At 64.5% G+C, this 57671-nt stretch carries 42 protein-coding genes (2 of these 42 cut by a window edge); 10 read left to right on the top strand and 32 right to left on the bottom strand.

The features are described 5' to 3' along the window. The 12 genes from QW868_RS10675 to QW868_RS10620 all read right to left on the bottom strand — a co-directional run. On the bottom strand, nt 1-556 hold the 5' portion of the coding sequence (locus tag QW868_RS10675; RefSeq protein ID WP_316230526.1) for a glycosyl transferase. It extends 446 nt beyond the left edge of the window; the window shows 556 of its 1002 coding nt (coding positions 1-556); the start codon lies at nt 554-556; its stop codon lies beyond the left edge, outside the window. Next, on the bottom strand, nt 553-1710 hold the full coding sequence (locus QW868_RS10670) for a glycosyltransferase family 4 protein (protein ID WP_316230525.1): 1158 nt from the start codon (nt 1708-1710) through the stop codon (nt 553-555). The genes QW868_RS10675 and QW868_RS10670 overlap by 4 nt, the downstream gene beginning before the upstream one ends. 151 nt (nt 1711-1861) lie before the next feature. Continuing rightward, entirely contained in the window at nt 1862-5779 is a 3918-nt protein-coding gene (locus QW868_RS10665; protein WP_410051287.1) for a S8 family serine peptidase, read from the bottom strand. Nucleotides 5780-6079: 300 nt separating this feature from the next. Beyond that, nucleotides 6080-8968: an NF038122 family metalloprotease gene (locus tag QW868_RS10660; RefSeq protein WP_316230523.1), complete on the bottom strand. Its 2889-nt coding sequence runs from the start codon at nt 8966-8968 to the stop codon at nt 6080-6082. Between the two features lie 197 nt (nt 8969-9165). Next, nucleotides 9166-11274: a TIGR04372 family glycosyltransferase gene (locus QW868_RS10655; RefSeq protein WP_316230522.1), complete on the bottom strand. Its 2109-nt coding sequence runs from the start codon at nt 11272-11274 to the stop codon at nt 9166-9168. Then, the gene (locus QW868_RS10650; RefSeq protein WP_316230521.1) at nt 11271-12338 is read right to left on the bottom strand and encodes a glycosyltransferase family A protein; all 1068 of its coding nucleotides are present in this window, start codon (nt 12336-12338) and stop codon (nt 11271-11273) included. The genes QW868_RS10655 and QW868_RS10650 overlap by 4 nt, the downstream gene beginning before the upstream one ends. A 42-nt stretch (nt 12339-12380) precedes the next feature. Next, nucleotides 12381-13130, bottom strand: coding sequence for an ABC transporter ATP-binding protein (locus QW868_RS10645; protein ID WP_315738923.1), 750 nt, complete (start codon nt 13128-13130; stop codon nt 12381-12383). Between the two features lie 32 nt (nt 13131-13162). After that, nucleotides 13163-14005 (bottom strand): ABC transporter permease, encoded by an 843-nt coding sequence (locus QW868_RS10640; RefSeq protein WP_315738922.1) that lies wholly within the window; start codon nt 14003-14005, stop codon nt 13163-13165. A 145-nt stretch (nt 14006-14150) separates the two neighbouring features. Next, complete coding sequence (locus QW868_RS10635; RefSeq protein ID WP_315782735.1) at nt 14151-15416, bottom strand: class I SAM-dependent methyltransferase; 1266 nt, start codon at nt 15414-15416, stop codon at nt 14151-14153. Between the two features lie 69 nt (nt 15417-15485). Further along, entirely contained in the window at nt 15486-16226 is a 741-nt protein-coding gene (locus QW868_RS10630; RefSeq protein WP_316230520.1) for an SDR family oxidoreductase, read from the bottom strand. Further along, nucleotides 16223-16759: a WbuC family cupin fold metalloprotein gene (locus tag QW868_RS10625; RefSeq protein ID WP_316230519.1), complete on the bottom strand. Its 537-nt coding sequence runs from the start codon at nt 16757-16759 to the stop codon at nt 16223-16225. Before QW868_RS10625 ends, QW868_RS10630 begins: the two co-directional genes overlap by 4 nt. Continuing rightward, nucleotides 16756-17961: a methyltransferase domain-containing protein gene (locus QW868_RS10620; RefSeq protein WP_316230518.1), complete on the bottom strand. Its 1206-nt coding sequence runs from the start codon at nt 17959-17961 to the stop codon at nt 16756-16758. The genes QW868_RS10625 and QW868_RS10620 overlap by 4 nt, the downstream gene beginning before the upstream one ends. A 400-nt stretch (nt 17962-18361) precedes the next feature. Between QW868_RS10620 and QW868_RS10615 the strand changes: the two genes are divergently transcribed. After that, nucleotides 18362-18631: a hypothetical protein gene (locus QW868_RS10615; RefSeq protein ID WP_315777190.1), complete on the top strand. Its 270-nt coding sequence runs from the start codon at nt 18362-18364 to the stop codon at nt 18629-18631. Nucleotides 18632-18780: 149 nt separating this feature from the next. Then, nucleotides 18781-20871, top strand: coding sequence for a TIGR04372 family glycosyltransferase (locus QW868_RS10610; protein ID WP_316230517.1), 2091 nt, complete (start codon nt 18781-18783; stop codon nt 20869-20871). Nucleotides 20872-20957: 86 nt separating this feature from the next. Here the strand turns inward: QW868_RS10610 and QW868_RS10605 are convergent, their stop codons facing one another. Beyond that, nucleotides 20958-23168 (bottom strand): TIGR04372 family glycosyltransferase, encoded by a 2211-nt coding sequence (locus QW868_RS10605; RefSeq protein WP_316230516.1) that lies wholly within the window; start codon nt 23166-23168, stop codon nt 20958-20960. Nucleotides 23169-23642: 474 nt separating this feature from the next. Between QW868_RS10605 and QW868_RS10600 the strand changes: the two genes are divergently transcribed. The 4 genes from QW868_RS10600 to QW868_RS10585 are packed head-to-tail and all read left to right on the top strand — an operon-like array spanning nt 23643 to nt 30786. Further along, entirely contained in the window at nt 23643-25745 is a 2103-nt protein-coding gene (locus QW868_RS10600; RefSeq protein WP_316230515.1) for a TIGR04372 family glycosyltransferase, read from the top strand. A gap of 14 nt (nt 25746-25759) precedes the next feature. Then, a complete protein-coding gene (locus QW868_RS10595; RefSeq protein ID WP_316230514.1) occupies nt 25760-27724 on the top strand; it encodes an acyltransferase family protein in 1965 nt (654 codons plus the stop codon). Nucleotides 27725-27749: 25 nt separating this feature from the next. Continuing rightward, entirely contained in the window at nt 27750-28829 is a 1080-nt protein-coding gene (locus QW868_RS10590) for a hypothetical protein (RefSeq protein WP_315813243.1), read from the top strand. Beyond that, nucleotides 28807-30786 carry an acyltransferase family protein gene (locus QW868_RS10585; protein ID WP_316230513.1) on the top strand — a complete coding sequence of 660 codons (1980 nt, stop codon included), beginning with the start codon at nt 28807-28809 and terminating at the stop codon, nt 30784-30786. Before QW868_RS10590 ends, QW868_RS10585 begins: the two co-directional genes overlap by 23 nt. Nucleotides 30787-30792: 6 nt before the next feature. Here the strand turns inward: QW868_RS10585 and QW868_RS10580 are convergent, their stop codons facing one another. From QW868_RS10580 to QW868_RS10495, 18 genes are all read right to left on the bottom strand, one after another. Continuing rightward, nucleotides 30793-31770 carry a TylF/MycF/NovP-related O-methyltransferase gene (locus tag QW868_RS10580; RefSeq protein ID WP_316230512.1) on the bottom strand — a complete coding sequence of 326 codons (978 nt, stop codon included), beginning with the start codon at nt 31768-31770 and terminating at the stop codon, nt 30793-30795. A 251-nt stretch (nt 31771-32021) separates the two neighbouring features. Beyond that, nucleotides 32022-32996 carry a hypothetical protein gene (locus tag QW868_RS10575; protein ID WP_315738909.1) on the bottom strand — a complete coding sequence of 325 codons (975 nt, stop codon included), beginning with the start codon at nt 32994-32996 and terminating at the stop codon, nt 32022-32024. A gap of 7 nt (nt 32997-33003) precedes the next feature. Next, nucleotides 33004-33897 (bottom strand): hypothetical protein, encoded by an 894-nt coding sequence (locus QW868_RS10570; protein WP_316230511.1) that lies wholly within the window; start codon nt 33895-33897, stop codon nt 33004-33006. Between the two features lie 52 nt (nt 33898-33949). Further along, nucleotides 33950-35038, bottom strand: coding sequence for a GSCFA domain-containing protein (locus QW868_RS10565; protein ID WP_316230510.1), 1089 nt, complete (start codon nt 35036-35038; stop codon nt 33950-33952). Nucleotides 35039-35095: 57 nt separating this feature from the next. After that, on the bottom strand, nt 35096-36040 hold the full coding sequence (locus tag QW868_RS10560) for a TylF/MycF/NovP-related O-methyltransferase (RefSeq protein ID WP_315738906.1): 945 nt from the start codon (nt 36038-36040) through the stop codon (nt 35096-35098). A gap of 702 nt (nt 36041-36742) precedes the next feature. Further along, entirely contained in the window at nt 36743-37405 is a 663-nt protein-coding gene (locus tag QW868_RS10555; RefSeq protein ID WP_315738905.1) for a class I SAM-dependent methyltransferase, read from the bottom strand. Nucleotides 37406-37432: 27 nt separating this feature from the next. After that, complete coding sequence (locus QW868_RS10550; protein ID WP_316230509.1) at nt 37433-38482, bottom strand: aminoglycoside phosphotransferase family protein; 1050 nt, start codon at nt 38480-38482, stop codon at nt 37433-37435. After that, the gene (locus QW868_RS10545) at nt 38460-39077 is read right to left on the bottom strand and encodes a hypothetical protein (RefSeq protein ID WP_316230508.1); all 618 of its coding nucleotides are present in this window, start codon (nt 39075-39077) and stop codon (nt 38460-38462) included. The genes QW868_RS10550 and QW868_RS10545 overlap by 23 nt, the downstream gene beginning before the upstream one ends. Nucleotides 39078-39086: 9 nt before the next feature. Further along, nucleotides 39087-40124 carry a zinc-binding dehydrogenase gene (locus tag QW868_RS10540; RefSeq protein ID WP_316230507.1) on the bottom strand — a complete coding sequence of 346 codons (1038 nt, stop codon included), beginning with the start codon at nt 40122-40124 and terminating at the stop codon, nt 39087-39089. Between the two features lie 8 nt (nt 40125-40132). Beyond that, complete coding sequence (locus QW868_RS10535; protein WP_315782713.1) at nt 40133-41056, bottom strand: transketolase family protein; 924 nt, start codon at nt 41054-41056, stop codon at nt 40133-40135. Continuing rightward, on the bottom strand, nt 41053-41901 hold the full coding sequence (locus QW868_RS10530; RefSeq protein WP_316230506.1) for a transketolase: 849 nt from the start codon (nt 41899-41901) through the stop codon (nt 41053-41055). The genes QW868_RS10535 and QW868_RS10530 overlap by 4 nt, the downstream gene beginning before the upstream one ends. A 42-nt stretch (nt 41902-41943) precedes the next feature. Beyond that, nucleotides 41944-42942, bottom strand: a complete 999-nt coding sequence (locus QW868_RS10525) for an NAD-dependent epimerase/dehydratase family protein (protein ID WP_315777123.1) — start codon at nt 42940-42942, stop codon at nt 41944-41946. Nucleotides 42943-42954: 12 nt separating this feature from the next. Continuing rightward, nucleotides 42955-43563: an SIS domain-containing protein gene (locus tag QW868_RS10520; protein ID WP_315712798.1), complete on the bottom strand. Its 609-nt coding sequence runs from the start codon at nt 43561-43563 to the stop codon at nt 42955-42957. Further along, complete coding sequence (locus QW868_RS10515; RefSeq protein WP_315738896.1) at nt 43560-44498, bottom strand: SDR family oxidoreductase; 939 nt, start codon at nt 44496-44498, stop codon at nt 43560-43562. Before QW868_RS10515 ends, QW868_RS10520 begins: the two co-directional genes overlap by 4 nt. A gap of 108 nt (nt 44499-44606) precedes the next feature. After that, nucleotides 44607-45329: a nucleotidyltransferase family protein gene (locus QW868_RS10510; protein WP_316230505.1), complete on the bottom strand. Its 723-nt coding sequence runs from the start codon at nt 45327-45329 to the stop codon at nt 44607-44609. A gap of 9 nt (nt 45330-45338) precedes the next feature. Further along, nucleotides 45339-46826, bottom strand: a complete 1488-nt coding sequence (locus tag QW868_RS10505; RefSeq protein WP_409997764.1) for a PfkB family carbohydrate kinase — start codon at nt 46824-46826, stop codon at nt 45339-45341. 482 nt (nt 46827-47308) lie between these two features. Beyond that, complete coding sequence (locus QW868_RS10500) at nt 47309-48421, bottom strand: hypothetical protein (RefSeq protein WP_316230504.1); 1113 nt, start codon at nt 48419-48421, stop codon at nt 47309-47311. Nucleotides 48422-48727: 306 nt separating this feature from the next. After that, on the bottom strand, nt 48728-50230 hold the full coding sequence (locus QW868_RS10495) for an MBOAT family protein (RefSeq protein WP_315738893.1): 1503 nt from the start codon (nt 50228-50230) through the stop codon (nt 48728-48730). Between the two features lie 455 nt (nt 50231-50685). On the opposite strand from QW868_RS10495, the gene QW868_RS10490 reads away from it, so the two are divergent. The 3 genes from QW868_RS10490 to asnB all read left to right on the top strand — a co-directional run bounded on the left by QW868_RS10490 (nt 50686) and on the right by asnB (nt 56106). Then, nucleotides 50686-51735, top strand: a complete 1050-nt coding sequence (locus tag QW868_RS10490) for a hypothetical protein (protein ID WP_315777126.1) — start codon at nt 50686-50688, stop codon at nt 51733-51735. A 406-nt stretch (nt 51736-52141) separates the two neighbouring features. Further along, on the top strand, nt 52142-54097 hold the full coding sequence (locus QW868_RS10485; RefSeq protein ID WP_315738891.1) for a TIGR04372 family glycosyltransferase: 1956 nt from the start codon (nt 52142-52144) through the stop codon (nt 54095-54097). A 38-nt stretch (nt 54098-54135) separates the two neighbouring features. Then, complete coding sequence (gene asnB / locus QW868_RS10480; protein ID WP_316230503.1) at nt 54136-56106, top strand: asparagine synthase (glutamine-hydrolyzing); 1971 nt, start codon at nt 54136-54138, stop codon at nt 56104-56106. A 102-nt stretch (nt 56107-56208) separates the two neighbouring features. Here the strand turns inward: asnB and QW868_RS10475 are convergent, their stop codons facing one another. Next, nucleotides 56209-57171 carry a lysylphosphatidylglycerol synthase transmembrane domain-containing protein gene (locus QW868_RS10475; protein ID WP_316230502.1) on the bottom strand — a complete coding sequence of 321 codons (963 nt, stop codon included), beginning with the start codon at nt 57169-57171 and terminating at the stop codon, nt 56209-56211. Nucleotides 57172-57358: 187 nt separating this feature from the next. Between QW868_RS10475 and QW868_RS10470 the strand changes: the two genes are divergently transcribed. Next, nucleotides 57359-57671 carry the 5' portion of a nucleotide sugar dehydrogenase gene (locus QW868_RS10470; protein WP_316230501.1) on the top strand. Its footprint extends 971 nt past the window's final position, so only the first 313 of its 1284 coding nucleotides appear in the window; its start codon is at nt 57359-57361; its stop codon lies off the right edge, out of view.

Here is a 57671-nt window from a genome sequence, read left to right as displayed (position 1 = left end):
CGATGGCGGTCGCCGGCCAGGGCAGTTCACCGGAGAGGCCAAACAGGGCGAGAGTCACCGTGATCGGCACGGCCTCGGCCACGGTCATCAGGTCGAGCCCGTCCATGAAGTTGACGAGGTTGACGAACCAGAGGCCGGCGACCAGCAGCAGCGTGCGCTCGACCGCTAGCGGGACCGGAAACAGCCTGAGATCGTCAGGCGCGGTGAATACGACGAGGCCGACGGCCAATCCCTGCAGGACCAGGCGCGGCAGCACCGGGATCGGCCGGATGTCGTCGACCAGGCCGACCAGCGCCAGCATCGGTGCCGCGATGAACAGCATGAGCAGCGGTGCAAAGCCCGTCACGGATGCAAAGGCGCCGCCGACCACAAGCGTTGCGCCGACGACGGCAATGCCGGCACCCTGGGGCGTCGGGATCTTGTGTGAGGAGCGCGCGTTGGGCCGCGCCAGCGCGTAGCGCTGCAGCACCGGGCGCAGCAGCACGATCAGCACACCGCACATTGCGGCCGCGAGCACGGCAATGGTGACGAGAATTGCGGCTGGATGGACGATCATCCGCGCGCGTCCGGCGCCGAGGTGAGGCGGTCATAGAGCGCGACCACCGAGCGGCCGATGATCCTAGCCGAGAGCTTGTCCTCGACCAGTTGACGGGCCGCCGCGCCATAGCGGGCGCGCAGCTCGGGCGAGGTCGCCAGCTGCGCCATTGCCTGCGCCAGCGCGGGCGCGTCCTCGACCGGCACGGAGAGGCCGGTCTGGCCGTGGATCGCGATCTCGCGGCAGCCGGGTGCATTGGTGGAGATCAGCGGCCGGGCGCAGGCGGCGGCCTCCAGCAGGCTGACCGGAAGTCCTTCGCGATGCGACGGCAGCACGGCGACGTGGCAGCGGCGCCAGAGCTCGGTGATGTCCTTGATCTGGCCGAGCAGGGTGATGCCCGGTTCCTTCCGCCAGGCCTCGACCTCCTCGGCCGAGACCGAGGCAGGATTGGCCGGATCAGGCGAGCCGGCGATCAGCAACTGGACGTCGCGGCCCTGCTGGCGCAGCATGCGGTGCGCAGCGACCAGGGCGCGGACGCCCTTGTCGGTCAGCAGCCTTCCTGCGAAGCCGAAGGTGATCGGTCCGTCCGGCTCCGGCAGCGGCTGGAAGCGATCGGTGTCGACGCCCGAGCCTGGGATCAGCGTGATCTTGTCGCCCCGGACGCCCATGGCTTGAAGCGCGTCGCGATCATCCGGATTCTGCACCAGCACGCAGCTCGGTACCCGGTTCATCAGCCGCGGCAGCAGCCACAGCAGGCCCTGCTTGAGCAGACGCGAGCGCCAGCTCGCCGACGTGAACACATAGCCGAGGCCGGTCATGGCATTGACGACCGGAGTGGTGCGTCCCAGCGCGGCGAGCGATCCGAGCACGCTCGATTGCAATCCGGAATGATGCACCACGTCGGGGCTGATCGCAGCCTCGACGGCGCGGATCGCGCGGATCGTGGGCAGGGCTGATGACGGCGACAGCCCGCCGCGCTGGAATGGGATCGGATGCAGCATGAAGCGCTCGGCGGCGATCGCGGCGGCGCCGGCATTGACGTTGGTCGCGACATGCACCTCGTAGCCGGCCTCGCGCGCTGCGCGCGCCATCGGCAGGCGGTGCATCAGGAAGGCGTAGTCCTCGTTGGCCACGTAGAGCAGGCGGCGCGGCGAAGGGAAGCGGGGCGGGGACATCAAACTCACGATCTCGGGCGGTCGAAGCGCCGTATAGGCCAAGAGCGACCCTCGCGCGAGCCGTTATCTGTCCTGTGACGGGCGGAAAACCACCTGCCGGGCACCCTTCGACCCCGAACGGCGGAGACGACGCCTCGAATGCCGCCGGTCCTCAGACCAGATGGAAGCTCGACAGGTGAGACAGCAGCTCGGCCGTCGACACGTGCTGAATCGTGATGGTGTCCAGTACCGCATCGGTGATGACGGCGTTGCCCGCGGCGTCGTCGTGGATGGCGGCCTGCAATGCGGACGGGTCTGCGAAGATGCTCTGGCTGAACGCGATCTTGTCGGTGCCGACCGCAAAGTCGGAAATGCTCACCTGACCGAAGTGCTCGGCGAACACGAAGGTGTCGTGACCCTGCAGCGACACCGATTGGGATGCCGTGCCGCCTGCTGACGCTGCCACGCCCGAGATCAAAGTGCCGGAGATCAAAGTGCCATCCTGGCCGTCAGTGGCGAAGTGGAAGTTGTCCTGCGACAGCGGGCCGACGAAATGCAGCGACGCGCTGTTCGTTCCATCGCTCAGCGACAGCATTCCGCTCGTCTCGTCGAAATGCATCTGAAGCGACGTGAATGCGATGCTCTTGAGATCGATCTGAGCGGCCGTGCCGCCGAATCCAATGAGATTGCCGCTGAAGGATGGCGCGGCGAGGACCAGATCGACAGCGCCCGACGTCGTGGCCGCCTGTGCGCTCGCCGTCAGCGAGCTGATGGTCGGGATCCCGATCGTGCCGTCGCCATTCAGGTCCTGATGGAAGCTGCTCTCGAGGGCTTCAAGGGACGACGAGCTGCCGGAAACGGCGCCGATGGCATTGCCGGTGTAGTTGCCGCTGCTATCGGTGTTCCAGACCGTGTAGAGGTCGGCACCGTTCATCTTCCAGGCGACCTGATAGCCGCTGCCCGAGGCCTCCGCAGCGATCGCCGCCCAGCCGCTGAGCTGGCCGGCAACGATGACGCTGCCGCCGAACATGACCTGCGTTGCGGTACCTCCCGACACCGGCGCCATCAGGTAGGTCGTGCCCGACAGCGACAGGCTGGTCGACCCTAGCGCTTCGATCACGCTGCCGCCCGGCGTCACGCTCGGGGCGCCGATGGTGCCGTCGCCGTTCAGATCCTGGTGGAAGCTGGGCTCCAGCGCTTCCAGGGATGCGGAGCTTCCCGCAACCGCGCCGATGACGTTGCCGGTATAGTTGCCGCTACTGTCGGTGTTCCAGACGGTGTAGAGATCGGCGCCCGCCATTTTCCAGGCGATCTCATAGCCGCTGCCGGACGTCTCCGCGGCGATCGGCGCCCAGCCGCCGAGCTGACCGACGGTCACGATGCTGCCGCCGAACATGATCTGCGGGCCGGTGCCGCCGCCGACGGGATTGAGGAAATAGCTCGACCCGGCCAGCACCAGGCTTGTCGATCCCGCGGCCTCGATGACCGTGCTCGGAATGCCGATCATGCCGTCGCCGTTCAGGTCCTGGTGAAAGTTCAGCTCCAGCGCCTCGAGCGCGCTGCTGGTCCCATTCACTGCGCCGATGGCATTGCCGGTGTAGTTGCCGCTGCTGTCGACGTTCCAGACCGTGTAGAGGTCGCTGCCCGCCATCTTCCAGGCGATCTGATAGCCGCTGCCGACGGCTTCCGCAGCGATCGGTGTCCAGCCGCCGAGCTGTCCGGGGCTGACGGTGCTGCCGTTGAAACTGATCTGCGGACCTGTCCCACCTGCGACCGGATTGAGGAAATAGCCGTTGCCGGACTGTACGAGGCTGGTGGTCCCCACGGTTTCGATGACCGTGGTGACGACGCCGATCGTGCCGTCGCCGTTCAAATCCTGATTGAACGACGTCTCGAACGTTTCGAAAGCGGACGAGCTTCCGGAGACGGCGCCGATCGCGTTGCCGTTGTAGTTGCCGCTGCTGTCCACGTTCCAGACGGTGTAGAGATCCTGACCCTGGAATTTCCAGGCGACTTCGTAGCCGCCGCCTCCATTGGCTTCGACGCCGATCGGCATCCAGTTGCTGAGCTGGTGAACGACCACGTTGGCGCCGTTGAACCGCAGCGCCACCGAAATGCTGGTCCCGATGGTGTTGAGATCGTAGATCACGCCGTACTGGGCGAGGCTGACCGATCCGAGCGCCTCGACGATGGTGTTGGCGAAATAGGGCGCCGCACCGACGGCAGGATTGATCTGGGCGAGACCCGCGCCGGCCACCGCCTGGTTGCTCATCGGTATGGCGGTCTGCTGCAGGATCTCCGAGACGTCGGCGTAGCTCAGCGTCGAATTGGCCGTCAGGATCAAGGCCGCGATCGCAGCAACGCTGGGGGCGGCTGCAGACGTGCCGTAAAAGGCGGTGAAACCCGAGACCGTCGTTGCGATGTTGTCGATGCCGGAGACCACGACAGGGCTGAGCTGAAGCGGCGTTGCGAGGCGTGTGCCGTCGTTGGCAAACAGGATCTCGGTTCCGGCTCCCGATGACGAAAAGCTTTCCGAGACCGGGGTATAGCCAAAGGCCGGCGTATTGGCGCTATTGACCGCTCCGACGGTGATCACCCCCGGTGTCATCGCGTGACCGAAAACCGTTCCGACATTGGCGCCGGTGATGGACACGGGGACACCGTTGCCAGCCAGGATCTCCTTGATCGTCGATGGCGTGGGGCCCGAAACGTCCGCAATGACGATCTGATAGGTGCCGGACACCGAGAAATGCAGGCCGATCCACGGATTCTGATAACTGTTGGGAACGTGTCCGAGGTATTGTCCATTCTGGTACACGTTGACCGAGAGATGCGACGCGGCTTGACCCCAAGCCTGGTCCCATTGCACGAGCAGGTTGGCGCCCGCGGTCACGGTGATGGTTTGCGCGATGTTGCCGCCGAAGCTCAGCGCATTGCCATCGTAGTACATTCCTCCGATGCTGCCGGAGATCGAGGTCCAGGACGTCTGATAGGCCGAGCTTCCATTGTTGCCGGCTGACGTCACATAGGTCACGCCCATGGCCTGAACGGTCTGAATGGCCTGGGCGACAATGCCGTTCTGGAAGAACGGCTCGTCGGAGTAGCTCACATCATCGACGATGACCTTGCAGCCGGCATTGGCAAGCGCGATGATGCCGTTGGCGAAATCCTGCTCGCTCTGGAACGCCGTATAGAACGCAAGGCTCGCATCGGGCGCGATGTCGTGGATGATCTGCATCATCGCACGGCCTTCGTCACTGCCCCCGGAGGGCATGTCCTTCAAGATCTGGATCTTGGAAGCGGAGGGCAAGGCTCCGCTGGCTTCGTCAGCCGTCGCGCCGCCGAGATTGTCGAAGCTGCTGGAGAGGACACCGATCTTGAGACCGGCTCCCGTCACGCCGGTGGAATTTCCGCCGAGCGCCTGCACGACCTGGGCGCTGGTCGCACCCTGTCCATTCGCGGCCGACGCGATGGCTTCCGTCACCGCGTCCTGAAGCGACGGCGCGGGCTCGCCGCTCGGTCCGGCGTGCGCTGTCGCAACCTTTCCGGGGCCGCTCAGCGACCATGTCTGCAGCGAAGCGCTGGCGCTTGACCACATCTCGACGCTGATCGAGAGGACGACTCCGCTCGAGTTGATGCTCTGCCCGGCATGCGCCGGTTCGATGGAGACGTTGCCGGCAATCGGTGTGGTCGGATCGACGGACGTCTCCTGGGTGACTTGCCAGGTCGAGCCGGCGGCCACCGTCCAAGCCGTTGGCTCTGCCGCCTCCTGCGCCGACGTCTGGGCCCGCGCGCTCACGTCGAAGAACTGTGCGACCACCGTTGCCCCGGCGTCGCCTTGCGCGAGGATGCCGGGCGTCTCGCTCGGAGCATCGGCGGTCGGCGCTGGGGCCGTGAGATCGATCTGCTCGGCCGGGCCGTGCTGCGTCTGCTCGATGGTGGAGGCCGGCTTGGGTTCGTCCGCGACGTCCGCGGCAGGCTGCTGCACATGCAACTCATAACGGCCAGCAGCAGGATCGAAAATGAGGGACTCGGCAGCTTCACGCCAACGGTCAGGGATGTCTTCGGTGCGGCCAGATTCGTAAAGCATGCATGCAACGATGGTGATCCTGTCCTCGAGGCCGACAGGCGAAATGGAATTGAAGCATCGTGCAGTGATGCCCCTCGATCTTGTATAAAATTGTACCGAAGAATGGCGGCTCCGACCATACGCCATTGTTCGATCTGTCCGATCGAATTCAACCATTGATTGTATTCAGGAGGACGGCTATTGCCGCGGGTTCAAGCTAGCCTTCGCAGGGGGGGCCACTCCGGACAGAGGCAGAGATCGGAGAGGGCGTTGCGTCGGATTGCTCCCGTCAGCCCGCCCCGAAGACTGCTGGCGTGCCGATCAGACCAGGTGGAAGCTGGACAAATGGGTCAGCAGGTCCGCCGTCGTGACGTGCTGGACGGTGATCGTGTCCTGCGCGGCATCGGTGATCACGGCGTTGCCGGCCGCATCGTCGTGAATCGACGCCAACAGCGCCGCCTGACTTGCGAACAGGTTGTGGCTGACGACGAGCGTGTCGCTGCCCAGATGGAAGTCGGCGATGCTGACCTGACCGAAATGCTCGGCGAAGACGAAGCTGTCATGTCCTGCCAAGGAGACGGCTTGCGGAAGGGGGCCGCTCGCCGGACCCGCGGTCGCGGCGATCATCGTGCCGCCCTGGCCGTCTTCGGTGAAACGGAAACTGTCCTGCGACAGCGGTCCGAGGAAATGCAGGGAGGTGCTGCTCGCGCCGTCGCTGAGCGACAGCAGCCCGCTGCTGTCATCGAATTGCGCCCGCAGCGAGTTGTAGGAGATGCTGTTGAGGTCGATCTGATCGCCGCTGCTGCCGAACCCGATCAGATAGCCGCCGAAGCTGCCGGGCACCGTCAGGACCACGTCCGGGCCACCGGCCAGCGTCACGGCTTGCGTGCTCGCCGCGACGTGAGCGGGCACACCGATGGTGCCGTCGCCGTTCAGATCCTGATGGAAGCTGGTCTCCAGCGTCTCCAGCGCTGCCGAGCCGCCCGGGACGGCGCCGATTGCATTGCTGACGTAAGCGCCGCCGCTGTCGGTATTCCAGACCGTGTAGAGATCGACGCCCGCCATCTTCCAGGCCACAAGGTAGCCGCCGCCGGAGCTCTCCGCGCCGATCGGGTTCCAGCCGCCGAGCTGACCCGCGGTGACGACGCTGCCGCCGAACACGATCTGTGGCCCGGTGCCGCCACCGACCGGATTGAGGAAGTAGGTCGAACCGGATTGCACCAGGCTCGTCGACCCCAGGGATTCGATCACGGCCGAGGGGATGCCGATCGTGCCATCCCCGTTCAGATCCTGATGGAGGTTCGTCTCCAGCGCTTCCAGCCCGCTGTTGGTGCCATTGACGGCGCCGATGGCGTTGCTCGTATAGGCGCCACTGCTGTCGGTGTTCCAGACCGTGTAGAGGTCCGCGCCGGTCATCTTCCAGGCGATCTGATAGCCGCCGCCGACGGTGTCCGCCGCAATCGGCATCCAGCCGCCGAGCTGACCGACCACGAGAACAGAGCCGCCGAACTTGACCTGCGGACCTGTGCCGCCGCCGACCGGGTTCAGATAGTAGCTGGACCCAGACTGCACGAGGCTGGTCGATCCCAGCGCTTCGATGACGGTGGTCGGAATTCCGATCGTGCCGTCGCCGTTCAGATCCTGGTGGAGGTTGGTTTCCAGCGCTTCCAGGCCGCTGTCGGTCCCGCTGACAGCACCGATCGCATTGCTCGTGTAGACGCCGCTGCTGTCGGTGTTCCAAACGGTATAGAGGTCGGCGCCGGCCATCTTCCAGGCGATCTGATAGCCGCTGCCCACGACGTCGGCGGCGATCGGCGTCCAGCCGCCGAGCTGACCGACCACCAGATTGGCGCCGCCGAACTTCACTTGCGGGCCCGTGCCACCACCGACGGGATTGAGGAAATAGCCGTTGCCGGCCTGGACGAGACTGGTCGATCCGACGGCCTCGATGACGGTCGTCGGAATGCCGATCATGCCGTCGCCGTTCAAGTCCTCATGGAAGGACATCTCGAACGCCTCGAATGCGGCCGTGCCTCCCGAGACGCCGCCGATGGCGTTGCCGGTGTAGTTGCCGCTGCTGTCGACATTCCACACCGTGTAGAGATCCGCACCCGACATCTTCCAGGCGACCTGATAGCCGCTGCCGCTGGTCTCGCCCGCGATCGGGGTCCAGCCGCCCAATTGTCCGGGCTGGACGACGCTGCCGCCGAACTTGATCTGCGGTCCGGTGCCGCCGCCGACCGGATTGAGGAAGTAGCTCAGTCCGAGCTGGACCAGGCTGGTCGATCCCAGCGCCTCGATCGTCACCGGCGTTGCGGAAACGAGATGGAAGCCGAGCGCGTCCATCTGCTTGAGATCCACGGCCGTCAACGTCTGCAGCGTGCTGTAGGTGTAGAATTCGTTGAACGGATCGTTGCCGCCCTGCACGCCGCTGTTCAGGAAGTCGCTGGGGTCCGAGGACTGGCCGTAATCCGCGAGCTTCGTATAGCCGCCATCGAGGGAGAAATAGGCGGTCCCCGCCGTCGCGCCGCCGGTCATCAGCCGGACGCCCGGGCTGGAGAAGCGGAACAGATCGAACACGTCCGGCTGCGGCCCGTAGGGCACGCGGCCGAACGCGTGCGTCAATTCGTGCAGCGCCACGCCGACCAGCAGGTTTGAGTTGATGTCGGTCGCGAAGGTCGCGCTGCCGTCGTCGGTGGTCGCATCGTTGGCACCGAGGCCGCCCCACAGCTTCAGCTGCGAATTCCACACCGCGACGTAGGACTGTCCCTGGATGCTGGATCCCGCCGGCAAGGCATTGAAGGTGGTATCGCCTGGGCTGGCATAGTTGATCAGGTTGGACCTGACGGAGGAGTAGCTCATCCACTGACCGCCGTCAGGACCGGCCGCCGCGCCGCCGCCGACGCCGCTATAGTCGATCTTGATATTGACGGTGATGCGATCCGAGATCATCGAGGTGAGGATCGCGGCGGCCTGCTGAATGCCGGCGCGAAAGCTCGCAGGCGCATTCATCGCCGCCGTGTCGAACAGCAGGTTGATCGTCAGTCCGCCGGCGCTCACCGCGGTGACGGCGCCGATACCCGCGAAATCGCCTTGCGCGAGCAGGGATTCGACGGCTTCTTCGGGAAGCTCGACGGGGTTGGACGGAGGAGGGCCGACCCCCTCGTCGATCGGGTCGGTGTTAGGGGAGCCCTGTAACAACGCTGGCATTGCCTCAGTCCCTGCCGTTCGGATCGACGGAGCACGGATCGCAAATGCCGAGTCTCGCTCGAGGCGATTCGCGACCGTGCCGACGTTACCTATCAGGCCGATCGTCTTGCCCGAAGGTTAATGGGCGTTGCGAGAGTGCGGAAAACGACGGGTGGCGACTGATGTGGGCGTCGATCGAACGGGCTTCGGTCGCGCGTTCATCCCAGCAATTCCGGGAGCCGATCGAGAAAATCCGGCACTGGTAATGCAGCACCAAAGTTATAGGGATTGCCGCTGAGTGCGGCGCGATAGCGATCGAGCAGGGGCCCTCCTGCGCGCAACGACCGGCCTGGTTCGTCCAGGCAGTCGAGCTTGTAGCGAACCGCTGCGGCGATGTCCTGCGCGGTATTCGGATGGATATCGAGACCGTGACGCGCCAGCACGGCTGTGTCGATCAGCAGCGCCTGCAAGGGCTGACGATAGGTCTCACGTAGCGACAGATAGCGCCGCGTACGGCGGTCGTAGACCGGGCGCACGGTGAAGTCGGTGTGCTCATGCCAGAACTGGCAGTCGTTGGAGATGCAGTTGACCAGCAGCATCGGCGTTCCCAGTGCCTGCACGGCCGTGGTCAGGCCCGATGTCGTGCCGACGAACAGACGAGCGGCGGCGCAGAGATAGAGGTCCATCTCCGCCGATTTGATGTCGCTGTGCGCGTAGTCGAACACGCCGGCCATGCCGCGCAGCGGCGTCATGCTGCGATCGCCGAGCCTGACCACGGCGCCGCCGCGTGCGGTGATCGCGGCGATGGCGTCGAGGTAGTCGCCGACATTGGCGGAGCGATGCTGCCGCGTGGTGCCGGGCCCGTCGCCGTGATAGCCGCCCTCGCGGATGTGCATCGCGACGAACCAGTCGGCGGTGACACCCGCGGCGCGCAGCCTGGCAGCCCCGGTTTCCATCAGCTCCGATGGGACCTTCACGATCGGTCGGCGCTGCTGTTCGGCCCAGGCGACCTGCGCACGCGACGCCGCGTGGGCCCATGGCTCGGCCAGGCCGTCCTTGCCCCGGACGGCGATGAACTGGTCGCCGACCAAACGCTGATAGGGCAGCAGATCGTCGACGAGAGCGGGGTCTTCGACGATCGTGACATGCGGCGCGAACAGCTTGAGGAAAGGCTGGTTGACGACCTTGCTTGGCGGGGCAAGCAGCACGTAGTTGGCGCGCGGCAGCATGCCGAGCGCGGCCATGCGCAAATGGCAGTCGATGAAACCGATGTGGCCGATCAGCGTCACCCATTCGTAGCCGAGCAGTCGGACCGGAAGCGCGGGATCGAAGATGTTGCTGGTGGAGGCGATGCGCTGGATCAGCGCGTCGGGAATCGACCATTTGCGCGCCAAGGCGTCCTGATGGTCGAGCGCGGCCTGATAGCAGCGGAACGTGTCCTCGTAACGGCCCTGGTGATAGAAGTTCTCGCCGAGCTGGATCAGATTGTCGTAGATCAGGAGCTCGCCGGCATGCTCCAGCTCCCAGGCGCTCGGCGTGTAGGTCGATGGATCATAGCCGCCGGCATAGTTCTGGTGCGCCATCACCGAGCGGGGATCGCGTGCGACTGACGCCTTGAAGCACGCGGCGGCCTGGACGTGGTCGCCCGCCAGGGCATGGACGGCACCGAGCTTGCGCAACGCGTTGCCGTCGCCCGAAGCCGCAGCCGCTGTCAGGAAATGCGCCGCGACCGGAAGATTGCCGCGATACATGTGAGCGACGCCGACCGCGAAATTGATCGCGAAGCTGTCGATCGTCTCGGGCCGTGGCACCTCACGCACGATCCGGTCATAGGCGCTGCACAGCGCCAGGGTGGTGAAATAGGCCTGCGCGCCCACACCGGCCCGCGCGCGCACGTTGCTGCGGAAGATCAGGTTCAAGATCCGCACTGCACGCAGCGCGCTCGGCTTGCGGCTCGCGGCGAGATGAACCTGCGCGGCCGCGGCCAGCGTGGTCGAGGTCGTCAGCGCCAGCAAACGGCCGAGGCGCGATCCCCTTGCCAGTTGCCGATCCATCAGCCGGAGCAGCGTCGCCCCGGCCGGCGCAACGACCAGCCTGCTGTCGACGATGTCGGCGGTGCGGGTGGTCAGCGGCAGCAATTGCCGGCGCCGCGCGCTCAGGAACGCATAGAGACGGAACGCCGATGCCGTCAGCCACGTCCGCGGCGACCAGCGGCTTCGTGGCGCCTGCAAGGGCGGTGCGGCGGGCACGCTGGGAGTCGGAGGGGACGTCAGCTGCCGCTTGCCAAAGCGATGACGCAGAGAACCGAAGGGGGCGCGCTTCGTCATGGCGCGCGGTACGCTGGCGTTGCGGAGATGATCTGACGTCGCGCCCCGTGCTGGGCGAGCAGGCGCGTCAACGACATCGGCCGCGTCCGCAGCGTGATCCAGGCCAGCGCAGCCAAATGGCCCAAGCGTCCTAAGCTCAACATCAATCCAAGCACGTACGTGTCGAATGCATTGCCGTCGATCAATGCGGATACGCGCGCGGCCTTGGCCGCCGGGGGCGTATCGCCGTCCAGCACCATCCGTGCCGCGCCGAAGCGATTGCGCCGCGCGAAGACCTCCTCATACCCTTCCGGGAACAGCTTGCTCTGAGCAATCAGTGCGCCGATGTCGGCCAGCCTGGCGTTGAGCACCGCCGGATCGGTTGCCGTCGCCGTCGAATAGTTCTGGCCGTGGATGCGCCAGTAGCCGAGCGCCTCGGCGACGAAGTAGCAGCCATAGGTCAAGGCCAGCCGCCGGGCGAGAAAGGCATCGGAGAACGAGCCGAGCTTGACGTCGAACCCGCCGAGCGCCTGCAAGGCCGTGCGGCGATAGAGCGAGGTCGTGCCGGAGAAGTAGTTGTCGCCCTGCCGCAGGATTCGGCGGACGTCCGCGGGCGCCAGCATCGCCGATGACGACGCGGGCAGCATCATCGGCCGCAGCATCCGTCTTGCGGACGGCCCCTGAGGGCCGATGATCTCGCAGCAGGCGAAGACCAGGCCGGCTTCGGGATGGTTGGCCGCCTGCGCCATCGCCTTTTCGAGATAGGCCGGATGCAGCGCATCGTCGGCGCCGAGAAATCCGATCCATTCGGTGTCCGCGATCGCCAGCGCCTCGTTCTGGCCGCGCACGACGCCCTGGTTGGCGTCGTGGCGGATCAGCCGCCAGCTCGGCCGGTCCGCTACGAAGCGTGAAATGACCACGATGCTGTCATCCGTCGAGCAGTCGTCGATGATGATGACGCGGTCTGGGGCTCGGGTTTGGTTCGCGATGCTGCCGAGCGACTCGGGCAGGTAGTGGGCGTGGTTGAAGTTCGGGACGACCAGCGTGACGGTCGGGGAGGCGGCGCGGGCGGTCGTCGTGGTCATGGTTCAGCGAGCTTCCTGCCGCATGCTGTCGAGCCCGGCCGCTCAAACCTTGGGCAGCTCTTTGAGAACATCGTCCAGGGCGCCGAAGGCCCGCACGCGGCCGCCATCGAGATAGAGCCCGAGATTGCAGGTGTCGCGAAGCAGGCCATGATCATGGGTGGCGAGCACGACGATTCCCGAGCGCATCGTGATGTCCTGCAGCCGGCCGTGGGTCTTCTTGCGGAACTGCGCGTCACCGACCGCGATCCACTCGTCCATCAGGATGATGTCGCCGTGAATCGAGGCTGCGATCGAGAACACGAGACGCAGCAGCATGCCTGAGGAATAGGTCCGGATCGGCAGCTCCAGATAATCGCCGAGCTCGGCGAATTCGGCGATCTCCGGCACGCGCTGCTCGATTTCCTCGGGCGAGAGCCCCAGGATCAGGCCGCGCGTCCTGATGTTCTCATACCCCGACGCCTCTTCGTCCATGCCGAGACCGATGTCGAACATCGGAACGTTCCGTCCGACGACCCGCAACGAGCCGCGCGTGGGCTCGTAGATGCCGGCGAGCACGCGGATCAGCGTGGTCTTGCCGGCGCCGTTGTGGCCGATCAGGCCGAGCCGGTCGCCCTGCTTCAGGGTGAAGCTGATGTCGTCGAGCGCCTGGACGAACTGGAACGAGCCGTCGCTCTTCGAGACCCGGCCGCCGACGCGTGAGGCCGCCTTGATGGCCAGATGCCGGAATGATCGTGCGTTCGGCGGCGCGACCGGAAATTCGATACCGATTTGCTTGGCTTCAATGAGAGTCATTCGAGGCGGATCCAGAGCTCCCGGCCATGATATCAGGCCCAATACACGACGCGCGACCGATAGCGCGTGTAGATATAGATCATGGCGGCGGTCAGGACCGCGACCGATCCAATGGCACCGGCCCAGGTCGCAAGGCCGGGAACGTCGCCCATCAGCGGACCGCGCGTGACCGCCAACAGATAGGCGATCGGATTGAGCGTGACGATGAACTCGCCGCCGCGGATGCTCGACGGTTCCCAGATGATCGGAGAGACGAAGAACAAGAGCTGCAGCACCGCCGCCATGACCGGCGGCACGTCGCGATAGCGCACGCAGATCATTGAGACGATCACCGAGGCGCTGACGACGAAGACGTAGACGATCATCAGGCCGAGGATGGCCAGGACCATTCCGAATCCGATCGACCATGGATAGACGAGCCAGATGAACGGGATCACCGCGATGTTGTGCAGGAAGATGATCAGATTGCGCTGAACCATACGCATGACATGGATCAGAATCGGCATGTCGACGGCCTTGATCATGCCGCCTGCATTGATCATCGTGTAACAGGCTTCGCTGAGCGAGGACGAGATGAAGCTCCAGATGGTCATGCTGACCATGAAGTGGGGCAGGTAGGTCTTCATGTCGGCGCCGAGGAAGCGGCCGGCCACCGTGCCCATGATCAGGGCGGTGATCGCGTTGGTGGCCGTGATCCACCACGGGCCCAGCATGGTACGGCGGTATTTCGATCGGATGTCACCGGCAGCGAGCGCGCGCCAGGTGACGTGACGGGTGATGAAAGGTGCGATGTCCTCGCGGCAGCGCGCCCAGGAGATGCGACGCCGATCCGCAACCACGAACCGCTCGACCTGTCCATCGGTCAGGGTGGTCATCCTTGTACCTCGCGTGAGCCGTAAGTGTTTGTCTTACCAGCCGAATGCGGTTGGACCCCCGCCACGCCGGCGGCCAATCGCCGGGGCTTGCTGGACCATGTTACGAGGGCACTGTCAACCGGTCAGCTCAGGCCGCCGCCGCGGCTCAGATCGCCACCGAGCCCGCGGCGCCGACGATCCGCGGCTCCGGCAGCGGCACCAGGAATCGGCCGCCTGCGTCCAGGTAGGCCTGGTTGCGCTTCAGGATCGGGTCCGCATAGATCCAGGCGAGGATGACGACGATGTCGGGCTTTCGCGTCGCGAGCTCGCTGGAGGGCAGCACCGGGATGTGGGCGCCCGGGCTGAAGCGGCCGTGCTTGAGCTGGTTGTCGTCGACGATGAACTTGATCCGGCTTTCCAGCTCGAAATGGTAGAGCAGGGTGGTGGTGGTGGTCGAGGCGCCGTAGGCCGCGACCAGCTTGCCCGCGGCGATGGCCTCGTCGAGGGTGGCGAGCACCCTGCGCTTGCAGTTTTCGATGGCGACGAACCAGTCCCGGTAGATCAGCGGCTTGGTGACGCCGCGCCGCTCCTCCTCGGCGATCAGTTTCGACAGCTCCGCCGAGCGCGGCCGCTTGCCGGTCGATTTCGGCTGCGCAAAGGCCCGGATCGAGCCGCCCTTGGTGCCTGTCCTCTCGACATGGAACAGCGTCATGTCGTGCCGGTTCAGGAAGGTCTCGAGCGGGATCAGCGCGTGATGCGAGACGTGCTCGTGGTAGATGGTGTCGAACACCATGTTGTCGATCATGTCGACGATGTAGGAGACCTCGAAAACGAAGGCGCCGTCGTCGGCGAGCAGGAGGCGGATGCCCTTCACGACGTCGGACATGTTGTCGATATGCGCAAACACGTTGTTGGCGCAGAACAGCTTGGCTTCGCCCTGCTCCGACTTGATGCGGGCCGCCAGCGCGCTGGTGAAGAAATCCGGGATCGTCGGCACGCCTTCCTTGGTGGCGGTCGCCGCGATGTCGCGGGCGGGGTCGATGCCCTGCACGCGCATGCCCTCGTTCTTGAACGCCTTGAGCAGCGAGCCGTCATTGCTGCCCATCTCGGCGACCAGGCTGCCCTTGGGGATGGCGAGCGAGGACACCACCGATTGCGCATAGCGCTTGAAGTGCTCGACGAGGCCGAGCGAGACCGAGGTGCGGTAGGTGTAGTCGCGAAACAGGATGTCGGGATCGACGACGTCGAGATTCTGCAGATGGCCGCAGTCGAGGCAAAGATAGCAGTCGAGCGGGTAGAGGTCCTGGGTCTCGCTCAGCCGGTCCGCCGTCACGAACGCGTCGCCGATCGCCGAAGGCCTGATCGGCAGCACGTGATCGAGCGAGGTCGAGCCGCACAGGCGGCAATCGGTCTTGTGCTTGACGTGCTGCATGAGGTGTCGATCCTGGGTTGGCGATCCCGCAGGCGGGATGGTCGGCCGGAGAGGAGTTTGCGGCGGGTTTTACAGGCCCGCGAAGCTCTTGGCGACCTCTTCTTGCCAGACTGTGGACACTCCGCCATCCAGGAACAGGCTCTGCCCGTTGATGAACGAAGCGCGCGCGCTGCAGAGGAAGTCGAGGGCGTCGGCGCATTCCTCGGCCGTCCCGAGCCGGCCCAGCGGGACCAGCTTCCGGTAGGTCTCCATCAGCTTCTCGTTCTGCTCGTAAAAGATGCGCGATTCGCGCTTCAGATAGGTCAGCGGCATGATCGCGTTCACGCGGATGCCGCGCCGGCCGAGCGTCGCGGCGTAATGCCGGACCATCGCATTGAGGCCGCCCTTCACGACGTGGTAGCCGACCGGCTGCGAACTGCCGACGAATTCGGCATAGACCGAGCTGACCACGCCGATGGCGCGGTCGCCATCGTCAGCGAAATGGCCGGAAAAGCCCTCGATCAGGTCGCGCGAGGCGGTCAGGCCGACCTGGATTTCCCCGGCCCAGGGATCGCCCTGGCCGCGAAAGCGCTGGCTCAGGACGAGGTAGCGGACCGGGCCGTTGGCCTCGGCGATCTCACCCCAGAGCCCGGCAAAGCTCTCGCTGCGCTCGAGATCGGCGGAAAAATGCTTCAAGCCGGGCTGATCGGGAAAATCGGCCGGGCGCTGCCGCGACACGACGCTGACGGCGCAGCCGCGCGCCAGGAAGCGTTCGACGACCACGCGGCCGAGGCCGCGGGTGCCGCCGACCACGACGGCATGGCTGGTCATGCCGCAACGCCCCGCCGTGCGGCGACACGCCGGACGAGATCGGCCTGATAGGCCGCGGCGCCGGCGACGTCGCTGTCCTCGGGCGCGAAGTCGGCGAACACGCTGGCGCCGGGGCGGAACGGGCCGTTGGTGATCTCGTGCACGATCAGCAGGTCGCTGCGGATGATCAACGTATGGAAGAACGCGTTCGACATCCGGTAGTAGAACGGCCGCGCTCCGCCCGGCGGCCCCAATTCGACCACGCGCTCGATCCGGCCGTCGTCGTCGAACACCACGATATCGACCTCGCCCTCGATGATGTGGAACGCTTCGCTCTTGCCCGGGTGCTTGTGCGGCCGGATGTAGGAGCTGGAATCGATCGCGATGATCATTTCATGCAGGGTGTCATCGCCGTCCGGATGGGCGTTGATCCGGGCCCGCCGCTTCGGGCTGGCCTTCACCGCGGCCTTCAGGGTGCTGATCTCGGACTGCCCGACCGCCGCAATCGGGCCCTCGGCGAGGAACACCTCGGGGGATTTCTGGACGAGCGTCATGCGTGATCCCTCATGATCGAATTGTCGAGCGCGGCGTAGATCGAGCGGAATTCCACGCCCCTGGCGGCAAGCGGAGCAAGCTTTTCACGCACCTTGCCCTCGATATGGGGGGCCACGGCGAACAGGCACAGCCTGATCCGTTCGTCATCCAGCAATCGTTGCGAGCCTACCACAGGCGTATGGAGGCCGGGGGGGAAAAAGCCCGCCTTGTCGGCGTCATCGTCGACGGCCACCGCGATCAGGTCGGCCAGGCCGAAGGCGTTGACGAACATGATGGCGTGATGGCCGATGCCGAACAGCGCGATCCGGTCGCGGTCGGGACCGGCCAGGGCCATCAGCTTGCTGCGCAGTTGCGCGCGGGTGGCGGCGAAATTGTCACGATAGGCCTGGAACAGGCTGGAAGGTCCGCGAGGCGCGACCGGCGGGGCGGGACTATCGGCCGGGGTGAGGACGGCGACCAGGGCATCTTCCAGGGCGCCCGGATAGCGAAGCAGGGCCAGAACGCGATAGCCGCTCACCTCAGCCAGACGCCGCAGCGTGTCCTCGACGAAGTAGCAGCTGTGCTCCTCCCACAGGAAGCAGTAGTCGCGCGCCGCGAGGAACTTGCTGCTGTCGGGGACCTCGATCAGCAGCAGGCCATCGGGATTTAGCAGAACCTTGAGTGCTTGCAGCGCCTGCACCGGCTCCGGCGTGTGCTCGAGGATGTAGCGGCACGATACAATGTCGAAAGTGCCAAGCTGCGTCGCTTCTGCAGCCAGCCGTTCGGCACGGAGGGTGGCCTGCCAGGTTTCCAGATAGGGATAGCGTCCCGGAGCGCCGTCGGCACCGAGCGCAAGGGCGCTCGCGGTGAGCCCGCGGGCCTGCAACCTGCCCAGCAGGGGCCCCTCGAACGGACCGGTCCCGAGGGCGGTGCAGGCCCGCGGCTTCAACGACAGCAGTTCTCCGACCAGGGCGTCGAGATGGGCTTCCGGCTCCCGGTAGCGGATCCATGGCACCTCGGGAACAAGCACGTCTGCCGGCGGAGGCTCGCGGAGCTGGACGAGCTGACACGTGTCGCACGCGACGATGTCGAGGGTTATCCGACGCTGGACATGGTTCTCACGCGCGAACCGGTTGCAGACCGGGAGCTCACCAAGCGGGAGCGCCTGCGTGGCGATCGGCTGACCGCACAATCGGCAGCCGAATAGTGGTCCGGTGGACATGGCTCGGCTGGATCGCTCGATCAATGGACACGCTCAGGCTCGCCGCTGCGTCCAGCGCGCCGGCTGCTATGGATGTTGCCATCTGGAGGCAACCTCCATAGCAGTGTAATCGGGAACATGACAACGTAAAATGTTCGGCTTGGCAGAGACCCTGGAACTCGCGTCATTTGTGATGTTTCGCGTTACTATTGCTCTTTGAGCGCTCGCATCACTCCTTCTCGGTTCAACCGACGAATCAGTGTCAAGAACGCCAGTAGATATTTGTTCTACAGTAGCGGGGATTGTGCGACTGGGCAGTCTTCCAGCGAAGATGCTACACATGATGACCAGGGGCTTTGGCGGCTATTGTTCCGCCGCATGAGATCTAACGTTGGTAAGAGGGGGCGCCGGCGTGAAGGATATGGTTTTCGTTTTAAGATCGATCTTGCGCACCGTCTGCGTGAGCACGGTCCTCTTCTGTGTTCTTCTTGCAGTCGGCGCAGGGTTCCTCAACGCCTTGCTTGCGGGATTTGTGGCTTTCGTCTTCATCTTGCTGGGGATCGGCCGGCTCGTGCTCGAGCGGCTGGCTCTGTGGTCGACAATTCTGCTGATTGTCGACAGGGCAGGGCTGTTGCCGATCACCGAGTGGGTTCACGGGATCATCACGCTCATTGGTCGCGGGTTGGCTTGACAGCCCGACAGGCATGCGGCGTGTATTGCCGACAGCCAATTCGAGACAGGCGACAAACGGCATAGCCTTCTCCTGGTCTGCCGCAGGGCGGTCTGGATGTTCGAGAACGGGGGCCTGGCCGTGAGCCGAAGACGGATTTGGGGTAGCCGATGCAGCGCTTCAAGGAGCCGCTAGTTCTGCAGAGCCCAGTGCGCAGACGCGGATTCCTTGAGCTGTTCAACGCACTGGAGACTCTGCCAGCCGAATCGGCCCGTTGGGGAGAGCGGTCTCTGCTGGGGCCGCAGCGATGGGCGCGCATCCTGATCGTCGGGACTGCCAAGCTGCTGCGCCTGCTGCCGCCGCGGCTGGCCTTCCTGATCCTCGCCTTCTTCGAGATCGGAGACCTTCGCGATCGCCGCCTGCTGCAAAGAGCCTATCAGGTCTACTGCGCGTCTCTGCTGGCGAAGGATCCGGACCTGCGGTTTTCGGGATTGCTCGGACGGTGCTTTCCAATGCTGTCAGCGGAACTGCTGCTTCGGATCGGGGCCGATTGGGAAGCCTATGATCTCGTCCTCCAGGATCAACTCGCAGCCCGCTCGCCGGAACTGGCGAACATGATGATTCGCGCGCTCTTCGAGCTCGGGGAGTTCGACAAGGCCTATCGGCTGGCCTCCCAGCTGGATCTGAGGGCAAGGTCGGAATCGGAGATACATCTCGCCTTTCTCAAGGGCATGCTTGAGATCATGGTGGGCAACGAGGCCCGCGCCGTCGAATGCATGTCGGACGCATGCCGTGGCATTCCCGACTACATGCGTCCTCACCAGAACATGGCGTCGCGGCCGGCGCGGAACTATCATCCCAACCCCCTCGATTTCACCTGCGGCTCCGCGGGCAGGCTGTTCGATCTCTGCAACTTCACCGGCCAGCGCGTGACTCATGTCGGCTCTGGCGACGTCGGCATCGGTCTGTTCACGAGAGCGCTTGCGGCGCAGTCGGAGCTGCTCGGCAAGGCGGCGCCGGCCGTATCAGCGGAGGCCAGCCACCTGTTGCGCAGGTTGGGAATTCCACTGGAGCAATTGCGGGTCCTTCCCGAGGAATGGACGACCCAGATCGGTCACCTCGGGATGCTGGACATCCTGTTCCGAATGCGCGACCTGGGGTGGTGGTCGGGACGACCGCTGATCGTCGTGCGACCCAACTGCGTGGCGAACAGGGCGTTTCTTCGGCTGTTCGAAAGGTTCGCCGATATCGTCGTGATCGGGGAAACCATCTCTCACGCGCTGGGCGAAGAGCTGCTGTCGCTGCAGCGTTGGTACGGCATGAACTTCAATGTGTTTCGACTGCCGAACGGCGACGTGGTGCCGTGGCAGGAAGCCGGGGCGCTTGCCATCCTGCAGTGGGAGCGGGATGGCCGCGGGCATCCCTTGCGCGACGAGTATGACCGCCTCTACGAGGCGGCGCCGAAATTGCAGGACGACTATCGGCGGATGCGCGAATCCTGGGGCATGAAGCCGGACGACTGGTACGTGTGCCTGCACACCCGCGACGGTTCCCATTATTCCGAGGTCGACGGCACCGGCCAGACCCATCGCAATGCGCCGATTGAGACCTACCTCGATGCGATCCACGCGGTCACCCGCAGGGGCGGCTGGGTGATCAAGCTCGGTGGTCCAAATTCACCCGGACTTCCGCCGCTCGACCGTGCAATCGATTATGCTCAGAGCGGGTTCAGATCCGAACTGATGGACATCTGCCTCATTCGGAATGCCAAAGCCTTCATTGGCACGACTTCAGGATTGACGAATGTCGCGATCAGCTTCGGCATTCCAAGTGCCCTCGTGAATTGCATCACCACGGATCCGCAATTGTGGAACAGCGCTGTTCGGTTTGCGCTGAAGCCGGTGCGTCTCGCCGACGGAAGGATGCTGACCCAGACTCAGCTCACCTCGCCCCCCTGGCGCTGGCGCTTGTTCGACGCCTGCGTTCTCAGCCGCAACGGAGCGCAGCCGTTGAACAACACGTCAGACGAAATCCTCGCGGTCGTCGAAGAGGTCGTCGATCTCGCTTGCGGGCACGCGGCCAACACCGCCTCGCAGCAACTCCTGTCGCTCTGGAGGGAGCAGCTTCTGCTGCCTCACTATTACGGCGGCGGCACGATCAGTGCCCACTATCTCGCGAAGTACGAAAGTGCATTCTTGGTGCCTGGACCGGCTCCGCTGCGGAAGAGCCTCCCCGAGGCCGCCATGGCACGACAACGCTAGTCCGACAGCACGCCCAACTATTCGCGGCCGACGTCCTCAGGTGCGCGCCTGGCCCAGGCGGCATCGCTCGATGCGTTGCGCTGTCCTCACGGTTCTCTCAGCAGGTCCTGAGCGTATTTCTCGAGGAAATACCGGCTCGGCCGTGAACTGCCGAAGAAGCCCGGCACCTGGACGTGACGCTCCCATTTGCCGTCCACGCCGGGGGCGGGTCCTTTCCGCCGGGGATCGGAAATTTCGAGCACCTCGCGCACGGCTTCCAGGATTTCGTCGGAGCTGCTCTCGCTCACGACGAGTTTGGCACGCGCCATGGATTCATGGGTCGGGTAAGCCCAGCGATACTCTTCCGAGGTCCATTCGCTCAGCGAAAGCATCTGGCCGTCCGCCCTGTGCACGGGCTTGAGCGCAAAGCGGGTGTCCGTCGACCACAGCAGGCCGATCGAGCTCAATGCATTCACCATCGCGGTGGGGATGCCGAAGCTGCTTGCCACATAGGCAAAGCCGGAGGTCGTGCCGATGAACATGCGGGCACGGCGCATCAAGTGAATGTCCATCTCTGGAAACGCATCGTCGCTGCGGGCATAGTCCACCACCCGTTCCATTTGCGGGAACGGCGGCACCTTGCGACCGCCCATCCGGACAACCCATCCGCCGCATTCGGTGATGTGGCGGACCGCATCGAGATAGCTCGCGAGCGACGCGTTGCGGATGGATTCACCGACGCCTTCGGTATCATTCCGGGTCTGGGCGTCGCGCACGTGCAGGCAGACGAACCAGTCGCCGTCTGCCATGCCCCACCTGCGCCGGTAGTCCTGGTACGTCTGCTCGACGCGGTTGTCGGCAAGCAGTCGGCGGTCGTAGATGTCGCGCAGCGGAAAGCTTCGTTGCCGGCTTTCCCATTGCTTGAGCGCGAGTGAGCCCGCATCGTTCCAGTACACCGCGCGTCCGTCCTCGAAGCGGAATGCCTGGTGGGAATCCCCGATGAACGGGGTGAGGCTGGCGAGTTCGTGCCATAGTCCGGCGCTGACGTTCTCGCCCAAGGTGAGCGTCGGACAGATCTCGGAGAACAGCGACAGGAACGGCTTGTTGGCGATCCGGTCTTTGTAGGCCAGGAGCAGCGGCTGGCCCTGCCACCACTCCATCTCGCGCATCATCAGATGAACGTTGAGATGGCCGTTATGCCCGATCAGCGCGCTCCAGTCCGGAGAGAGCAGCCTGACGTCCGATAGATCGGTGTCGAGCTTCTTGAGAAGGGCCTTGAGCTCGGGGCTTGGCGCGGGAAGATGACGGCGCAACCGCTTCTGTGTCTCCGTCAGCTTGATGTAGACCTGGGGGACATGGAAGCCCTCGCCGCTGTGATATGTCGTCAGCAGAAGGTGGCGATAGGCGTAGAACAGGTTGATCTCCGACAACACCTTGCGCTGCGGATGGTCGGCGGGAAAGCGCTCCCAGTATTGGCCGCGGTCCTCGCGTGTGGCGAGGATATCGTCGTGCCGGGGGAGACCGAGCTGAGTGACGAGGGTCTCGATCAGCTCCTTGTCGCAGAAGAAGTTGGGAACGTAGCGGTCGAGCGGGGCTTCGAACAGCTCGGGGTCGCCGTCTCGGCGCGCATCGTATTGCCGTCCTTCGAAGGAGGTCTGCTCGAAACGAAAGTTCCGGTGCTCCAGCATGATCTTGATCAGCTCGGCAAACCGGCGCAGGTCTTGCGGACGAAGTGCGGTCCAATTGATGGTGTGGGCCTGCGCCAGCAGCTCCATGAAGTAGCCGGACGTCAGCTTTTTCGTCAGTTTGCCGATCGCCTCCATGAACTCGTCATCGACCCGGTCCCAGTCGATTCTGGGAAACAGCTCCAGAACGCGCTTCTCCTTCTCGCACATGAGAAGGAAGAGAATCAGCTCGTTGCAGTACTGACCCGAGTGGCCGCGGGCGAGCACCCATTGCATCTCCTTTTCGATGTCGGGACCGCAGAAATAGCGAAACTGCCGGTCAAACTCGTTCCGGTGTGCATAGCGGTGGAAGACGAGCGCCACCATGAAGGCCTGTTTGAAGGTCAACAGGGCGAAGATCAGGTCCTTCAAAGATTCCGCCCGTTCCTGGCCGGCTGCATTCAGAAGCCAGCCGATCGCCCTCGCGGCACGTCCGGCGAGGTTCGACTTCAACGCTTGTACCCGACTGCGTTGACGTGGCGCGGGATGCCCGGCTGGATCTGAGTGAACGGACTCGAAGAACATTTCCAAGGCCCCATGACGATATCGAAGGTTTCTCCGGCGCACTGCTTCTGCAGCCCAACCGCCCGGCATTGAAACGGGCCTGCCAGCTTTCCAGACCAGACAGGGATTGCGCCCAGGCGTGGCAGGAGCATAGAGCGCGAGTCGGTTGGCCGCCAGTCCAAGCGCTCGCTGCCTGTCAGGAGAGGGGGACTTGAACGGACCGCTGCCAACGACGATGGCAGCTCTCCGACGGGGCCGTTCGGATGGCTGTTGGGCTCGCGAGAGCGGGTCCGGGGCCCCTGGGGCGTCGGCAAGTCCGGCGGCAGTGCTTCGCCCGATTGAACCCGAGCTCGCCGCAATTCTGACGGTCTCACCACAAGCGAGGGAGGCGAATTCACGCTGTCTCCGATGCAGGCATCACTAGGCACAACGTGCGGCTTATGTCCCCGAAGGCGGATCTCGAAGGCGGGCGCGGCGGCTCCTTCCGCCGGATTCGGGTTGATCGGGTGGGGCCTTCACAGTAATCGTTGCCTGCTGTTTCCGAGGTTGCGCCGGAGGTGCGGTTTGCCGCTCGACACCATTTCGACCGAGGGCCCGCCCGTCGGCAGCTCTCCGTTCCGCGACCTGACGCTCGCGGAACGTGCATTCGGACGGCATTATCCTCTATTGCGCCTTCTCGCGCGGCTTCCGGGTCGGCATTTTCTGCGCAATCTGGCATTCACGGTGTTGCCGTTCAGGGCGAGGTTTTGGCTGACGGTACAATTCCGCCACTTCTTCCAGCATCCGGGCCTGGACCGCCACTTCGTCTTTTTCTGCGGTCCCTTCCTGGGCCGGTACTTGCCCTGGATCTTCAACAGCTCTGTTTGGGAGCGCTACCCGAACGAGGTGGCATTCTATCTTCTACTCGCCGGGTACCGGAAAGAAGCGCTGCCGTTGTTCCGCCGGTTGAAGTGGGATGGCGAGCACCCGATTGCCGAGCTCGCCTTGCACGGAACAGGCGTCGTCGGTGACGGATACTCGATGGATATGCTGACGCAGATCCATTATCTTGACTGGCAGCAGGCTGCCGAGCGGTCGCCAGCGATGCGGACCTTCGTCCGGCTGATGTTGGAGCATCGCAACTTTCAATATGAAGAACGGGCTTTTCGCGGGCGTGTCGAGTTCGATCACGTTCCGAGGGACGTTCCGGCCGAGCAGTTCATTCCTTATTTCTTCCGCGACCGCGAGGTGATCGCGCGCCTGATGCAGGAACTCGGTCTCGTCGATTCGACGGGGGTCCTTCGAGAGCTGGATGAGTCCGGGCAGTACTGGGAAAGCCTCCCCGCGCATCTGCCTGATCGCGGGGTCTGTCTCGACATCTACTTGTTCTATGCTTATCGCGAACTCCTGCTCAGGACTTACCACAACGGTGAAGGAGATAAGGTCCCTCTCGTTTACAGACGCGGTCTGGACACGCAACGTCGCCTTCGCCGTCATCTTCCGAAGCCGTCTGCCGAGCTGAAGCGTGTGCTCGATGGGGTCGGTGCCGAGCTCGGCGATGTCAGATTGCTCTCACCCGATTGGAGCGCGCTGATCGGTCACAATGGTCATCTGAACGTGCACCTGATGATGCGGAGCATGGGGTGGTGGAAAGGACAGCCGCTCCTGCTCGCCTACAAGGATCGGATCGCCAACAAGCCTTTCCTTTCGCTGTTTTCCGAGATCTGTCCAACGCTCACCCTGGGCGAGAACGTTTCTCCCGGTGTCTGGTACGAGCTCGCCAGCCTGACGCCTTTCCTCGGTGACTCGCATCAGGCCTTCCAGTTCGAGGACGGCCGGACGATGTATTGGAACGATGCAGGCGCGATGGCTCTCCAGCAGTGGGAGCGCGCAGGCAAGGGTTTTCCGTTGCGCGACATCTATGACGCGCGCATGCAGGCGGACGACAGGACCGAGGTGCTGTACCAGGCGCTGCGTCGGAAATGGGGGCTTGCACCCGGCGATTGGTTCGTCTGCCTGCACATGCGCGACGCCGAAGCGCGCGGCGAGACCCTCGGCACGGGCGAGTCGATCCGCAGTGCCACCATCGGCAACTATCTCGAGACCGTCCGCTACATCACCCAGCAGGGCGGCTGGGTGATCCGCATGGGCGGCCGCAAGGCGCCGCCGCTGCCGGACATGCCGCGCGTGGTCGACTACGCGAGAAGCGAGGATCAGGTGGCGGAGATGGACATCCACCTGATGCGCCGCGCCCGCATGTTCATCGGCACGACCTCGGGCTTTGCCTATGTCGCGAGCAGCTTCGGCATTCCGACCGCCATGGTGAACGCCTTGAGCTCCGTCGGCCTGCTGTGGTCGAAGGACACGCGCTTCTCGCTCAAGCCAGTGCATACGCGCGAGGGGCGCATGCTGTCATTGAGCGACGTCACCTCCGAGACCTGGCGCTGGACGTTTCCGACCTATGAGACGGTCAAGGCTGCCGGCCTCACCGTCGGCGAGAGCTCGGCCGACGAGATCCTGGAGACCACCCGGGAGGTGCTGGATCTGTCCTCCGGGGCGCCGCCCGTCATCCCGCCGGTCGACGATGCCTGGGAAAAATGTGTGAACATCCAGGGATTCTTCGGCAATTCGCGGCCGTCCCGCTATTTCCTGGACAAATATGCGGCGTCTCTGCTCGATCGCTCCTGAAACGAAACGGTCCGATGAACTTCGCCCAACCGAACATGTCCCTGGAAGAAGCCCGCGCCACCCCGCTCGGCTATCGCGCCGACATCGACGGCCTGCGTGCCGTCGCCGTGCTGCCGGTCCTTCTCTACCACGCGTTTCCCGCGGCCGTCCCCGGCGGCTTCTACGGCGTCGACATCTTCTTCGTCATCTCCGGCTATCTGATCACCGGGATCATCCACAAGCAGATGCTGTCGAAGACGTTCAGCATCGCCGATTTCTATGCCCGCCGGATTCGCCGCATCTTTCCGGCGCTGATCACGGTGGTGCTGGTCACCTTCCTGATCGCCTGGTTCGTGCTGCCGCCGCGCGAGCTGAAATCGCTCGGCACCAACATCGCCGGCGGCGCCGTCTTCATCCAGAACTTCATCCTGCTCGGGCAGGTCGGCTATTTCGACCTTGCCGCCGAGAAGAAGCCGCTGCTGCATCTGTGGTCGCTGGCGATCGAGGAGCAATACTACATCGTCTGGCCGCTGCTGCTGATGCTGATCGGCTCATGGCGGCGCAGGAGCCTGGCGATCACGGTCGCGCTGGCGGCGGCGTCGTTCGTCGCGTGCCTGATCGTGCAGCCGCGCGCGCCAGACTATGCGTTCTATCTGCCGGTGACGCGGGCTTGGGAATTGCTGGTCGGCTCGGCCCTCGCGCTCTGGGTCAATGGCCGCAGTGCGGAGGCTCGTCCGCAGCCGCTGATCGGCGTCCCGCTCGTCCGCGAACTCATCGCGCTGGCCGCGATGCTCGCGATCGTGGTCGCGTTCTGGCGCTACGGTCGGCTCACCCCGCATCCGGGCGTTCACACGTTGCTGCCCGTGCTGGGCGCAGCCGCCTTGATCGCGACCAGCGGCACGCTGGTGCATCGCTATGTACTGTCGTCGACACCGGCCGTCTTCGTCGGCCTGATCAGCTATCCGCTCTATCTCTGGCACTACCCGCTGATGGCCTATGCGCGCATCCAGTTCATCGATGCGGTGCCGGTGTGGGTCATGGTCGCGATCATCGTGGCCAGCATGGTGCTGGCCTGGGCCACCTACAGCCTCATCGAGCGGCCGATCCGCTTCGGCCGACGCCTGGTGCCGCTCAAGGTCGGCGGACTGCTCGGCGGCATGGTCGCGCTGGGCATCGTCGGCGTGGTCGCCGACCGCACCAATGGCCTGCCGGCGCGCATTCCCGCCGAGCTTCGCGGCTTCATGCTGGACGGCAGCGAGACTGCCCGCTTCTGGCGGGCCGACAAATGCCTGCTGAAGCCGGATCAGAGCGCGTCCGAATTCTCTCCGGAATGCGCGGGCACCGGCCGCCATCCGCTCATTTTGGTCTGGGGCGACTCCTATGCGGCATCGCTCTATCCGGGACTTGCTCATTTCGGTGCCGAGCGGGGATTCGAGGTCGCGGAATTCACCGCCTCCGCCTGTCCGCCGCTGCTCGGTTTCGTCCATCCGGAACGGCGGTTCTGCAAGGGCGCGAACGACTTCGTCATCCAGAAGGTCGCCGAGCTGAAGCCGGATCTGGTCCTGTTCTATTCGACCTGGAGCTATGGTCCGGACGACCTGCGCAATGGGCTGGATAGAACGGTTGCCGCCTTGAAGGAGCTCAATGTTCCGAAGATCGTACTGCTCGGGCCGCCGGCGACTTGGCTCGGCGAAAGCCTGCCCGCGAACATGCTCGACTATTATTTCCGGACGCATTCGCTGTTGCCGGAGCGCACCAAGTTCCGCTCCAACGACAACTGGACGCGGGCGCTCGACGAGTTCCTGGAGGCGCACGCGCAGCGCGTGGGCATTCAATACATCTCGGCGCGCCGCATGATGTGCAACGACGACGGATGTCTCGCCCGGATCGGCGCGGACGGATCCGACCTGACCGCGTATGACAGCGGCCATTTGACCTATCCCGGCTCCGTCTTCATTGCCAGACAGGCGCTGGAGGCGTTGCCTGGCTTCGACAAATAGCCGCGTCGTCCGCCCCGGGGCCGCCATGGATCGTCGGACAGAGCAGACCGGTTGGGCCGGGCATGAGGCCGGGGACGGCCTCGGCCGGGCAGGGCGCTATCTCGCCAGCCTGCTCGGGATGACGGCGGCGATGCTGGGCGGTGTCAGCCTGTGGCTGGCTGCGCAGGGCGGCGACCATTTCAGCGCGATCAGCAGGGCCGGGGATCGGTCATGGTACCGCAATTTCGGCGGCGACAGCGTCACCGAGATCCAGGACCAGGATCTGTTCTACCATGGCATCGGCCGCTCGATCGACAACGCCCGCCAGGCCGATGTCATCATCCTCGGCTCGTCCCTGGTGTCGTTTGCGGTCGACGAGACCGTCATGCGCGAGCGCCTCGAGCACCCCTATGGCCTCAAGTTCTACAACATGGCGTTCGTCGGCGTTGCCAGCGGCGAATTCGCGCGGCAGATCGCGCTGAAGCATCACCTCCGCCCGCGGCTGTGGATCTTGAACGCCGACGATGGCGGAGGCGGGGGCAACTTCTTCCACCGCAACCTCACACGCGCGTTCGGCGCCGACGTCCGTCCGATCCCGAGCACGAAGCTCAGCCGTTTCGGCGCGACCTACGAGATCATCCGGCGCAATCTGCGCTGGCGCTTCGAGGACGTGACGCGGCCATGGCGCCAGGCGCTCGCCGGTCCGCGGGCCGGACCGCTGCCGCGCTTCGACCGCGATGATCGCACCGGCGCAGCCGACATGAGCACGTTTCCGCGCTTTCTCGCCGAAGGCAATCCGGGCGTGAAGATGACGCGCGATCCCGACTGTCACACCACGCCCGACGTGATCGCCAATGCGCGTGACCTCGTGCAGTCGCTCGGCGCGCCCGTGGTCTTGACTTTCGTTCCCAATTTTCACGGCTGCCTGACCCAGGTTCGTGAGATTGCGGATGCCGTCGGCGTCGAGACGGCGCTGCCGGCGCGGACCGACTATTCGAGCTGGGATGGCGGCGGCCATCTCGACGCCAGGGGCGCGGCTGACTTTACCCGCGACCTCGTCGGCGCTCTGGAAAAGACGCGAGCGTTTCAGGGAATGCGTGAGAATGGCGATCACCGAAAGCCTTGATCATGCGGCCGCAGCGGATCGCCATGAGCGGCCGATCAGCCGGGCGCACGCGCTGCTCTATCGTCCCGACATCGACGGCCTGCGCGCGATCGCCGTCGTCGCCGTGCTCGTCTTTCATACCTTCCCGCGGCTGCTGCCCGGCGGTTTTGCCGGCGTCGACGTATTCTTCGTGATCTCCGGCTATCTGATCACGGGCATCATCGATCGGCAGTGCGCGGACAATAGCTTCAGTTTTGCGACCTTCTACGCCCGCCGCATCCTCCGGATCTTCCCGGCTCTCATCACCGTGGTGCTGGCGACGTTCGTGATCGCCTGGTTCGTATTCCCGGTCGCCGAGATGGAAGCGCTCGGATCCAACATCAAGGGCGCCGCCGCCTTCATCGAGAACTTCATGCTGCACGAGCAGATCGTGGGCTATTTCGATCCCGGTGCGGAGCGCCTTCCGCTGCTGCATCTGTGGTCGCTCGGCATCGAGGAGCAGTACTACATCGTCTGGCCCGCGATGTTCGTGCTGATCGCCCGATGGCCGTCACGGAAGGCGGCCATGGTGGCCGCGCTCGGGCTCGGGTCGCTGGTGGTCTGCCTGTCGACCCCTGCAAGGGAGGCGGCGTGGGCATTCTATTCGCCGACCACGCGGGGCTGGGAGCTGCTGGCAGGCTCGCTCCTGGCGGTGTGGCTGCGGCAGCGTGCCGATCGCCCGATCGGTCCGACCACCAGCAGCATGCTAGCGGCTGTTGGTGTGGCGGGCATCGCCGTCGCCTTCCTCGCGTTCAGCGCAGCCTCGCCATGGCCCGGCATTCGCACCATCGTCCCCGTGCTGGCGACCATGGCCCTGATTGCGGCCGGCGGCACGCTGGTTCAGCGGGTGTTGGCGTGGCCCGCGCTGGTGTTCGTCGGCCTGATCAGCTACCCGCTCTATCTCTGGCACTTTCCGCTGATCGCCTTCACCAAGCTGCAGTTCGGCGGGGCGGCTCCGGCGTGGATCCTGCTCGCGGTGCTCGGGCTGAGCGCCGTGCTGGCCTTCCTCACCTATCGCTTCATCGAGCTGCCGATCAGGTTCGGAGCCGCGCCCGTCGCGTGGCGGGCGTGGTCTTTGCTGGCCGTGATGGCGGCGATGATCCCGATCGGCGTCGCGGCGACGAGCACGCGCGGCCTGCCGGTCCGGTTCGCGCCGGAGATCAGGGGCTTCATGCTGTCGGGCAGCGAGACCAATTCGCATTGGCGCCGTGGCCGCTGCCTGCTGCTCCTGCAGCCTGCCTCCGCATTCGGCGCCGACTGCGCCGGGCAGGGACGCCGGCCGCTGCTGCTGATCTGGGGCGATTCCTACGGCGCGGCGCTCTATCCGGGGCTGCTGCATCTGTCGACGGAGCGCGGCTATGACGTCGCGCAATATACGGCCTCCGCCTGCCCACCGCTGATCGGCTACACCTTGGAGGCCCGGCCGTTCTGCAAGAGCATCAACGACGACGTCGTGTTGCGGATCGGCCGTCTCCGGCCGGACGTCGTCATCCTCGACGCGACCTGGGGCCACGCCGAGTCCGTGCTGCGCGAGGACCTGCCGCGCACGGTCGCGCTGCTCAGGGCCAACGGCATTGCGAAGATCGTGCTGATGGGACCGCCGCCGAGCTGGCAGGGCGTCGGCCTGTCGCACAACGTGCTCGACTACTACCGGCAGACCGGAACGGTGTTGCCGGAGCGGACCCTGTTCCGCTCCAACGACGAATGGACGCGCGGCCGCGACGCGCTGTTTCGCGAGCTGACCCGTGAGCTCGGCATCGATTACATCTCCGTGCGCGACGTGTTCTGCAACGACGAAGGCTGTCTCAGCCGGATCGGTCCGGACGGCTCGCAATTGACGGCATTCGATCCCGGGCACCTCACGGTGCCCGGTGCCGTCTTCCTGGCGCGCCACACCATCAACAGCCTGCTTGGCCCGGCCCAGCGGCCGTCGCCGTGAGCCGCATTACTCCGGATCAGCCGGGATGCCGCGATAGGCGTGGATGATGAAGCGGGTGCCGCCGACCGAATAGTCGCCGCCGTTGGAGGCCTCGATCGCGAACATCTCGACCAGCTCCTTCCAGGCCTGCCGTTCGCCCGTGGTCGGAATGGCACGATTGGCGTTCCAGTCGTCGAAGCAGATGACGGCGCCGGTCGAGATCATGCCGCGCTCGAACAGAGGGACGAGCGCATCCATGGTCGACTGGTAGAGGTCGCCGTCGAAATGGATCATCGCAAACCGCGTCTCGGGCGGCAGCGTCTTCACGGTGTCGGCGAACCAGCCTTCGTAGAGCTGAAAGCGGTGCGGCGGAATGATCTTGCCGATCACGGCGCGCAACTGCGGCGCGGCCAGCACCTTGCAGCCGCCCTTGGCCCACGCGCCGGAGATGACGTGCGGAGCGACCTGGTCGACCGGCGAGGTGATCTCGGGCAGGCCCTCGAAGCTGTCGAACAGGCGTAGAATACGGAACGGGTTTTCTCCGGACGCGCTCTTGCCGAGCGGCTGGCGCTGCAGGTCGAACACCATCGACGTGGCGATCGCGCGGGCGCTGAAGCCGCCCATCGTGCCGAACTCGGCGATATCGCCGTTGACATGGGCGCTGTTGACGTATTGGACGCACAGGGTGAGCGTCTTGGCGATCTCCTGTGCCGGCAGGATCAGCACGTCGGCATAGCTGTAATATGCGCCGGGCGAGGGAAGCTGCCGCGCGCTGTATTTCTCCAGCGCGATGTCCTGGATGATGCGTCCGTCATCGACCGTGTCGGCGGACGGGGCTGCGATTGCCACGGCCGGAGGCCTGTCCTGTACGGTGGCGCTGCTGCCGTTCCCGTAGGGCCAGGGCAGCGGCGGCTCGAACATGATCGCCCGTTTGACCGAGCGCATCCAATACAGTGCGTCCGGCGGCAGCGAGGTGGCGAGCGCATTCTTCAACGGTTGCAGCATTCAAATTCTCCAACGCGGCGCTGTTCGATGACCGCAAAACGGCCTTGAGGGATGGCGCAGATGCGACGCTGCGCCGGAGAGAGGTGTTCGCCTGGCAACGCCCGACAGGCGGCGTCACGTCGAGACGGGATCGCGCGCTCGGTGACGGCGATATCGGCGGTGAGTGCGCGCCTTCTGCGTCGCGCGCAAGCCCACCTGCTGCCTCCTGGCTTAGCCGTCCTCCATCCATGGTGCAAGCGGGCGGCCATGCGTCAATAGAGGCTGGCAGCCCGGCGTCCGTCGGCCAGCGCGTCGTGGGCGTCGGCGGGCCGCTCCTTCGGCAGCTTGACGAAGAACGGGTCGGCGGGCCAGTGGTTCATGCCGACGACCATGATTGTCATCTCCTCGTCGGGCATGCGCGGCATGAACACCAGATCGATCGCGGAGCGTGTCTTGTGCGACGGCGGGCTGCCGCGATGCATGAGGCGGGTCGCATCGAACACCAGCAGATCACCGGTCTTGCCCAGAACCGTGTGCTCCCGGTAATTGGCGTCGCGATACTGGAACGGACCGGTCTGCTCGTCGACATCGCAGAGATAGAGCACGCCGCGAATGACGCCGGCCGGGCAGCCGTCGCTGTGCCATTGCTGGGGACCGATGCCCTCGGTCAAATGCGGCTTCGAGCGCACCAGCCGGACATTGGCGACCTTGGCGGGGCAGCCGAGCACGCCGCGGAAGAAGGAATCGAAATCGCCGCCGCTGAACAGCGCGTGCAGATAGTCGACGAGCGCCGCCGATGGCATCCCGGTCTGCAGATCCTGCGTGTAGGGAGCGACGCTGTTGCCGGCCCAGTCCCATGCCGAGTGGCGGTTGCTGACGTCGCGGTCGAAGCTCTCGGTTTCCCGGAACATGGCCGCCTTTTCCGGATTCGTGCTGATCACCGTGACGCCGTTCTGCTGGAAGGCGACGATCTTGTCGGCGAGCTGGCTCGGCGTCTTCTGCGGATCGAACTTCGGCGCATGGGCCGTGCACATCGGCGGCGCGCTGTTCGCGGCCGGCAGCAGCGTCAGCTGGCGCGGCTGCGCCGTGCCGTTCTTGTCCGCGGGGGCTGCGTCTGGACTGGGATGTCCGTTCAGGCGGTCGAACGTGTCGGCCCGCACCAGGCGGTAGCCGAGAGCGCTGAGCGCCTGGTTGACGCCGCCCTTGAGCCGCTGCTTGGCAGTGCTGATCATCGGTCCCAAGGCCATGATGTCCTCATGCTGCGTTCGGCTTGGTGGGCTGGAACGGATCCAGGCCGCACGCCATTCGATAATAGAGTTCGTATCGCGGGTGATTGGCGACGAGGCCGCGGCTGTCGATCGCATGATCGATCAGCGACTCGAGCAGGAGACGGGCGCCCTTGGGCGGCAGATGCACCCCGTCGAAATCGAACTCCGGACGCAACAGATCGCCCTCGGTCAGGTCGGGCCAGCGGTCGACCGTGAAGAGGTTCACCGAACGCACCTTCTGCGCCAGCTTCCAGTTGAACGCCTGAACCAGCTTGGTCCGGACGGAGACAGGGCAGTCGTAGTTCTGCAGCTCTCGGACGCGCGCTTCCTGCCGGGTCGGGGGAACGACGCTCTGCACGTAGACGCGCTTGAAGCCGGCCTTGACCAGCTGATCGAGCCCGGCGACGAACGGCCCGAGCCGTGCCTCGATCGCCTCGTCGATGAGATCCCACGGCACCAGCGGCTTGTCGAGCAGAGGCAACGTGGTGGCGAACGGCGGAACGAAGTCGTGGGTGTCCTTGAGGAGTTGCAGGAGCGGACCGCGAACGTCGATCTCGCCGACGGTGATCATGATCAGCGGCGGCCGCACGGCCTGGCCGACCGCCTTGGCAATGGCGAAATCGACCTCGTCCATCGACAGATGCGTCGCGTGTCCGTTGCGCACCAGGCCTTCATATTCGAGGAAGGCGATGAAGTCAGGATGAAACTCGCCGGTGGCGGGATCATAGAACTCCCGCGCCGTGGCGCCGGGGATGTACTTGGTACGGGCCATCACCCAGGCGCCGGTCCACCGCTCCCGGAACACCATGTTCCGATACGGCAGGGAATGGCTGTCGCCGACGATATAGACCGGCAGAACCGCTTCGAGCTCGGTGTCCACGCTGATACGTCCCCCCTCACATCACAGGCTCGGCCGCGGCCGCCGCTCGTCCTCAGTTGTTACGGCTCGCGGCCAGTGCGCGGTAGAACTCGTCCTCGTCGCAGATGATCTGCGGCGCGGCCGGAGGAGCCGCCGGTTGCATTCGTTCGTCATCACGTGCGGATCGCACCTCTGCGCCAGCGTCCTCGCCGGTGAACTGCGCGAAGAACAGCTTCATCGCGCGCGCGACGCCCTCGGACGTGACCGAGCGCGCATCGTCGGCGAAATACGCCCCCGCGTTCTTCGCATTGGTGATGATCTCGTAGGACGCGAAGTAATGCACGTTGTCGAAGCGCCGGACCATCTCCTCGGCGGCAACGCGCAGCACGCTCTTGGAATAGGTCGTGGCCTGCAGCACGTGGCGCGGCTCCATGGTGGCCGCGAGCGGGACCGGCGAGACCGTCAGGATGATCTGCAGGCGCGGATTGGCTGCCGACATCAGGTTGATCGCCTCGGCAAGATAGCCGGTGGTCTCCATGACCGAGAGATTGTGGAACGCGTATTTGGCATCGTCGAAGTCGCCAGCGCTGCCGCACCCCGGACAGGTCGGATACACCGTGCCGTCGAGCTTGGACACCCAGCTCTCGGTCAGACCGAGCGTGAAGATGAAGATGTCGGTGGTTTCGAAGAGCCGCCGCACCGCCTGCAAATGCTGCTTCAGATCGGCCTCGGCCTCGACCATCGAGATGTAGCCGCGCGGCGTGATGCGGGGGCGCAGCAGATCGAACACCCAGCCGTCGCTGTCGGTCCAGAACTGATCGGCTGGCCGGAAAGCTCCGAACGCCCGCTGCAGCAGTTGCAGCAGTTGCAGGGTGCTGTAGACGTTGCCGTAGCGCGCGGAGAACACGCCATAGCCGAAGCGTTCCTCCTGCTCGGGCGTCAGATGCGGCGGCGCCGGCTCGGTGACATAGTAATTGTAGCCGCGCTCCTTCAGGGCGCGCGAGATGTGCTGCGCGAAGCAACTGCCGGCCGAGGCGACGCGCTGATCAGGACCGAAGCGGAGCCGCGCGGTCAGATGAGGATCGAGATCGGATGGGCTGCGCTCGGCAACGGCCTGACGCCAGAAGCTGCTCGCGGGCAGCGTGGTGTAGGGACAACTCATGCACTCACCCTCTGACCGCATGGGGCCGCGACGCAACGAAAGCGAAGCGCATGCTGCTCAAGCCCTCGGCTTCATTCCGAGATAGGAATGAATGATGAACTTGGTGCCCTGGATCGAGTAGTCGCCGGAATGGCTGGCGACGATGTTGAAGCGGCTGACGAGGTCGGCCCAGGCCTTGCGCTCGCCGGCCTCGGGGTCGGCCTCGTTGCAGTTCCAGTCGTCGAAGCAGAGCACGGCGCCCTTCGAGATGAAGCCGCGTTCGAAGCACGGCACCAGAGCATCCATGGTGGATGAGTAGAGGTCGCCGTCGAAATGGATCAGTGCAAAGCGCGTGTCGTCCGGGAGCAGCTTCACCGTGTCGGCGAACCAGCCTTCATAGATCTCGACCCGGCTGGGCGGAATGATGGCCTCGACCATGGTCCGCAGATCCGCGGCGCTGAGAATCCTGCAGCCGCCCTTCGACCAGGTGCCCGATTTCACGTGCTGCGACTCGAGGTCGACCTGCGCCGTGATTTCCGGCAGGCCCTCGAAGCTGTCGAACAGGCGCAGCTTGCGCAGCGGCTGGTTCGGCTGATAGCGCGGGTCGAACACCATCGCGTTCGCCAGGGTGCGCGCGGTGAAGCCGCCCATGGTGCCGAATTCGGCGATATCGCCTTTGACATCGGCGCTGTTGATATACATCACGCTCAAGGTCAGCGTGCGCGCGATCTCCTTGGCGGGCAGGATCAGGACGTCGTCGATATCGAAGAACAGGTACGGCGCGCTAATCTTGTGGGCGTCGAGCCGTTCCAGGGCTTCGGTCTGCCGCGTCCGCGGCTCCGACCCCGCTCCGGCGGCCGGCGCGGGGACCGGTTGAGGCTCGGGTTCGGGCTTTGGCTCCAAAGCGGCCTGCGGCCGTTCCGGAGGCGGCTGCCCCATCAGCGCGCGCTTGATCGAGCGCAGCTTGAACAGGGTCTGGGGGGGCAGGCCTTCGGCGATCGCCACCTTCAACGACTTCGTCATGACAGCCCCGTTCCCTGCCGCTCGCGATGTTTCGCTGCCAATCTATAGATACATTTTGCAAAGATCGCAAAAGCGGCATGCGGGATCCGCACTCGTTTTGCGTGGGTCTTCAGCCGGGGAGGCCGACAAAGCCGCAATCCGGGTCGCCGGCGCTCGAGCCGGTTCCGACGTGCGCGTCGACGACGAATTGGCTCGCATCTTCAGGTGCATCACCCTTGTCCAGTCAGGTGACGAAAAATATTCTTCTTTCGTTTTTCCAGAAAACGTGGTTTTCTCTCGCCATCCCGCCTCGTGCAGAGGGACGTACGCGTCGTCACGATACGTGGAGGTGGGCTGCGATGGACGTGACGGCTGCGCCCGACGAGCGCAAGCGTTACGGACGGCGAAGTCGTGTGGTCCTGGCCTCTCGACGCTGAGGTCTGCGCAACGCGCCAAAGGCGCGTTGTCGCAAAATGGGGGCAAGAACGCCGATCCCCAGGGAGAGCACGAAGGACACCGTTAAAACCGATCGCGCGGGGAAGGCCGGGATGTCCCAGCCGAACCTGTGGTACCTGCCGCCTGCATTTCTTTCTGCAGGCGGGCCATGGGGGCGGCAGGCTCCCGGCCTTCCTCGCGCCCTCTCAATCGAGAGGGCGACGATCTACAGCAACACTCGGACGCCAATGCGTCGCGAGAGCGCCTGTCGACGCTCTCAGCTCGCACTCATTCGAAGAAGATGAATTCGTGGTCGCCGGTGTAGCCGGAGCGCTTGAATTCGAACGCCCATTCCTCGGGGGTGTGGAAGATGCGGCAGGTGAGCTGCCAGTACATCAAATTCACCTTCTCGCGCTCGTTGCGGTAGCCCTCGACGCAGAGATATTTGGCGCCGCGGCTGACGCGCTCCATCTCGCGCAGGGCGGCATCGAGATCGTAGTTGTAGAGGTTGTGCAGCGTGTTGATCGAGATGACCAGATCGAAGTGCTTGTCGGGGTAGGGCAGCTTGGCCGCGCTGCCGACCTGGCAGAACGGCTTCACGCTCTCCATCGTGTGCTCGACGCCGTAGGACGAGACGTCGATGCCGGCGACCTCGAGATCCGGGATGGCCTCGCGGAAATCGTGCAGAATGAAGCCCTTGCCGGAGCCGACGTCGAGCACGCGCATGCCCGGCTTGATGCCGTACGTCTCGATCATCGCGTCGGCGACCTTGCGCCAGCGGCCGTCATATTTGTAGCCGCCATAGCCGGTCTCGCGGCTGCCGTCCCAATAGTCGTAATCGTACTTGATCGCCATCTCCGCGACATCGGCCTTGTCGCGCTGGGTGACGCGCGCGAGATAGTCGCGCTTGGTCGATTTGTGGACGAGACTGACGAACTCGCGGTAGGCCATGAAGATCTCCGGGCGTGGGATTGTCGGTTAGTCGGATGTGGCGCCGATCAGGCCGAGCTGCGCCTCGGCCTTGGCGAGCTGCGCGGCGCAGCGCTGCGCCCAGGCGCCGGTGTCGGCGAAGGCGCGCCTGGTGGCGCCGAGCGGCAGGAAGTCGTTCAGGATGATGCAGGTCCACTTGACCTGGTAGGCGTCGAGCAGCAACCGGCAGCGCGCGACGCTGGCCGCATCGAGCCCGAGTCCCTCGGTCAGCCGCTCGGTGAAATGCTCATGCACGGCCAGCGGCACCGGCACCTCCGGCTGGCAGAAGAAGTCCGACGCCAGCTTGGCCGGATCGTCGCGGCCGGCATATTCGAAATCGAGGAAGGTCAGCTTGCCCGCGTCGTCGATCAGCGCGTTGTGGAAGCCGAAGTCGGACGGCGACAGGCAGACCTGATCGGCGGGGATGGCGGCCTCCAGGCCGAGCCCTTCGGCCGCGGCGCCGCTCAGAACGGTCGCCTTGACGTCTGCCCAGGCCGGCTGCAACTGCGTCGCCACGAATTGCCGGGCCTCGGCCACATGCGGTACGTCGGAATCGAGTGTCGCCAGCCGCGCCACACGGCGCTCGACGGTCGCGATGTGCTCGGCCAGCGAGAAGCAGGCTTCCGAGCCCGGCGCCAGCGCAGGGCGGGGCGGGGCGTTCACCGCGAGCACGAAATCGATCGCGGCCTCGACATGAACAGGTGCCAGCTCGGCAGCCGTCAGCTTGCGTCCTTCGACGAAGCTGTAGAGGCCAGCCTGCTCGGCGCGGTCGCAGGCCAGCGGTTCCGGCACGACGCGGACGTCGCGCGACCAGGCATGGCTGATGAAGCTCCATTCAGCGCCGAGCCGGTCGCGGGTATCACGGGCATCGGTGAAGTAACGCTTGAGCACGAGGGGGCCGGCCTCGGTGTCGACGCGAAAGACCTGGTTGTTGCGGCCGCCAGCCAGCCGCGTCAGCTCCCGCGGGCTCGGCTTGCCGGCCTGCGCGGTGAGGCGCTGCGCCAGCGCCAGCAGGGCGGCAAGATCCGCGCTGGCCTCAGCCGCGGTCACGGACGACATCCGCCGCGATCTCGGCCCAGGAGGCGCGGCGCTCATAGCCCGTGGCCTTGGTCGCGAACTGGTCCTCCGGATCGAACAGCACCTTGCGCATGCCTTGCGGAAATCCGGCCATGGCCAGGATCTCCGGCAGGTCGTCGACGAACAGCTCGCAGGCCAGCGCGTGGGCGCGGGCAACCTTCTCGTCCTTGGTCAGCTCGAAGAACACCCGGTCCGGCGCGATCTGGCCGGGCGCTGATCCCATCAGGCCGCGGTCGGTCAGGAAGCCGCGCGCTGCGGCATGCATGTCGTGCTTCGGTCCGAGAATGGGGTGCCGCGTCTTATGGCTGACGATGAACAGGTCATGGCCGGCCGCACGGGCCGCATCGACGAACTCCGCGAAGCCGGGGTAGGGCGACACCAGGTCCATGCGGGCGCCATAGACATAGCCCTGCAGCTCGGTGAAATCATCCTTGCGCCCGCTGCCGTTGAGATGGTCGCGGACGCTGTTCTTGTCGCGGCCGAGGTCGGCCGGGATCAGGCCGCGCTCCAGCGCGGCCGCATGAAACACGCCGTCATAGCAGGCGATCGTGTTGTCGAAGTCGATCCCGATCCGCATGGCCTGGACTTAACGCAGCGACATGTCGATCAGCGGACGGCCGACCTTGCCGGCGGCGAGATCCTGCAGCGCCTGGTCGGCCTGGGCGAGGCTGTAGGGCTTCGACAGGAGATCCCGCACCGGGAAGCGGCCGGAGCTCAGAAGCCGGCCGTAGCGGCCGTAGTCGCGATCCGGAACGCTGTCGCCGCCCCAGGTGCCGAGCAGGCTCTTGCCCTGGTTGAAGACGCCGGGATTCAGCGTGAGCGCCGCGCCATGCTTGGCATTGCCGATCACGACCGCGCGGCCGCCCTGCTGGCGCGTCGAATTGATCGCCTGCTCCATCACGGCCGGAATGCCGGAGGATTCGACCGCGAGATCAACGCCCTGCGGCACGATCTTCTTGATCTCGGCCAGCACGTCGCCGCTGGCATCGATGACGTGAGTCGCGCCGTAGATCTGGGCGAGCGCGCGGCGGGTCGGGTTGGGATCGATGCCGATCACCGGCATCGCGCCGGCCAATGCCGCTGCCATCAGCGCGTTGAGGCCGATGCCGCCGGTGCCGAACACGGCGACCGCGTCGCCCGGCTGCACCTTCAGCACGTTGTAGACCGCGCCCATGCCGGTCGGCGCGGCGCAGCCGAGCAGCACCGCGACATCCATCGGCAGGTCGGAGGGCAGCAGGGTCAGGCGGTTCTCGCTGACGACAGCATGGCGCTGGAAGGTGGTGACGCCGCCGGCGTTGACCTTCTTGCCGTCCCAGTCATAGACGGCGCCGCCGGCCTCGATGCCCGTGCCCTTGATCCAGGACAGCACGACCTTGTCGCCGACCTTGACCTTGGTGACGGCGCTGCCGGCCTCGATCACCGTGCCGGTGCCCTCATGGCCCAGGCAGTGCGGCACCCATTTGTCCTCGCCCTTGTCGCCGCGCCACTCCATCACCTGCGTGCCGCAGGCGCCGGAATAGGCGATCTCGACCAGGACCTGCCCCGGCTTCAGGGCCGGCGTCTCGATCTCGGCCAGGACGAGCGGCTGGCCGGTCTGGACCAGGAGGGCAGCTTGGGTCTTCATGTGATGTCTCAGCTCAACGCGTGGATGATCTTGTCCGCGATCTGGTGGCCGGTCAGTCCCAGCACCTCGCGGGCGTATTCCTGTTCGCCTGATTTCTTGAAGAAGGCGTCCGGCGTGCCGAAGCGCAGGAACTTCTGGTGCTTCGTCTCGGTATCGGCGAGCCATTCGGAGACGGCGGAGCCGAAGCCGCCGATCAGCGAATGCTCCTCGATGGTCGCGACCAGCTTGAAGCGGCCGAAGGCCTGCTTGAGCTTGTCCTCATCCAGCGGCTTCACGGTGTGGAAGCTGACGACCTCGGCGGAGATCCCCTTCTCCTTCAACTTATGTGCCGCTTCAATGACTTCCGGCAGCATGTTGCCGGTGGAGAGCAGGCAGACGTCGCTGCCTTCCTCGATCGTGATGGCCTTGCCGATCTTGAAATCCGCAAGAGGGCCCTTGTGAACGACAGGCTCACCCTTCTTGCCCATGCGGATGTAGACCGGGCGGTCCTGCTGCATCGCCGCGCGCAGCGCGCCGCGCACCTCGAAGGCATCGCCCGGGCAGATCACGACCATGTTCGGGATCGAGCGCAGGAACGAGATGTCCTCGCAGGCGTGGTGGGTCGGGCCGAGGCCGGAATAGGCGAGGCCGGCGCCGACCGCGACGATGGTCACGGGGACTTCGTGATAGCAGACGTCGGTGCGGATCTGCTCCAGGCAGCGTGTCGTCACGAACGGCGTGATCGTGTAGGCGACCGGGCGCAGGCCGTTCATGGCCATGCCGGCGGCGACGCCCATCATGTTGGCCTCGGCGACGCCGCAGTTGAAGAAGCGGCTCGGATGCTTGTCCTTGAACTTGTCGAACAGGCGGTTGCCGATGTCGCCCGAGAGCATGACGACGCGGCTGTCCTCGTTGCCGAGCTTGGTCAGTTCGTCAGCGAAAGCGTTTCTCATGACAGGCCGAGCTCCTTGAACGCCTTCGCCACTTCGTCTGCGGTGGGGGCGCGATAGTGCCAGTTGTTGTCGTCCTCCATGAACGACACGCCCTTGCCCTTCACGGTATGGGCGATCAGCGCCACCGGCTTGCCGGAGCCGTTCGGGATGTTCTGCATGGCTTCCGCCAGCGCGCCGATGTCATGGCCGTCGATCTCGTGGGCGTCCCAGCCGAAGGCGGCCCATTTGTCGCGCAGCGGCGCCAGCATCAGGGTTTCGTTGGAGCGCGCGGTCGCCTGCCACTTGTTGTAGTCGACGACGACGCAGACATTCTCGAGCTTCTGGGCGGCGGCGAACATCGCCGCCTCCCACACCGAGCCCTCGTTGTTCTCGCCGTCGGAGAGCAGGGCGAACACGCGGTAGTTCTCGCCCTTGATGCGCCCTGCGAGCGCCATGCCGCAGCCGAGCGGCAGGCCGTGGCCGAGCGAGCCGGTGGCCGCCTCGACGCCGGGCAAAAGGTTCGCCGGCGGATGCTCGGCGAGCCGGCCGCCGTCCTGGCAGTAGGTGTCGAGCTCCTCGATCGGGAAGTAGCCCTTCATCGCCAGGGTCGCGAACAGCGCCGCGGCGGCATGACCCTTGGAGAGGATGAAGCGGTCGCGCAGCGGGTCGGTGGGATTCTTCGGGTCGATGTTCAGCACATGCCAATAGGCTGCGGTCATCGCATCGGCGCAGGACAGCGACGAGGCCAGATGCGCGGCCTGCGCCTTGTGCGACATCTCGATGATCTTGCCGCGCAACCTTGCGGCCTGCGCCTTCAGGGCGGCGGCGTCAGGCTTGGCCGCCGGGCTCCGGACTGCAACGTTCATCGTGCTCTCCAGTCGCGCTTCTCCGGGAAGCGCAGGGGTCGATCAGGGTTTATGTTCGTACTTGGTCGGCAGCTTGGCCATGACATCCTCGAAACGTCGCGCCCAGGCGATGACGTCGTCGATGCCCTGTTCCAGCGAGAACGTGTCGCGCCAGCCGAGCTCGGTGCGCAGCTTGAAGCTGTCGAGCGTGTAGGCGGTGTCCTTGCCGGGGCGCTCCGGTCCGATCTCGACGCAATCCTCGAACGACTTGCCGAGACGCGCCAGGATCATCTCGACCAGGGTGCGGATCGAGACCAACTCGTAGCCCGAGATGTGATAGGTCTCGCCGAGCTTGCCGCTGCGTCCGATCTTCACCGTCGCATCCGACACGTCGGTCATGTGGATGAAGACGCGGATCGACTTGCCGCCGCCGTCAAGCCGCAGCTTCTGCCCCGTCATCGCCGCCACGATGGTGCGCGGCACGATGCGGTAGAGCTGCTGGCCCGGGCCGTACACATTGGCCGCACGTGTGAAGACCACGGGGAACTGGTAGTTGGCGAAATAGGTGCGCAGGCTCATGTCGCCGGCCGCGCGCGACACGGCGTAGGGCGTCGACGGGTTGAAGGCTGCGTCCTCGCGCACCCAGCCCTCGGTCGAGCCGTAGACCTCGGGCGTCGTGACGTGGACGTAGCGGTCGAGGCCGTCATAGTTGCGCAGGATGTCGTGCAGCCGGACCGCGGAGACGACGTTGGTCATCATCCAGTGGTCTGGATGCAGCCAGCTCTCGCCGACCATGCTCTGGGCCGCGAAGTTCACGACGTGAGTCGGCCGCTCCGAGGCCAGCAGCGCCTTGAGCGCATCGAGATCGTGATTGAGATCGACGCGCTGGAAGCGGACCTTGCCGGGACGCTTCTGCCATTTGTACGGCAGGAAGGCGTCATGCGGCTCGTCCGAGCGGCTGGTCGCGATCACGTCGTGACCGGCCGCGGCCAGGAAGTCGACGAAGGTTGCGCCCGAAAACGAGTTCGAGCCGAGGATCAGGTACTTTTCGTTCGCAGCCATCGTCCCTGTCCGTCAGACCTCGCGCGTCGTGATGATGTCGCCGCGCTGGGCGTACAGCCACTGCATGATCATGTGGCCGATCACCATCTGCGCGTCCTCGGCGATCTGCATGTCGTCGACCGCGAAATGGATCGGCACGTCGGCGAGCGCCTTGGCCTTGCCGCCGGAAAAGCCCAGCACGGCATAGCTGGTCATGCCGATCTTCTTGCCTTCTTCCAGCGCCTTCAGGATGTTCGGCGAGTTGCCGGAGCCGGAGAAGGTGATCAGCACGTCGCCCTTGCGTGCGAGCACCGCGAGCTGCAGCGAGAACACCTGGTCATAGCCTTCGTCATTGGCGAGGCAGGTGATCACGGATGGGTTCGACGACAGCGAGTGCACGCGCAGACCCGAGCCTGGCGTCTTCGAGAGCGCGTAGAGGAAATCGTTGGCGAGGTGGTTGGCGTTGCCGCCGCTGCCGCCATTGCCGCAGAAGAACACCTGCCGGCCGGTCTGCCAGCAGTCGCGCAGATCATAGGCGAGCTTCTCGACCGGGCTCCAGTCGAAATCCTTCAGCACGGTGCTGAAGCGGCTGGTGTAGTCGGCGAACAGGCTGCCGGGGGTCTTGAAGGCCAGGACGTTCATTTCACGACCTCCTTCTCCATCCATTTCAGATTGTACCAGCGATCGTCGTTCTTGAGCTGGCCCTGCGAGTACATGCCGATGATTTCCTTGATCGCGTCCTCCACCGTCTTCTTCGGGCGGAAGCCGGTCGCGAGCAGGCGATCGGAGTTGACGCGATAGCTGCGCGGGTCGTTCGAGGGCGTCACGATGACCTCAGCCGGCACGTGCTTGGTGACCAGATTGGCGATGTCGAGGATCGAGATGTTCTCGAAGCCCGCATTATAGATCCCGGTGTGCTCAGGATGATCGAGCAGGAAGAGATAAAGGTCGGTGATGTCGTCGATGTGGATGTTCGGCCGGGTCTGGTCGCCGCCGAACACGGTGATGCGGCCGTTCATCAGCGCCTGCATCGTCAGCATGTTGACGGAGACGTCGAGCCGCTGGCGCGGAGAGTAGCCGCACACGGTCGCGGGACGGACGATCTGCACCACCATGTCATCCTTGTAGGACAGCACGATGCGCTCGCCGCACATCTTGGTCTTGTTGTACTCGGAGATCGGCAGCAGCTCGAGATCCTCGGTGACCTGCTCCTCTTCCTTCACGCCGTAGACGCTGCCGGAGGACGCGTAGATGAAGCGCTTGATGCCGTGGCGATAAGCGCGATCGGCGAGCTGCATCGTGGCGAGGCAGGAGATCTCCCAGGTCAGCTTGGGGTCGAGATCGCCGCACGGGTCGTTGGCGACGCTGGAGAGATGGATGATGGCGTCGACCCCGGTCAGGTCGATGGCGTCGGGATTGCGGACGTCGCCCTGGACGACGGTGAGATCCGGATGCGGCTCGAGGAAATTGCCGAACCACATGATGTCGAACGCGACCACCTTGTGGCCGGCCTTCAAGAGCTTCGGCACGAGCACGCTGCCCTTGTAGCCGCACGCTCCGGTCACGAATATCTTCATCTGAGCAATCCCCGTGGCTCGCCTGTCGTGTCGCCGGCTGGCGCGTCGCGCGCACCTTTATACAAATTGGCTAGGGAAGGCGACCAGCCCGGCGGCGCAAGCCGCCCGTCAGACGTCCCCGCCACGGCGCGGTTCGTGATTAAACTCCAAATGGGCCCGGCGCAAGCTTTCCGGGTTACCGATATCCCGATGATAACCGCTGGTTTCCACGCACAAAATGCGTCCGAGATAGTTGGGGATGATTTCGGTGGAGAGATCGACGATCGGCTTTCCCAACGCGGCGATGTCGGTGATGACGGCAGGATCGAACACGTAGACCGCGCCATTGGCGAGGTTCCCAGGCGGATTCTTGACCTTCTCGTGGAAGGCGATCACCCTGTGCTGATCGTCCAGCTCGAGAATCCCGCACGAGCTCGGATCATCGGTGCGGAACGCGAGCATCGTCATGATGCAGCCATCAGGGCGGTTGCGATGGGCGGAGAGCAGCCCCGCGGCGTCGAAATCCGTCAGATTGTCGGCGTGAGCCACGAGGAAGGGCTGGTCGCCGAACCAGGCGCGATTGGCAAGCACGGTGCCGCCCGTCCCGAGCAGTTCATCTTCGTGAACGAGATCGATGCGGTCCCGCCAGCGCGATTGCGCCACGTGCGCGCGCACCTGTTCGGCGAGCCAGTGTGTGTTGAGCAGCGCGCGCTCGATGCCGCCTTCGAACACGAGATCGAGCCAGTAGTCCAGCAATGGCCGGTCGTGCACACGCACCAGGCATTTCGGCGTCGTATTGGTCAGCGGGCGCAGCCGGCTTCCGATCCCCGCCGCGAGCAGGAGGGCACGCATGACGATATCCTACTCCTGGCTGAACCCGGTCTCGTCGATTTCCCGCACCAGCTCCGCCGTCGTCAACGGCAGGTTGCCGACGCGGGAGACCTGGAGGGCGGCCGCCAGCGATCCGAGATAGGAGGCCCGCCAGATATCGGCGCCCGCGCGCAGGCCCATCGAGCAGGCCATGAAGAAGCTATCGCCGGCGCCGGACACGTCCTTCGGCGACGGATTGAACGCCGGCAGCCGGTCCGAGGTGAAGGTGCCATCCGCCAAGGTGTTGATCAGCGCGCCTTCGGCGCCGAGCGTGATCACCAGATTCTTGGTGCGGGCCCGCTCGACCAGCCGCTCGCTGATCACGGCGAGGCCCGAGATGAAGTCGTTCAGCGCGACGCGCGCCTCGCGCTCGGTCGGCGTCAGCAGGGTCATGCCCTTGAAGCGGGAGACGTCGCCGGTCTGCGAGGACACCTGGCTGTCGGCCGCCATCATCACGCCCTGTGCGCGGGCGCGATCCGCGATCGCGTCGACCAGATCCTGCGGGAGGCAGCCATAGTTGAAGCAGGAGAACAGCAGCAGATCGCAGGTCTTCAAGGCACGCTCGACCGATGTCAGCATTTGCCGCTGCAGGTCGGCGTCCGAGGCGTGCTGGCGCAGATGGTTGACCCGCAGCAACGTCTTGTTGAGCGCGCGAAAACGCTGTTTGCGCGTGGTCGGCCGGCTCTGGTCGGTGAAGGCGTTGAAGTTGACGCCATGCTGTTCCAGCGTGTTGCGCGCGAATCGCGCCGCCTCGTCGTCGCCGACGAGCGTGAAGAACTTCACGTCCGCGCCGAGGCCATGGGCATGCGCCGCAACCGCGCCGGCACCGCCGACGAAGGTGCGGGTCATCAGCGGCGTCACCACGATGGTCGGATCCTCCTGGGACATGCCGACCGCATCGCAGGTGACATATTCGTCGACGATCAGGTCGCCGATGACGGCGACCCGCATGCCGGAGAGCTTGCGGAGCAGATCCTTCAGATTCGTGATCTCGAAGCCGTGGCGCTTGGGAAATTCCTGCGGTTTGCGAACCGTGGAGATGTCGATGTTGGCGTCGCGTTCCAGCAGCGACAGCGACGCAAAGCGCAACTCACCGGACGAGAAGATCAGCCGCCCGCCATAGACGTCCACGGCCTCCTGCTCGGGATTGGCGCGATCCTCGAACTCCTTGCCCTTGACGACGACGGTCGGCTTCAGATGCGCGATGAAGTCGGACGCCGACGTATCCAAGCGCACGGCATGGTGCACAAAGGCGATGGAACGCACATTTTCGAGGCGCATGTCCTGCGCCAGGGTCACGCCGGGCGTCGAATCGGGATTGACGCCCACGACCAGCACGTCGGCCTGCTCGGCGGCGAACTTCAAGAGCCGTAGATGTCCGGGGTGCACGACGTTGAAGTTGCCGGACACGAACGCAATCGTCTCCCCGGAGTCACAAGAGGCGCGAACAGTCTGGCAGGCCAGATCCATCTCACTCATATCGATCACCTGATCCAAGGAATTCACCTCCGGCTCGATCGGGCTGAGGTAGGACATCCGGCCAGCGTGTCATTCGCCGGCCGAAGAACTCCGATGCAAAGCGTCGCTGTCGCCCGGCACATCTGCACCGCGAATCCCGTTCCGATCTGCATCTTTCATGCCCGACATTGATTTCGTTGCGAAAAAAACAAGCGCGACCCCGAGATCGGAGCGATGGAGGGGCCGGCGGCCGATCATTTCCAATGGTCTCTTTATCAGGTGTGCGCAGCAGCACAAACAGTCCTGTTAGCTTGCGGTTGTGTGGTCGCGTCGGAATGCGGCTTCCGGAGAGCTCATCGTCCTTCACGGCAATGCTCGGCGCTGTGCAGACGAATCAGGCGAAGGATGGATCCAAGAATGCTCCGGCGAGAGACGGACTGCGTTGCGCTGGTCGGCGGGCCACGCGGAAAAGCCTCGGGGACGCCAGTCTCTCGCAGGACGTCTCAGTGATAGAGGTCGAACTGTTCACCTTGTCCTTTTTCAAGATCGGCCGTCAACGCGCTGCGGTCGATCAGCGGAAACAGCTTGCTGAACTCGGGGCGGTCCAGCAGTGCGAGGTAGGTCTTGAGCATGCCCCGTTCCGAAGGATGCGCGGGATCGAAGAAGTTGCCGGCATCGCGCGATATCTCGGTGCGGCTCATGTCGAAGAACTGAATGCCTAGCTGCGCAAATCTTTCGACGGTCTCTGGACTCCTGATCTCGCGCCAGAGTCCGGAATAGGGCCAATAGGCCTCATCGGTGTCGAGAAAGGCGGCAGCGCTCTCCAGGAGCGGATACTGGATTGCAATCACCGAGAACCCGCGCTCGCGGGACAGCCGAGACAGCCGCTCGATCTCGCCAAATTCGCGTTCGCTGAGATGGGGCGCGCCCGGAAACGAGGAGGTGACGTATTGAGCGCCGCGCGCCAAGGTTTCGGCTGCTGCATTCCGGTAAGGTGGCGCGACCATGACGGAACCATCCTTGCGGAACCCGAACTTGCCACGGATCGCCTCTGTTCCTATCAGCCTGTTGTTGTCAACAGGCTCGAGCTGCGGCGTCATCATGGCCGAACGGATTGCATCGAGGTCTCCGTGGGCCCGCGTGACGAAGTCTGCGACGTCGTGCAGCTTCCGCCGATGCGAATCGATGCCCTGGGCGAAGTCCATCGTGCGTTCTTTCCGCCAGACGTCAGCGAGGAAATCGCCAAACAGGAAGTAGTCCAGCGCTACGACGACTACGCGCGGCTTCGCCACCGTGGTTGCGCGATCGACAAAGTCCACAACGTGCGTGAGAGGCCAAGCCGTCAGGCACGCATTGTAGGTCACATAGGGGCGGAACATCTGCTCGCGCGCCTGACCGCACCGCGAACTTCCTACCAGCAGAACCTCAGGACGGACCTGTTTGATTCGTTCGAGCTTGTAGGGTGCATAGTCCTTGAAGGTGCCGAGCCAGACCAGCCGTTCTGTGCGCGATTGCTGGGCTGCAATCATGGAGAGCGGAACGGTCGCGCCCAATCGCCAGCCGGCCCATTCGAAAACAGCCAGCAGCGGCAGGAAAACGACAGCAAACAGCGCCACTACGATCGCAAGATACCGCGCCAAAGTTCGAGCCCGCCTTGATGATTGTGCTTCGGGAGTTAGCGAGTTTGGCTCGCAATCCGCGTCGTGCTGGGAGTTGATTGCGCTAAAATCAGGCTAATAGCTTGGCGTGGTTGCCGCAAGCGGATGATGCGCCAGCGCCACGCCGCCTGCCTGGACAGCTTCGACGAGAACATATTCGGATTCCTCAGCAGGATCGGCGCGATCGACGGCCCTTCTGCGTTCACTAAGCCAGAATGTCGGTGGCGAGGGCTCGAGGCCCGTCGCTTGCCACGCCCGGCTCGTTCAGAATTGGAAGTAGAGGAACTGCGAGGTGTCTCCGGCAATGATGTTCATCAGAACTGCCGCCACGAGCGCGATGGAAGTTCCGATTGCCCACGGCAAGGACGGTCGCCACTTCAGGTTCAGAATGCTCCAGGGACGAGGGTTGTGGTAGGTTTCCAGCCCGACCTTCCAACGCTCGAACATTGTGTTCACGTTGGGCAGGGTGAAACAGGCGACATAGCCTGCCAGGATCGCGATCATGACGCGCGGATCGACGAGGTTCGTTGCCGTGATCTTCTCCGGGTTGGACAGGGCGAGCATCCCCTTGATCAGCCTGACCGCGGCATTCGGATTGTCGGCCCGGAAGAAAACCCATGCCAGAACCACGACGAACTGTGTCAACAATAGAGCCGCCACCGCATACCAGGCGGTCGCCGACAGGCGGGTGAGGGCCGGTCGCTGCGCGACGAATTTGCTCCAGCGATGATTGACGATCAGAAACAGCCCGTGCAGGGCGCCCCAGATGATGAAGGTGAAGCCGGCGCCGTGCCAGAGACCGCCGAGCAGCATGGTGGCGAAGAGGTTGGCGTTTCTCCGGTGCTCGCCGTAGCGGTTGCCGCCAAGCGGGATGTAGAGATAGTCGCGCAGGAAGCGCGACAGCGAGATATGCCAACGGCGCCAGAATTCGACGATGCTCAGCGACTTGTAGGGGGAATCGAAGTTGAAGGGCAGCCGGATCCCGAACATGATCGAGATGCCGATCGCCATGTCCGAGTAGCCTGAGAAATCGAAGTAGATCTGCAGCGAGTATGCGAGCGCGCCGCCCCAGGCGTCGATCAGGTGAAGGTGGCTCGAATTGGCGGCCTGGAACACGGGATTCGCGATCAGGCCGAACCCATCCGCGATGAACGACTTCTTGAATAGCCCAATGGTCAGAATCGTGAGGCCGACCGCGACTTTTTCGAGCGAAATCCTTCGGCTCTCCTCCGAGCCGAATTGCGGCATCATCTCGCGGTGATGGAGGATCGGGCCGGCGACCAGATGCGGGAAATACGTGACGAACAGGCCGTATTTCACGAAGCTTCGCTCATCGGAATACCCCCCGTAGACGTCGGCGAGGTAGGCGATCTGGGTGAAGGTAAAAAACGAAATGCCGAGCGGGAGAACGATCGCGAGCGAGGGGTGTTTCGACGCGGTGATCGCATTGAGGATCTGGATGCCGAAATTCGTGTATTTGTAGAACGCGAGCGCAGCCAGGTTGAGCGTGATGGCAGCTGAAAACAGGCCAGTGCGGAGCTTTCCGGTCTGTCCGGCAATCAGCAGACCCATCGTATAATTGAAGACGATGGAGACCAGGATGATCGGGACGAAGTGAATGTCCCAATAGCTGTAGAAGGTGAGCGACGCCGCGGTGAGCCAGCTGAGGCGCACGACGGGGGCGGCGAAAAAGCGAGCCAGCAGAAAATAGCCGACCAGGGTCACCGGCAGGAACAGGAACAGAAACTCAAACTGCGTGAAAAGCATAACAAGTTTCTTGATGTTGCTGCATATTGCGTTGCTTTATCAATGATTGAGGGCGCTGCCAAGTTGGGTGCACCTCTCCCGCTGCGAATTTCGGGGGATGCCGCCTCCTGACGGCAGCGACGTGCGGCCGGCCTCTCGAAAAGGGCGGGCCCTTTTCGATCAATGATTCTTCTGCTATGGCAGCTCGAAAATCTGACCAACGACGCCAATCCGACGACGCCATGATGGGGTTTCGCGCAATCACTCTCGCCGATGATCGCAGCGGCGAAGAAACCCTCTATGGGCCATGCAGATGACATCCCGATAGGTCTGCGCTCTCGCGCGCAAAGCAAACTGGGGAGGAGCGGGAAACCCTCTGTTCCACCGGCTGACGTCGTGTCTAGACTCTCGTTGTCGAAGCCGAAAGCAGCTGCCACGACACCCACCGAGACAACCTATCGAGCGGGAATTGCGTCATGTCGACAGTCGGCCGGTCTGCACCGGAAAAGTCAGCTGAACCGGGTGGATTCGGGCGCTATCTCATCGCAGTCGGAATTGTGGGCCTGGCGGCCGCGTTCGCGTTTTCGCTCGGTTTGTCGCTGTTCTCGTCCGACGTGTGGACGTTGCGCGATGGAGTGCTGCAGATTCCGCGCCAAGGCGACACCAACTGGTATCGTGATTTCGGAGGCCGCAGCATTCCGCAGATCCAGGACCAGGATATCTTCTACAGCAACCTCGGAGGATCGGTCGAAGCCGCCAAGCGGGCTGACATTGTCTTTCTTGGTCCGTCCTTCGTCAGCTATGCCGTGGACCGGCAGACGCTCGCGCAATCGCCGGTGCTCGGTCGATTGGGGATCTACAACATGGCCTTCGTGGGCATTCGCGGCGGTGAGTTCTCGCGGCTCGTGATCCAACGTTGGAAAATCCGTCCGCGTCTGTGGATCATCAATGCCGACGATCAGTTCGTGCACTTTTTCAGCAACGATCTCAACGTCACTCTTGGTCCGCAGAAACAGCCCATTGCCGCCGTCCAGCGCAATCGAATGCGGGGGTACCTGACGGTGATCGGCCGCAATTTGCACTGGCGTATCGAGGACTTGGTTGCGGCGTATCAGAATGGCTATTTCTCGCCCACCGGCCTCTATCGCAACATCACTGATGGTGACATGGCGCTGGATGCCAATCCGGGCTACGTCGCCTTGGGCAACAAGCCGATGCTGTCGGCCCGCAATCCTGACTGCCATACGACCCCCGCGATTGTCGACTATGCGAAGAGATTTCTCAATGAGGTGGGCGGACAGGTCGTGCTCACATTGGTCCCGCATAGCCAGTCTTGCGTCCAGCAGGCCGCGGAACTGGCGAAAGAATTGAACATCGAGCTGATCGCGCCGCCATTCGATGGCCTGACGACGATTGACGGCGGCGGCCATTTGGATCGGCAGGGCGCTCAGGTCTTTACGAGCCATCTTGCTCGCGAGATCGTCAAGACGGCGGCCTTCAAACGGGCATTTCCCGACGGCAAATGATTGTGCGGGATTTCAGCAAAAGGCGACGCCGGCGCCATGCCGGTTCGTCCGAGACGTCGACGTCTCCCTGCCATCAGGGGCGATGTGACCAGGTGCGGTTGGATGCCGGAATTTCTGAATTCTCCTCTCTCTTAGGTTTGCTCGCGTTCATCCCCATGTTCGGCTTGGAAAATTCCCGACACCTCTGTTATAGGTGCGATCCAAACGGTTCAATCCCTGGTTGGCATTTGCGGGGCGATGTCTCCTTGGGGGAATCTCGCATCCGACCCGGCGAGCGTGCTGTCCTCATCCCGAGAAGTGATCCCGGGCGCGCAGCGCAGGCGACTTGAACGGCCGGTCGTCCAAGCTCTGCCTTGATCCGAACGCGCGGAATCGGGGATTTCAAGGTTGTGTGGAACTTGGTCGTATGAAACTGCAAAAGCGAAGGCCGATGCGCGGCGGGCGCCGACGGTTTGTCTACCAGGTCTTTGTCATAGTCGGGGCGACCCTCAATCTGCTGCCGCGACGCGTGGTGTTCCTTGGTCTGGTGATCGCCTTCGCCGCGAGACTTCCGCTCAGGCGGCGCCTGGCTCAGGCGTATTTTCCCTATGTGACGTCATATCTTGCAACTCGGCCGGAGTTTCGTTTTTCGACGGCTCTCAGCCGCCATTTCCCCGCTGCCTCGCTTCGAGCCCTGAGCAGCATCGGTGCCTATCGCGAGGCCGCCGGCATGGTCGGCCGCGATGCCTTGGCGTCCGATGACGCGGAGACCAGATACGCGCTGGTTCGATCCTTGTTCGAGCTGGGCGAGTTTTCGGAGGCGCGCGACGCCGCGGCAGGAGCGAAGCCCGAACAGCTCGAGGCGATGGTCGATCTCGCCTTCTACAAGGCCATGGTCGACCTCATCGAAGGGGATGAAGCGGCGGCGCTCGATGCGATGTTCTGGGCGTGTCGGAGCAGCCTGCATTTTTTCCGTCCCCACCAGAACATCGCGGCTCGGAATTCACCGCGTTACTTCCCGAACAGCCTCGATTTCCTCTGCGGGGCTCGCGGCCGGCTGTTCGACCTGTGCAACTTCACGGGCCAGCGCGTGATGCATGTCGGTCGCGGCGAGATTGCAATTCGCTTGTACGAGCGGGCTTTGAACGTGCAGCAGGAACTCCGGGCATCGCCGCCACCGCTTTCTGATGAGTTGAGGCGGCTGCTCGACCGGCTCGGCGTGACCCTGGATGCGCTGCGGCTCGTTCCTGAGGAATGGGCGACGCAGATCGGCCATCTGGGCATGCTCGACATCCTGTTTCGCATGCGAGAGCTGGGCTGGTGGTCAGGCGAAGCCGTGATCGTCGTCCGCCCCGACAGCATCGCCAATGCGGTCTTCTTCAAGCTGTTTGAAAGTTTCGGCAAGGTCGTGGTGATCGGTGAAACCGTATCGGAGCGACTGGGTGAAGAACTGCTGTCCTTGCAGCGCTGGTACGGGTTGAATTTCAACGCGTTCAGGCTGCCGGACGGGCGGGTCGTACCTTGGCAGGACGCCGGTGCGATCGCCATCGAACAATGGGAGCGCGAGGGAAGAGGGCATCCGCTGCGTGACGCCTACGATCGGAGTGCGGCCGCCGCAGCGGCTGGCTTCGACGCGTTCCGTTCCAGCCACGGCATGAAGCCCGACGACTGGTATGTGTGCCTGCACACGCGGGACGCTGCGCACTATTTCGAGTTCATGGGCACAGGGCAGACCCATCGCAATGCGCCGATCGAGACGTCTTTGGACGCCATTCGTCTGATCACCACCCATGGCGGATGGGTCATCAAGCTCGGTGGTCCGAACTCGCCGAGGCTTCCGCCGATGGCTCGCACGATCGATTACGCGCTGAGCGAATTCAGATCGGAGCTGATGGACATCCACCTGATTCGCCATGCCCACGCATTCATTGGGACGACGTCCGGGTTGACGAATGTCGCTGTCAGTTTCGGAATTCCTTGTGCGATCGTGAATGCGATCACGACCGACGCCCAGCTGTGGAACAGCAACGTCCGTTTTGCCCTCAAGCCCGTCAGGCTAGCAGACGGCACCGTGCTGACGCAGCATCAACTGACGACGTCGCCCTGGCGCTGGCGCGTGTTCGATGCGGCCGTGCTGGGCCGGAGCGGTGCGCATCCGGAGACCAACTCGGCGGACGACATCCGCCACACGGCCGATGAGGTCCTGGCCATCGCCGACGGTCGGTTGGCTGAATTCGAAGGCGATCACGATGGCGCAGGACTGTTGTCGCGCTGGAGGCGTGCGCTGGGGCTGCCCTATTACTACGGCACCAGCCGTCCGAGCCTCGGTTTCCTGGCCAATCATGAGACGGAGTTGCTGCGCGACGCCGTCGAGGGCCACTGAGCCATGCAGATGGGGGACGGGGTGGCGGAGATGGCACCATGTGCGGCATAGCCGGCCTGCTTCGCCCCGGCGGAGCCGACGAGGCCCAACTGACCGGAATCATTGATCGCATGACGACGGCGCTGGCGCATCGGGGGCCAGATGCGTCCGGCAGTTGGATCAGCGCTGCGAGGGGCCTCGCCTTCGGACATCGCCGTCTGGCGATCCTCGATCTCTCCGAGGCCGGGGCGCAGCCGATGCACAGTGCCTGCGGGCGCTACACCGTCACCTTCAACGGCGAGATCTACAACCATCTCGATGTCCGTGCCGAGCTGGAGGCCGGTGGCGACGCGCCGAATTGGCGCGGTCATTCCGATACCGAAACGCTGCTCGCCGCGATCAGCCGATGGGGCGTTCGACCGACGCTTCAGCGCCTGATCGGCATGTTCGTCTTCGGGCTGTGGGACGCCGAGACTCGGCAATTGATCCTGGCACGCGACCGCTTCGGCGAAAAGCCGCTGTTCTACGGCTGGAGCAACGCTGATCTGGTGTTCGGCTCCGAGCTCAAGGCGCTGGCGGCGCATCCCTCCTGGGCGCCGTCGCTCGACCGAGCGGCGCTCACGGCGTTCATGCGCTATTCCTACGTGCCGGCGCCCGCCACGATCTGGACCGGCATACGCAAGCTGCCCTCGGCGTCGTTCGTGAGCTTCTCCGCGGATGCGGCTCCCGGCGGCTGGCCGCTGCCGCAACCCTATTGGTCGCTGCGCGATCGTGTCGCCGCCGCTCAGGACGATCGCATTGCCGACGAGGGCGAGGCGGTCGAACGGCTGGAGCAGCTGCTGTCGGTGGCCGTGAAGCGACAGTGCTTGTCGGACGTGCCGCTCGGCGCGTTCCTGTCCGGCGGCGTCGATTCGTCGACGATTGTCGCCCTGATGCAGGCGCAGGCGGGCCAGCCTGTGCGCACCTTCAGCATCGGCTTCGCCGAAGGCGGCTACAACGAGGCCGAGGACGCGCGCAACGTCGCGCAGCATCTCGGCACCGATCACACCGAGCTCTATGTCGATGCGCGGACCGCGATGGACGTGGTGCCCAAGCTGCCGCGGATCTATGACGAGCCGTTCGCCGACTCCTCGCAGATCCCGACGCATCTGGTCGCGCAGCTCGCGCGCCGGCATGTGACTGTCGCATTGTCAGGTGACGCGGGCGACGAGCTGTTCGGCGGCTACAACAGGCATGTCTGGGGCGGCGCGCTACAGGCGCGCCTTGGTCGCGTGCCGATGCCGCTGCGGCGTGCGATTGGTGCCGTTCTCGGTGCGATCGCCCCAGAGCCGGCCGATACGGTTCTCAGGGCGCTGCAGCCGGTGTTGCCGGCCCGATTGAAGGTTCGGCATGCCGGCGATCAGGTGGCCAAGCTCGGCCGCGTCATTGCCGCCGACGGCTTTGATGGCCTCTACCGGGCGCTGTGCTCGATCGATCAGGATCCGGCCGGGACGGTGGTGGGCGGCACGGAGCAGGAAAGTTGGGCAGGGAACGAGATGCGGCAGCTTGCGGCGCAGCTCGACCCGCTCGACCGCATGACCCTGGCGGACTCCCTCAGCTATCTCAGCGACGACATCCTGCAGAAGGTGGATCGCGCGGCGATGGCGGTGGCGTTGGAGACGCGCGTGCCGTTCCTCGACAAGGACGTCGTCGAGTTTTCAGCCAAGGTTCCTTCCGGCATGAAGGTGCGGGACGGCCGAGGCAAATGGCTGGTACGGCAGGTGCTGTATCGCCACGTGCCGGCTGAGATGATCGATCGGCCGAAGACGGGCTTCAGCATTCCGCTCGACGCGTGGCTGCGTGGGCCGTTGAAATCATGGGCCTCGGACCTGCTGTCGCCGGAGCGGCTGAGGCGGCAGGGTCTGTTCGATCCGGTGCGGGTGACGCGCATGTTCGACGAGCATCTCAGCCGCCGCCACAATCATTCCTACTGGCTTTGGAACGTGCTGATGGCGCAGGCCTGGCACGACGAATGGGCGCGCGCCGCCTAGAGCATGATCCGGAAAAGTGGAAACCGGTTTTCCGAAAAGATCATGCTTAAACAAAGAGATGAGATCATGATGCGATTCCGTGGAATCGCATCATGATCCAGGTCAGTCTTCGACCGTCGCGGGAACGGCGAGGCGGCCAGCGCCCTTTTCGGCGCTGAGAATCCACACGAGGCCGCCCATGCCGCCGACGATGAAGTAGACCGCGCCGAACAGGATCGAAACCACGGTGCCGTCGGCCGGCGCAAGCCCGGCATAGCCGAATGCGACCATCATCGTCGCCTCGCGGACGCCCCAACCAGCGATCGAGATCGGCAGCATCGTGATCAGCATGATCGGCGGGGTCAGCAGGAACAGTTGTTCGAATGCGGCTGGCGCCGCGATGGAGCGCACCGCGCACCAGGCGATGACGACGGCGAGCACGTGAATCGACAGCGACAACACGGCGATCTTCGCAGCCGTGCTCCGGCCGAAGATTACCCTGTTCGCGATCACCGAGCAGGCATAGACGTGGCGCGTCGGCCACCACGCCTTCATCCACGCCGCCGGCAGATGGCCGATGGTGAGGAAGCCGACGCCGGCCGCCAGTGCGGCGGCGTCGACCAGCACCAGGGCCAGGCGCCCGTGCTGGTCGGCGATCATGCCATAGCTCCACGGCAGGCTCGCGACGATGATCAGCGCCAGCGCGATGAAGCCGACGGCGCGGTCGGTCAGGATCGAGTAGCTGGCTGCGCGCCAGCCGGCGCCGGTGCGCCCGATCAGCCACAGCCGCACGGCGTCGCCGCCGATCGAGGACGGCAGGGTCTGATTGAAGAAGGCGCCGATCATGTTGTAGCGGAACGCCTGCATGTCCGTCAGCGGCGCGCCGCACAGCGCGGAGATCTCGCGCCACCGCAGGGCGCCGATGAAGATCTGCACCAGCGTGATGGCCACCGCCAGCCCGATCCAGCCGACGTTGATCTGACTGAGCCGCTCGCGGATCGCCGCAAAGTTGATCCCGCGCAGAGCGAGATACAGCAGAGCCAGCGACACCACGATCCGGAGGAGAAGAATCAAAAACGCACGCATGCCAGGCTGGCTTCGCTCTTGGTTGAAACGGTCCAAGCCGAGTGCGATACGCGCAACTCCCGTCCTGGCAGGGCCGGACCCCGGGTCGAGGGGAGCCTTAGCCGCCCCTTGCGGTCCTGATGCCCCGGTGGCTAAACAGTCGCAGGGGTGGCGTCAATGGCCTCCGAAACGACCGGAATATCAATTTATGTCTCATGGCCGGAAGATTGCGGTGATAGGCCTTGGCTATGTCGGCTTGCCGGTCGCGGCTGCGTTCGCGCGGACAGGCTGCCCGGCAATCGGGTTCGATATCGATGCGGCCCGCGTCGCAGAGCTGAAGGACGCCAGGGATCGAACCTGCGAGGTCGATGCGGGCGATCTGCGGCGGCCGGGCCTGCGCTTCACCAGCGAGCCGGCCGATATCGCGACTGCCGATTTCTTCATCGTCACGGTTCCGACCCCGATCGACAGCGCGCGTCGGCCCGATCTTGGCGCCATGCTGGCCGCGACGCGCACCGTTG

This window comes from Bradyrhizobium sp. SZCCHNR1051, from assembly GCF_032489615.1.
In the GTDB taxonomy this organism is placed as follows: Bacteria; Pseudomonadota; Alphaproteobacteria; order Rhizobiales; family Xanthobacteraceae; genus Bradyrhizobium.
Note: the sequence above shows the minus strand (reverse complement) of the source record. Positions and strands in the feature narration are given on the sequence as shown.

Coding starts and splice junctions, on each gene's coding strand:
- QW868_RS10540 (WP_316230507.1), bottom strand. CDS start 40,124: ATGAAGACCCAAGCTGCCCTCCTGGTCCAGACCGGCCAGCCGCTCGTC.
- QW868_RS10495 (WP_315738893.1), bottom strand. CDS start 50,230: ATGCTTTTCACGCAGTTTGAGTTTCTGTTCCTGTTCCTGCCGGTGACC.
- QW868_RS10550 (WP_316230509.1), bottom strand. CDS start 38,482: ATGTCGTCCGTGACCGCGGCTGAGGCCAGCGCGGATCTTGCCGCCCTG.
- QW868_RS10670 (WP_316230525.1), bottom strand. CDS start 1,710: ATGTCCCCGCCCCGCTTCCCTTCGCCGCGCCGCCTGCTCTACGTGGCC.
- QW868_RS10485 (WP_315738891.1), top strand. CDS start 52,142: ATGAAACTGCAAAAGCGAAGGCCGATGCGCGGCGGGCGCCGACGGTTT.
- QW868_RS10595 (WP_316230514.1), top strand. CDS start 25,760: ATGAACTTCGCCCAACCGAACATGTCCCTGGAAGAAGCCCGCGCCACC.
- QW868_RS10580 (WP_316230512.1), bottom strand. CDS start 31,770: ATGCTGCAACCGTTGAAGAATGCGCTCGCCACCTCGCTGCCGCCGGAC.
- asnB (WP_316230503.1), top strand. CDS start 54,136: ATGTGCGGCATAGCCGGCCTGCTTCGCCCCGGCGGAGCCGACGAGGCC.
- QW868_RS10475 (WP_316230502.1), bottom strand. CDS start 57,171: ATGCGTGCGTTTTTGATTCTTCTCCTCCGGATCGTGGTGTCGCTGGCT.
- QW868_RS10505 (WP_409997764.1), bottom strand. CDS start 46,826: ATGAGTGAGATGGATCTGGCCTGCCAGACTGTTCGCGCCTCTTGTGAC.
- QW868_RS10665 (WP_410051287.1), bottom strand. CDS start 5,779: ATGCTTTACGAATCTGGCCGCACCGAAGACATCCCTGACCGTTGGCGT.
- QW868_RS10525 (WP_315777123.1), bottom strand. CDS start 42,942: ATGGCTGCGAACGAAAAGTACCTGATCCTCGGCTCGAACTCGTTTTCG.
- QW868_RS10555 (WP_315738905.1), bottom strand. CDS start 37,405: ATGGCCTACCGCGAGTTCGTCAGTCTCGTCCACAAATCGACCAAGCGC.
- QW868_RS10655 (WP_316230522.1), bottom strand. CDS start 11,274: ATGACGAAGCGCGCCCCCTTCGGTTCTCTGCGTCATCGCTTTGGCAAG.
- QW868_RS10515 (WP_315738896.1), bottom strand. CDS start 44,498: ATGAAGATATTCGTGACCGGAGCGTGCGGCTACAAGGGCAGCGTGCTC.
- QW868_RS10535 (WP_315782713.1), bottom strand. CDS start 41,056: ATGAGAAACGCTTTCGCTGACGAACTGACCAAGCTCGGCAACGAGGAC.
- QW868_RS10645 (WP_315738923.1), bottom strand. CDS start 13,130: ATGACTCTCATTGAAGCCAAGCAAATCGGTATCGAATTTCCGGTCGCG.
- QW868_RS10490 (WP_315777126.1), top strand. CDS start 50,686: ATGTCGACAGTCGGCCGGTCTGCACCGGAAAAGTCAGCTGAACCGGGT.
- QW868_RS10520 (WP_315712798.1), bottom strand. CDS start 43,563: ATGAACGTCCTGGCCTTCAAGACCCCCGGCAGCCTGTTCGCCGACTAC.
- QW868_RS10565 (WP_316230510.1), bottom strand. CDS start 35,038: ATGAGTTGTCCCTACACCACGCTGCCCGCGAGCAGCTTCTGGCGTCAG.
- QW868_RS10560 (WP_315738906.1), bottom strand. CDS start 36,040: ATGACGAAGTCGTTGAAGGTGGCGATCGCCGAAGGCCTGCCCCCCCAG.
- QW868_RS10575 (WP_315738909.1), bottom strand. CDS start 32,996: ATGGCCTTGGGACCGATGATCAGCACTGCCAAGCAGCGGCTCAAGGGC.
- QW868_RS10620 (WP_316230518.1), bottom strand. CDS start 17,961: ATGTCCACCGGACCACTATTCGGCTGCCGATTGTGCGGTCAGCCGATC.
- QW868_RS10640 (WP_315738922.1), bottom strand. CDS start 14,005: ATGACCACCCTGACCGATGGACAGGTCGAGCGGTTCGTGGTTGCGGAT.
- QW868_RS10635 (WP_315782735.1), bottom strand. CDS start 15,416: ATGCAGCACGTCAAGCACAAGACCGATTGCCGCCTGTGCGGCTCGACC.
- QW868_RS10615 (WP_315777190.1), top strand. CDS start 18,362: ATGGTTTTCGTTTTAAGATCGATCTTGCGCACCGTCTGCGTGAGCACG.
- QW868_RS10630 (WP_316230520.1), bottom strand. CDS start 16,226: ATGACCAGCCATGCCGTCGTGGTCGGCGGCACCCGCGGCCTCGGCCGC.
- QW868_RS10625 (WP_316230519.1), bottom strand. CDS start 16,759: ATGACGCTCGTCCAGAAATCCCCCGAGGTGTTCCTCGCCGAGGGCCCG.
- QW868_RS10650 (WP_316230521.1), bottom strand. CDS start 12,338: ATGACCACGACGACCGCCCGCGCCGCCTCCCCGACCGTCACGCTGGTC.
- QW868_RS10510 (WP_316230505.1), bottom strand. CDS start 45,329: ATGCGTGCCCTCCTGCTCGCGGCGGGGATCGGAAGCCGGCTGCGCCCG.
- QW868_RS10590 (WP_315813243.1), top strand. CDS start 27,750: ATGGATCGTCGGACAGAGCAGACCGGTTGGGCCGGGCATGAGGCCGGG.
- QW868_RS10545 (WP_316230508.1), bottom strand. CDS start 39,077: ATGCGGATCGGGATCGACTTCGACAACACGATCGCCTGCTATGACGGC.
- QW868_RS10610 (WP_316230517.1), top strand. CDS start 18,781: ATGCAGCGCTTCAAGGAGCCGCTAGTTCTGCAGAGCCCAGTGCGCAGA.
- QW868_RS10585 (WP_316230513.1), top strand. CDS start 28,807: ATGGCGATCACCGAAAGCCTTGATCATGCGGCCGCAGCGGATCGCCAT.
- QW868_RS10605 (WP_316230516.1), bottom strand. CDS start 23,168: ATGCCGGGCGGTTGGGCTGCAGAAGCAGTGCGCCGGAGAAACCTTCGA.
- QW868_RS10530 (WP_316230506.1), bottom strand. CDS start 41,901: ATGAACGTTGCAGTCCGGAGCCCGGCGGCCAAGCCTGACGCCGCCGCC.
- QW868_RS10660 (WP_316230523.1), bottom strand. CDS start 8,968: ATGCCAGCGTTGTTACAGGGCTCCCCTAACACCGACCCGATCGACGAG.